This is a genomic window from Pelovirga terrestris (genome assembly GCF_014773365.1).
Lineage (GTDB): Bacteria > Desulfobacterota > Desulfuromonadia > Desulfuromonadales > Geopsychrobacteraceae > Pelovirga > Pelovirga terrestris.
Map to the genome: position 1 here is coordinate 57,672 of NZ_JACWUN010000001.1, position 57,671 is coordinate 115,342.

General features: G+C 53.1%; 42 protein-coding genes, 2 tRNA genes, 1 other RNA gene and 1 pseudogene (2 of these 46 cut by a window edge). 36 read left to right on the forward strand and 10 right to left on the reverse strand.

Annotated features, from left to right (window positions below; genetic code table 11):
• The 5 genes from panP to ssrA all read left to right on the forward strand — a co-directional run.
• Nucleotides 1-754, forward strand: partial view of a pyridoxal-dependent aspartate 1-decarboxylase PanP gene (gene panP / locus ICT70_RS00275; protein WP_191153382.1) — the 3' end only. The gene continues 896 nt to the left of window position 1, outside the view; 754 of the gene's 1,650 nt are visible here — the last part of the coding sequence; its start codon lies beyond the left edge, outside the window; the stop codon is at nucleotides 752-754.
• Nucleotides 754-2,037, forward strand: a complete 1,284-nt coding sequence (locus ICT70_RS00280; RefSeq protein WP_191153383.1) for an amidohydrolase family protein — start codon at nucleotides 754-756, stop codon at nucleotides 2,035-2,037. The genes panP and ICT70_RS00280 overlap by 1 nt, the downstream gene beginning before the upstream one ends.
• A 2-nt stretch (nucleotides 2,038-2,039) precedes the next feature.
• Nucleotides 2,040-2,489: a SoxR reducing system RseC family protein gene (locus tag ICT70_RS00285; RefSeq protein WP_191153384.1), complete on the forward strand. Its 450-nt coding sequence runs from the start codon at nucleotides 2,040-2,042 to the stop codon at nucleotides 2,487-2,489.
• A 16-nt stretch (nucleotides 2,490-2,505) separates the two neighbouring features.
• A complete protein-coding gene (smpB, locus tag ICT70_RS00290; protein ID WP_191153385.1) occupies nucleotides 2,506-2,961 on the forward strand; it encodes an SsrA-binding protein SmpB in 456 nt (151 codons plus the stop codon).
• A 249-nt stretch (nucleotides 2,962-3,210) separates the two neighbouring features.
• Nucleotides 3,211-3,567, forward strand: a transfer-messenger RNA (tmRNA) gene (gene ssrA, locus ICT70_RS00295).
• A 37-nt stretch (nucleotides 3,568-3,604) separates the two neighbouring features.
• Here ssrA and ICT70_RS00300 read toward each other — a convergent pair.
• Nucleotides 3,605-4,351: a hypothetical protein gene (locus ICT70_RS00300; protein WP_191153386.1), complete on the reverse strand. Its 747-nt coding sequence runs from the start codon at nucleotides 4,349-4,351 to the stop codon at nucleotides 3,605-3,607.
• 130 nt (nucleotides 4,352-4,481) lie between these two features.
• Between ICT70_RS00300 and ICT70_RS00305 the strand changes: the two are divergent.
• The 6 genes and pseudogenes from ICT70_RS00305 to prsR all read left to right on the forward strand — a co-directional run.
• A pseudogene (locus ICT70_RS00305) lies at nucleotides 4,482-5,099 on the forward strand (IS701 family transposase); the annotation flags it as partial.
• 137 nt (nucleotides 5,100-5,236) lie between these two features.
• Nucleotides 5,237-6,187 (forward strand): UDP-glucose 4-epimerase family protein, encoded by a 951-nt coding sequence (locus tag ICT70_RS00310; protein ID WP_191153388.1) that lies wholly within the window; start codon nucleotides 5,237-5,239, stop codon nucleotides 6,185-6,187.
• Nucleotides 6,188-6,283: 96 nt separating this feature from the next.
• Nucleotides 6,284-6,847, forward strand: a complete 564-nt coding sequence (locus ICT70_RS00315) for a sugar transferase (protein WP_191153389.1) — start codon at nucleotides 6,284-6,286, stop codon at nucleotides 6,845-6,847.
• Between the two features lie 96 nt (nucleotides 6,848-6,943).
• Nucleotides 6,944-8,830, forward strand: coding sequence for a nucleoside-diphosphate sugar epimerase/dehydratase (locus tag ICT70_RS00320; protein WP_191153390.1), 1,887 nt, complete (start codon nucleotides 6,944-6,946; stop codon nucleotides 8,828-8,830).
• 18 nt (nucleotides 8,831-8,848) lie between these two features.
• Complete coding sequence (gene prsK, locus ICT70_RS00325) at nucleotides 8,849-10,915, forward strand: XrtA/PEP-CTERM system histidine kinase PrsK (RefSeq protein WP_191153391.1); 2,067 nt, start codon at nucleotides 8,849-8,851, stop codon at nucleotides 10,913-10,915.
• 28 nt (nucleotides 10,916-10,943) lie between these two features.
• Nucleotides 10,944-12,371, forward strand: coding sequence for a PEP-CTERM-box response regulator transcription factor (prsR, locus tag ICT70_RS00330; RefSeq protein ID WP_191153392.1), 1,428 nt, complete (start codon nucleotides 10,944-10,946; stop codon nucleotides 12,369-12,371).
• A gap of 9 nt (nucleotides 12,372-12,380) precedes the next feature.
• On the opposite strand, the gene ICT70_RS00335 is transcribed toward prsR, so the two are convergent.
• A complete protein-coding gene (locus ICT70_RS00335; protein ID WP_224746717.1) occupies nucleotides 12,381-13,244 on the reverse strand; it encodes a fibronectin type III domain-containing protein in 864 nt (287 codons plus the stop codon).
• A 158-nt stretch (nucleotides 13,245-13,402) separates the two neighbouring features.
• On the opposite strand from ICT70_RS00335, the gene ICT70_RS00340 reads away from it, so the two are divergent.
• The 3 genes from ICT70_RS00340 to ICT70_RS00350 all read left to right on the forward strand — a co-directional run bounded on the left by ICT70_RS00340 (nucleotide 13,403) and on the right by ICT70_RS00350 (nucleotide 16,171).
• A complete protein-coding gene (locus tag ICT70_RS00340) occupies nucleotides 13,403-14,011 on the forward strand; it encodes a Crp/Fnr family transcriptional regulator (RefSeq protein ID WP_191153394.1) in 609 nt (202 codons plus the stop codon).
• 445 nt (nucleotides 14,012-14,456) lie between these two features.
• Nucleotides 14,457-15,128 carry a winged helix-turn-helix domain-containing protein gene (locus ICT70_RS00345; RefSeq protein ID WP_191153395.1) on the forward strand — a complete coding sequence of 224 codons (672 nt, stop codon included), beginning with the start codon at nucleotides 14,457-14,459 and terminating at the stop codon, nucleotides 15,126-15,128.
• Between the two features lie 95 nt (nucleotides 15,129-15,223).
• The gene (locus ICT70_RS00350; protein WP_191153396.1) at nucleotides 15,224-16,171 is read left to right on the forward strand and encodes an AEC family transporter; all 948 of its coding nucleotides are present in this window, start codon (nucleotides 15,224-15,226) and stop codon (nucleotides 16,169-16,171) included.
• Nucleotides 16,172-16,317: 146 nt separating this feature from the next.
• On the opposite strand, the gene tpiA is transcribed toward ICT70_RS00350, so the two are convergent.
• From tpiA to gap, 3 genes are read right to left on the reverse strand one after another with little or no spacing between them, the layout of a single operon-like run.
• A complete protein-coding gene (gene tpiA / locus ICT70_RS00355) occupies nucleotides 16,318-17,073 on the reverse strand; it encodes a triose-phosphate isomerase (protein ID WP_191153397.1) in 756 nt (251 codons plus the stop codon).
• 25 nt (nucleotides 17,074-17,098) lie between these two features.
• Nucleotides 17,099-18,382: a phosphoglycerate kinase gene (locus ICT70_RS00360; protein WP_191153398.1), complete on the reverse strand. Its 1,284-nt coding sequence runs from the start codon at nucleotides 18,380-18,382 to the stop codon at nucleotides 17,099-17,101.
• A gap of 32 nt (nucleotides 18,383-18,414) precedes the next feature.
• Nucleotides 18,415-19,416, reverse strand: coding sequence for a type I glyceraldehyde-3-phosphate dehydrogenase (gene gap, locus ICT70_RS00365; protein WP_191153399.1), 1,002 nt, complete (start codon nucleotides 19,414-19,416; stop codon nucleotides 18,415-18,417).
• A gap of 270 nt (nucleotides 19,417-19,686) precedes the next feature.
• Here gap and ICT70_RS00370 point away from each other — a divergent pair, with 270 nt between their 5' ends.
• The 5 genes from ICT70_RS00370 (at nucleotide 19,687) to pyrE (ending at nucleotide 26,396) form a co-directional block, all read left to right on the forward strand.
• Nucleotides 19,687-20,478 carry an MBL fold metallo-hydrolase gene (locus ICT70_RS00370; protein WP_191153400.1) on the forward strand — a complete coding sequence of 264 codons (792 nt, stop codon included), beginning with the start codon at nucleotides 19,687-19,689 and terminating at the stop codon, nucleotides 20,476-20,478.
• Nucleotides 20,479-20,547: 69 nt separating this feature from the next.
• The gene (locus tag ICT70_RS00375; protein WP_191153401.1) at nucleotides 20,548-23,526 is read left to right on the forward strand and encodes a phosphoribosylformylglycinamidine synthase subunit PurS; all 2,979 of its coding nucleotides are present in this window, start codon (nucleotides 20,548-20,550) and stop codon (nucleotides 23,524-23,526) included.
• A gap of 1 nt (nucleotide 23,527) precedes the next feature.
• Nucleotides 23,528-24,346, forward strand: a complete 819-nt coding sequence (locus tag ICT70_RS00380; RefSeq protein ID WP_191153402.1) for a phosphoribosylformylglycinamidine synthase subunit PurQ — start codon at nucleotides 23,528-23,530, stop codon at nucleotides 24,344-24,346.
• 32 nt (nucleotides 24,347-24,378) lie between these two features.
• Nucleotides 24,379-25,788, forward strand: coding sequence for an amidophosphoribosyltransferase (gene purF, locus ICT70_RS00385; protein WP_191153403.1), 1,410 nt, complete (start codon nucleotides 24,379-24,381; stop codon nucleotides 25,786-25,788).
• A gap of 53 nt (nucleotides 25,789-25,841) precedes the next feature.
• Nucleotides 25,842-26,396, forward strand: a complete 555-nt coding sequence (gene pyrE / locus ICT70_RS00390) for an orotate phosphoribosyltransferase (protein WP_191153404.1) — start codon at nucleotides 25,842-25,844, stop codon at nucleotides 26,394-26,396.
• Between the two features lie 62 nt (nucleotides 26,397-26,458).
• Here pyrE and ICT70_RS00395 read toward each other — a convergent pair whose 3' ends face one another.
• From ICT70_RS00395 to nadB, 3 genes are read right to left on the reverse strand one after another with little or no spacing between them, the layout of a single operon-like run.
• Nucleotides 26,459-26,656, reverse strand: a complete 198-nt coding sequence (locus tag ICT70_RS00395; protein ID WP_237684472.1) for a hypothetical protein — start codon at nucleotides 26,654-26,656, stop codon at nucleotides 26,459-26,461.
• A 14-nt stretch (nucleotides 26,657-26,670) separates the two neighbouring features.
• Nucleotides 26,671-26,946, reverse strand: a complete 276-nt coding sequence (locus ICT70_RS00400; protein WP_191153406.1) for a chorismate mutase — start codon at nucleotides 26,944-26,946, stop codon at nucleotides 26,671-26,673.
• Between the two features lie 12 nt (nucleotides 26,947-26,958).
• Nucleotides 26,959-28,602 (reverse strand): L-aspartate oxidase, encoded by a 1,644-nt coding sequence (gene nadB / locus ICT70_RS00405; RefSeq protein WP_191153407.1) that lies wholly within the window; start codon nucleotides 28,600-28,602, stop codon nucleotides 26,959-26,961.
• 146 nt (nucleotides 28,603-28,748) lie between these two features.
• Here nadB and ICT70_RS00410 point away from each other — a divergent pair, with 146 nt between their 5' ends.
• From ICT70_RS00410 to gltX, 17 genes are all read left to right on the forward strand, one after another.
• Nucleotides 28,749-29,303: a lytic transglycosylase domain-containing protein gene (locus tag ICT70_RS00410; RefSeq protein ID WP_191153408.1), complete on the forward strand. Its 555-nt coding sequence runs from the start codon at nucleotides 28,749-28,751 to the stop codon at nucleotides 29,301-29,303.
• Nucleotides 29,300-29,890: a CDP-diacylglycerol--glycerol-3-phosphate 3-phosphatidyltransferase gene (gene pgsA / locus ICT70_RS00415; protein WP_191153409.1), complete on the forward strand. Its 591-nt coding sequence runs from the start codon at nucleotides 29,300-29,302 to the stop codon at nucleotides 29,888-29,890. Before ICT70_RS00410 ends, pgsA begins: the two co-directional genes overlap by 4 nt.
• A gap of 116 nt (nucleotides 29,891-30,006) precedes the next feature.
• Nucleotides 30,007-30,081 (forward strand) — tRNA-Gly (locus tag ICT70_RS00420).
• Between the two features lie 241 nt (nucleotides 30,082-30,322).
• Nucleotides 30,323-31,177 (forward strand): 4-hydroxy-3-methylbut-2-enyl diphosphate reductase, encoded by an 855-nt coding sequence (gene ispH / locus ICT70_RS00425; protein ID WP_191153628.1) that lies wholly within the window; start codon nucleotides 30,323-30,325, stop codon nucleotides 31,175-31,177.
• Between the two features lie 9 nt (nucleotides 31,178-31,186).
• The gene (locus tag ICT70_RS00430) at nucleotides 31,187-32,797 is read left to right on the forward strand and encodes a PfaD family polyunsaturated fatty acid/polyketide biosynthesis protein (RefSeq protein WP_337906457.1); all 1,611 of its coding nucleotides are present in this window, start codon (nucleotides 31,187-31,189) and stop codon (nucleotides 32,795-32,797) included.
• The gene (locus ICT70_RS00435; protein ID WP_337906459.1) at nucleotides 32,794-39,351 is read left to right on the forward strand and encodes an SDR family NAD(P)-dependent oxidoreductase; all 6,558 of its coding nucleotides are present in this window, start codon (nucleotides 32,794-32,796) and stop codon (nucleotides 39,349-39,351) included. The genes ICT70_RS00430 and ICT70_RS00435 overlap by 4 nt, the downstream gene beginning before the upstream one ends.
• A 2-nt stretch (nucleotides 39,352-39,353) precedes the next feature.
• Nucleotides 39,354-46,316, forward strand: a complete 6,963-nt coding sequence (locus ICT70_RS00440; RefSeq protein WP_191153410.1) for a beta-ketoacyl synthase N-terminal-like domain-containing protein — start codon at nucleotides 39,354-39,356, stop codon at nucleotides 46,314-46,316.
• Between the two features lie 276 nt (nucleotides 46,317-46,592).
• The gene (locus ICT70_RS00445; protein ID WP_191153411.1) at nucleotides 46,593-47,636 is read left to right on the forward strand and encodes a 3-oxoacyl-ACP synthase III; all 1,044 of its coding nucleotides are present in this window, start codon (nucleotides 46,593-46,595) and stop codon (nucleotides 47,634-47,636) included.
• Entirely contained in the window at nucleotides 47,630-48,547 is a 918-nt protein-coding gene (locus ICT70_RS00450) for an alpha/beta fold hydrolase (protein WP_191153412.1), read from the forward strand. Before ICT70_RS00445 ends, ICT70_RS00450 begins: the two co-directional genes overlap by 7 nt.
• Entirely contained in the window at nucleotides 48,547-50,214 is a 1,668-nt protein-coding gene (locus tag ICT70_RS00455; RefSeq protein ID WP_191153413.1) for a fatty acid CoA ligase family protein, read from the forward strand. The genes ICT70_RS00450 and ICT70_RS00455 overlap by 1 nt, the downstream gene beginning before the upstream one ends.
• The gene (locus tag ICT70_RS00460; RefSeq protein ID WP_191153414.1) at nucleotides 50,211-51,212 is read left to right on the forward strand and encodes an NAD-dependent epimerase/dehydratase family protein; all 1,002 of its coding nucleotides are present in this window, start codon (nucleotides 50,211-50,213) and stop codon (nucleotides 51,210-51,212) included. The genes ICT70_RS00455 and ICT70_RS00460 overlap by 4 nt, the downstream gene beginning before the upstream one ends.
• The gene (locus ICT70_RS15145; RefSeq protein WP_191153415.1) at nucleotides 51,202-51,885 is read left to right on the forward strand and encodes a 4'-phosphopantetheinyl transferase superfamily protein; all 684 of its coding nucleotides are present in this window, start codon (nucleotides 51,202-51,204) and stop codon (nucleotides 51,883-51,885) included. Before ICT70_RS00460 ends, ICT70_RS15145 begins: the two co-directional genes overlap by 11 nt.
• A gap of 112 nt (nucleotides 51,886-51,997) precedes the next feature.
• Entirely contained in the window at nucleotides 51,998-53,377 is a 1,380-nt protein-coding gene (locus ICT70_RS00470; protein WP_191153416.1) for a PQQ-dependent sugar dehydrogenase, read from the forward strand.
• Between the two features lie 102 nt (nucleotides 53,378-53,479).
• Nucleotides 53,480-53,553, forward strand: a tRNA-Cys gene (locus ICT70_RS00475).
• Between the two features lie 55 nt (nucleotides 53,554-53,608).
• Nucleotides 53,609-54,427, forward strand: coding sequence for a sulfite exporter TauE/SafE family protein (locus ICT70_RS00480; RefSeq protein ID WP_191153417.1), 819 nt, complete (start codon nucleotides 53,609-53,611; stop codon nucleotides 54,425-54,427).
• A gap of 26 nt (nucleotides 54,428-54,453) precedes the next feature.
• Complete coding sequence (gene amrB, locus ICT70_RS00485) at nucleotides 54,454-55,254, forward strand: AmmeMemoRadiSam system protein B (RefSeq protein ID WP_191153418.1); 801 nt, start codon at nucleotides 54,454-54,456, stop codon at nucleotides 55,252-55,254.
• Between the two features lie 49 nt (nucleotides 55,255-55,303).
• Complete coding sequence (gene gltX / locus ICT70_RS00490) at nucleotides 55,304-56,707, forward strand: glutamate--tRNA ligase (RefSeq protein ID WP_191153419.1); 1,404 nt, start codon at nucleotides 55,304-55,306, stop codon at nucleotides 56,705-56,707.
• Between the two features lie 86 nt (nucleotides 56,708-56,793).
• Here gltX and ICT70_RS00495 read toward each other — a convergent pair whose 3' ends face one another.
• Together ICT70_RS00495 and ICT70_RS00500 are read right to left on the reverse strand one after the other, a co-directional pair.
• Nucleotides 56,794-57,375 (reverse strand): PqiC family protein, encoded by a 582-nt coding sequence (locus ICT70_RS00495; protein WP_191153420.1) that lies wholly within the window; start codon nucleotides 57,373-57,375, stop codon nucleotides 56,794-56,796.
• Nucleotides 57,376-57,671, reverse strand: partial view of an MlaD family protein gene (locus ICT70_RS00500; RefSeq protein ID WP_191153421.1) — the final stretch only. It continues 787 nt past the right edge of the window; the window shows 296 of its 1,083 coding nt (coding positions 788-1,083); its start codon lies off the right edge, out of view; the stop codon is at nucleotides 57,376-57,378.

Below are 57,671 nucleotides of genomic sequence, written 5' to 3' on the forward strand. Positions count from 1 at the left end.
TTTTCACGTTGATGCGGCCTGGGGTGGGCCAACCCTTTTTTCCGATACCCATCGCCATCTGTTGCGTGGTATCGAGCGGGCCGATTCCGTTACCATTGATGCCCACAAGCAGCTCTATGTGCCGATGGGGGCGGGGATGGTTCTCTTTAAGGATCCACACACCCTGACCGCTATTGAGCATCATGCCAACTATATTCTGCGTGAAGGGTCCAAGGACCTGGGCAGCCACACCCTTGAGGGCTCACGACCGGGCAAGGCGATGCTGGTTCACGCCGGGTTATCGATTATCGGCCGTCGTGGTTACGAGTTGTTGATTGATTTGGGGATTGAAAGGGCCAGACGTTTCGCCGAAATGATTGTTGCTCATCCTGATTTTGAGTTGGTCACGGCACCGGAACTGAATATTCTTACCTACCGCTATCACCCTGCCTGGTTGCAGCAGCAGATGGCGAACCTTGACTCGCAACGTCGGCAACATATTAATGATGTGCTGGACCAGCTGACCCGCGAGGTGCAAAAACGTCAACGGGAAGCCGGCAAAACCTTTGTTTCCAGAACCCGCTTGCGTAGCCCGGTTTATGGAACGCAGCAGATTACCGTTTTTCGTGTCGTGCTGGCTAACCCCCTGGCCACCGATGACATCCTTGAAGCGGTACTGGCGGAACAACGTGACATTGTTTCCTCCCCTGACCTGCAAGAGCTACTCTCTTCAATAACCGACATCTGTCAGTTGACAGCACCGAACTGCTGCTGATGCAACCGCAGCAAGAGCTGATTATCACTGCCAAATTGCTGGTGACGGCTGACCGCTCCCCGTTCGAAGGGGGAGCCTTACTCTGTCGTGGGGATCGGATCGTCGCCGTGGATGATTTGACCTCCCTGAAAAAAAACCATCCTGATGTTGTGGTCAAAGACTATGGCGATGCCGTTATCCTTCCCCTGTTGGTCAATGCTCATACCCATCTGGAGCTTACCGATTTTCCTGACTGGGCTAATAAAAAAGGGCGGCAGGTGGATGAACACAAAAGCTTTGTTGACTGGATCCTTCAGCTGATCCAGGTCAAAAAAAAGATCGATCCCGACAATTATCGCCATGCGGTTATTAACGGCATGGAACAATCGATCAGAGCCGGAACCGGAGTGGTCGGAGATATCCTCGCTCATCACAGTGCTCGCAGCGCCTATCAGAGCGCACCACTGGCCGGCGTTGTTTTTCTTGAAACCCTCGGTCAAGATCCGGCGATGATACGTCGCCTGAAAAAATCTCTGCACCAGGTTCTCGACGAGCCGTTTGCAGCTGAGACTATGCTCGGCATTTCCCCCCATTCTCCCTACACCATCAGTAATGTTTATTTGCGCCATATTTACGATTTATGCAAAAGGCGCGGACTGCGCTGCTGCACCCATGTTGCCGAATCAGAAGAAGAAGTAACTTTTACCCGCGACAGTCGGGGGGCAATCGCCGAACGTTTTTATCAGGCCATCAACTGGCAGGGATTTATTCCTCCACCGAGTGGCTTGCGTCCGGTAACGTACCTTGAAAAACTCGGAGGGTTGTTCCCGGAGAATCTGCTGGTTCACGGTGTTCATCTTGATGACAGAGATATTTCTCTGTTGGCGCGCAACCGGATGTCCCTGGCGTTGTGTCCGCGCAGTAACGAACGTCTGAAAGTTGGGAAAGCACCGGTCGGCCTTCTGCTCAAGGCGGGTGTTAATCTGGCTCTTGGTACCGACAGTCTGGCCAGCAATGATAGCCTGTCAATCTGGGATGAAATGCACTTTGCCGCTCACTGGTTTGCCGGAGAGCTCGACGCGCCGACCATCTTTTCCATGGCGACTCAGCAGGGAGCCGATGCCCTTGGGGTTGGCAAGGATTACGGTAGCTTGAGCGCGGGCAAAAGGAGTAGCTTCCAGATTGTCAGTGCGCCTGCCGGTGCAACTGCAGAAGTATATGAATATTTCACCTCCGGGATTGCCACGGATGATATAATGCAACTCTACCGTGATGGAATTCCACAGCTTTCCGGGGTAAAGTAGCCATGATTGAGGAGCTCGGAACTGTTATTGCGTTGCGTGAAGGTGGGCGTATCGCTCTGGTGCAGTGTCACAAACAAACAGCCTGTGCTTCGTGCCAGGCCGTAAGTGTGTGTTGCTCTGGTCAGGGAAAACTGCGTGAGGTCGAAGCGCGCAACGATGCGCATGCAAGGGAATCTGACCGGGTCAGGTTGGCGACCAGCAGCAGGAACTTTTTGCGTTCCTCTTTTATCCTCTATATCCTCCCGGTATTGGGGTTGCTGGGCGGTGCCGGCTTTGGTCATCAACTTGGTACGGTGGGGTTTTTGACCATAGATCCGGAATTAATGATGGCGCTATCTGCCATTATCACCATGGCGATTGTGTTCGGTTTGATTTATCACTTGACCCGACGTCTTAAGCGGGATGCTTTTATGCCGATCATCGTCGCGGTAGAGATGAAAAAACAGCAGTAAAGGAACGTTTGTCCTCATGGGAATCAAAATTATCGCCACCAACAAAAAAGCCTATCACGATTACTATATCAGTGATGTGTTTGAGGCCGGTCTGGTGTTGACCGGGACGGAAGTCAAGTCGATTCGGGCCGGCAAGGTCAATTTGAAAGAAGCCTTTTGCCGGATCAAGGACGGCGAGGTCTATATCAACAACATGAATGTGGCCGAGTACACCCATGGCAACCGCGAAAATCATGATCCGACCCGGATGCGCAAGTTATTGTTACATCACGCTGAAATTGACAAGCTGATCCGCATGACCGAGCAGAAAGGGTTGGCCCTGATTCCGACTAAAATTTATTTTAAAAACAATTATGTGAAATTGGAGATTGGCCTCGGGCGCGGGAAAAAACTTCATGATAAGCGTGAGACGTTAAAACGCAAGGAAGCTGACCGGGAGATGGCCAAGGCGGTGAAACAGCATACTCGATAGCCAGGAATGGCTAGACCGGTTCTTAATTCCGAATCGCTATCGGGAGCGTTTTTGCTGTTGTAGATAGCCTGACCCTCTCTGACTAGCGAGTTATGTGTTTCGATTTCGATTTTGATCCCGATAGCGATTTGGATTTGGATTTGGATTGTCCTAACGTTTGTTTAGATGGAAAAAACAAGCAGGATGGATTTGCTATTTTTCGCTATTTTTGCGATAATTACTACATCAAAGTTAAACAACCTTATCAATGGGGGTGTCAAGGTTTCGACGGGGGAAGGAAACGAAGTGCCGCATGCCGGAGTGGGCAGGCTCCGTAAAAAAGCCCAACTTAACTAAACGCAGACTCTGACGTTAGTTACGCATTAGCAGCTTAATAGCTGCTACGTCCTGTCACCCATCGCCTGTGTGGCTGTCGGGACGTTAATTGAAGCGGGCTGGTTTTGAAGAAGGACTGTGGCTTCGAAACGAGACTAAAAGCAGACTCGCCTGATCCGTATCCTGTCTGTAGGAGCCTGATCAAGGTTAAATTTAAACTACAGACTAAGCATGTAGACGCCTTACGCGGATAGCTTTCGGACGCGGGTTCGATTCCCGCCACCTCCACCATTTAAGTAGCTGAAATCATTAAGTTTTGTGGTTTCAGTTACTTACCAATCACAAGACTTTTCAACTCTTCTAAAACTGATAGTACGCCCAAAACTGTGACACAAACTCTCAAGCTCAGCTCATAAAGTTTGTGTCTAAGGGGAGGTACTATATGACCAGTGGAAGAAGAACAAGTGAACCCCTGGCCTCGAATCAGGGCAATCGCCTTGATGAGAGTCCGTGTCGCATCGCGCAGCAACACCCAATCCACCGGAAAATGGATATTGCTCTTCACACAGGTCGTATCCGCAAAGATCTCATCGAACGTCAGAGCGGTATCCGCATAAAGCAACTCCTTTGCCCTGACGGGATCAGCGGCCGCCCTATTGCCATCGTGAATCAGTGTTGAAATCTCTTCGCAGGAGAAATATTTTTCATAACGCTCAATGCTGCTCTTGGAGAGAGGGCGCACCCCGTCGACCTCAGAGGTATGAGTAAACCACTGAAACAGGGCACTATCTGCAACGCGATGCGAGAGGGCGCGGTGTGAAAGTCCGGTCAGAGCCAGAAGAATGGTGTAACGCAGCGCTTGGCGTAACCGTTTATAAGCGGAAGGGCGGTGGTTTTCGGGGTAAGCGTCATCTGCAGAGGTCAAATGGGCGACGAGCAGACGATGTTCGATGCCCGTAGCCGTAAGAAAATGATCGACCTCTTCGATCGTCTCGCGAAACTCACGATAATCTTTTGCACCGAAAACAACAGGAAGTTCTGGACGAAGTTCAGTCTGAAATGCGATAGTTTTCATAGGACGCCTTTGGTTTCGTTGTGGTGACAAAATTATAAGGCATCTGTTTCCACTAAAGGAGGCGAAAATGCTTCCTTTAGTGGATTATTTTATCCTGCTATCGCAGACGGACAGGGCGTTTGCGCTAAATGGGACAGGCTCTAAATATGGTGACAAGCTGACGGCTGAACGTGTCGCTGAATTGCCCTTGATCAGCCAAAGACTTTTTATCTATGGGCAACGGCAGACGGTTCACTATCGCAGTTGCCTTGTACGAGCCCGCTTTCTTGATGGACAACAGGTTCGGGCGGTCTGGTCGCAGATTGAAAACAACGATGGATCCTTGCGTCAGCCCCGGCTCATCTTGAGTACTGATCTGGGCTTGTCGGCAACCCGTATCCTGCTGGCGTATAACCGCAGGTGGTCCATTGAGGACCTGTTCAATCAGCTCAAGAACCGTTGGGGCTGGAAAGACGCCTGGCAGCAAAGTCGTCAGGTGCTGCATCGTTGGACCCAGATTCTTTCGACCAGCTATGCACTGCCCCAGTTGCTGGCCCAGAAAAACAGTGATGAAGTTAAGGATCTTGCTTCCACATCGCCTTGGCGGAACAACCAGCCGATCACTGCCGGGCGTGTTCGCCAAGGACTACAAAGGATTTTTCGCCATGTCGATATCCGCAGCCATTGGCACCCGAAGTCGGGAAAATTCATGCCCCAAAGCCGGGGCAAAAAGCCGGATCGACCGCCAGATCTGCGCAACACACCTTAACTTCGACAATTTTCTGTTATCAATGAACGCTCCACCTCACCGGTTCAGGCCGGTTTGGGGAGGGGTGTAATTCTAAACTTCAGATCAGTGTTTATCTGCGTTCAATTAGCCGTACTTGAGTACTGAGGGGAAAGTTTATGTCCAATATTTTAATCACCGGTGCTACTGGCTTTGTTGGTCGTGGACTTTGTTCCCGCTTGCTGGTGGAAGGGCGTAATCTTCGCTGTGCTGTTCGCCAAGCGTCATCGATAGCTAATTCAGTGGCGATCGGTGACATCGGCCCTGATACTCACTGGGATGAAGCACTCAAAGGAATCGACACCGTCGTCCATCTCGCCGCTCGTGTTCACGTCATGAAAGACAATAGCAGTGATCCGTTAGCCGGGTTCCGCTGTGTCAATGTTGATGCTACCCTCAATCTGGCACGGCAAGCAACTGTTACCGGCGTCAAGCGCTTTATTTTCCTCAGCACCGTTAAAGTTAACGGCGAAAAAACGACTTCAGATCATCCCTACACCGAACAGGATGCGCACCAACCGCAAGACCCTTATGGCATTTCCAAGCAGGAGGCAGAAGATGGGTTGCTGCGATTGGCGGAAGAAACCGGTCTGGAGGTGGTGATTATCCGTCCGCCCTTGGTTTATGGTCCCGGCGTTAAAGGAAATTTCCAAAGCATGATGCGCTGGATCGGCAAAGGCATCCCTCTGCCGCTGGGTGCTATCCACAACCAGCGCAGTCTGGTCGCCCTCGACAACTTGGTCGATGTCATCATCAGCTGTATCGATCACCCCGCCGCCGCAGGTCAGACTTTTCTCGTCGCCGACGGCGAAGACCTCTCGACTACAGATTTATTGCGCCGTGTCGGCCAGGCGATGGGCAAACCCGCGCGCCTGATTCCGGTGCCTATGTCGGTGCTCAAGCTCGGAGCGCGACTGCTTGGCAAACAGACCATGGCCCAGCGTTTATGCGGTAATCTGCAGGTGGATATTTCCAAGGCACGGGAGGTGCTGGGGTGGACACCGCCGGTGAGTGTGGATGAAGGGTTGGGAAGGGCAGTGAGAGAGCGAGGTGGCGAGGTAGTAAGGTAGTAAGGTCAAAATCTCTCTCGCAATCTCGCTATCTCACAGCTTTCCCACTCTCGCAATCTCGCTACCTTACAATTTCGCTATTTAGAAAGAGCGCCCATGCAACAAAGACTCATTCGGACCTTAGATATCCTGTTTTCCGCCATCGGCCTCATCCTTGGTGCCCCTGTTTTGCTCCTCATCACTATACTGGGCTATTTCGACACTGGTTCTCCTATCTTTCGTCAGGAGCGGGTAGGGCAAGACAAGAAGCCATTCATTCTGGTGAAGTTTCGTACCATGAAAGTCGATACAGCCTCGGTTGCAAGCCATCTGGCATCAACATCTTCCATCACCAGGCTCGGTGGTTTTTTACGCAAAACCAAGCTGGATGAGCTGCCGCAGCTGTGGAACGTGCTCAAGGGCGAGATGAGCCTGGTGGGTCCGCGCCCCAATCTGTTCAATCAGGAAGAACTGATCGCTGCGCGTGACAAGCTTGGTGTTTATTTAGTACGTCCCGGTGTTACCGGCCTGGCACAGGTTAATGATATCGATATGTCGACGCCGCAGTTGCTCGCAAGAACTGATGCGCTGATGATCAAAGAACTGACCATCGGAAAATATTTTACCTATATCCTGCAGACGGTTGTCGGCAGGGGAGCGGGTGACCGGGCTCGAAAGTGAAGCGCGAAATCTGCTTCAAATAGGCCTTGGCTATTTTTTTAATGTGACATAGTATCCCGGTAGTTTGAGAGTTTTTTTTTGCCCTGGGGGATCTTCTTGGAACAATCATTTTTGCGCTATCGTTTATTCATCATTCTGGCGTTTACCCTAGTGTTATATACGGGCTCTCTGCTGCTCGCCTACCTTGTGCGTTTTGACTTTGCCATTCCTCAGGAATATTTGATTCGATTTCTGCAACTCCTGCCGGCGGTTTTGGCCATCAAGCTTGTTGTCAGCTGGTTTTTAGGAGTATTTACTGGCTGGTGGCGTTATGTATCGATGCCGGATGTGGTGCAGATAGCCAAAGCGACATTGTTGAGTACCTTGCTGATTCTGGCCTATGCGGTTGTTGTGCATCGCCTCCACCTTATTCCACGTACCGTCATTTTTCTTGATGGCGTTTTTGGGTTTGTCTTTGTCGCGGGTGTTCGTCTGATTACCAGGACAATTAGAGAATCTTTTCAGGCCCTTCATCAACAGGTGAAGCCGGAACATATCAGGCGTATTTTTGTTGTTGGGGCCGGTGAGGCCGGCCATGCGATTGCTAGAGAGTTGCGGCTTAACCCCCACCTCGGTATGCAGCTGGTTGGTTTCATTGATGATGATCCGATTAAAAAAAACACCACCATTCAAGGCATACCGGTATTGGGACCATGCAGAAAACTGAATGGCCTGATCGAAAAACACAAGGTCGATGAGATTATCATCGCTATCCCTTCGGCTACGGGGAAACAACTACGAACCATCATCAATTTTTGTAATGAAAGCAAGTGTCTTTTTAAGGTGTTGCCCGGTGTTGGCGAACTGATTGACGGCCGCGTGACGGTACAGCAGATTCGTCAGATTGATCTGAATGATCTGCTCGGGCGCGATCCAATTGATTTTGATACGGAAAATGTTAAAAGTTATCTGCAGGGTAAAAGGGTGTTGGTGACCGGTGCGGGGGGGAGTATCGGTAGTGAAATCTGTCGCCAGGTTATGCGTTTTAATCCGGCCAAGCTGATCCTCTTTGAAAACGGTGAAACGCCCCTGTTTATGATTGAGCAGGAGCTGGCCAAGAGTTATCAAAATATTCCCATTGTTCCGGTGATCGGGGATGTGCGTAACCGCTCACGGGTCAACGTGATTTTTGATCAACAGCAACCCCAGGTGGTGTTTCATGCGGCAGCCTACAAGCATGTACCATTAATGGAGGCGAATCCGGCGGAAGCAGTCAACAATAATGTGCAGGGTACCGTGTTGCTGGCGGATGCCTCTGATTATTACGGGGTTGAAAAGTTTGTCATGGTGTCGACGGACAAGGCGGTACGTCCCACCAATGTGATGGGAACGACCAAGCGCATTGCCGAAATGTATGTTCAATCCCTGAATAATAGATCAAAAACCCGTTTTGTTACGACCCGCTTTGGCAATGTGTTGGGCAGTAACGGCAGCGTTATTCCAACCTTCCAGCTACAGATTGAGGCCGGGGGGCCGGTGACGGTCACCCATCCGGAAGTCACGCGCTTTTTCATGACGATTCCCGAGGCGACCCAGTTGGTGCTGCAGGCCGGTAGCATGGGGCAGGGAGGGGAGGTGTATCTTTTTGATATGGGAGAGCCGGTTAAAATTACGACTCTGGCCGAAGAGATGATCCGCCTCTCGGGGCTGATCCCGTATGAAGATATCGATATCGTTTATGTCGGCCTGCGTCCCGGGGAAAAACTGTACGAAGAATTGCTCCTTGCCGATGAAGGGGTGCTACCAACCCCTCATAAGAAAATCTGTATAGCCCAGTCGGTAACACCGCCTCATGAACAGCTGGTTGAGCAGATTGCCCAACTCGTAAACGATGCCAAGATCCTTGATTTCCAGGGGGTTGGCAGAGGCTTAAAGCAGCTGGTGCCTGAATATACCCCGACACAGAACAAAAAACTGATGTCTACGACCAACCAACATCCCTAGATCTGTTGACAGGAAATCATGCTGACAGAAATCCTCCTCTGGTTAACTATCCTCCTCTGCCCGCTAGCGGTGCTGGTCCTTCTGGCGCGTCGTTGCTTTACCGTTGCGACCCTGTTCTTCATCGCAGCGCTGATCAGCCTTGCCTGGCTGAGCTATATTGATCTTTCCTCCCTGCGCTGGCCGGAACGTCTCTATGGCTTACGCAATATCGGCCTGCCGCTCGAGGTTGTGGTGGTTTTTGCGTGCTACTTTTATACAAAAACGTCCTTTCGTGATAACTCGCGCATTTATCGTGGTGTCGGCTTCTGGCTTGCCATCCTGTTATTTATCGCACTTTTTGTCTATGCGCTGGTGACCCCGAGCCTGCACTTGATCTTTTCTCCCGACTTTGCTGATGAGCTGATCCTGTTTTTGACCACCCCGGGATTTTTTATCTACTTAATCCTGATGCTGGTGCTGGTCTTTGGCCTGGTGCAACTCGAGCGTACCCTGGCTGGTTTGCACGAGCTGCAACGCTGGAAGGTCAAGCTCGAAGTCCTTGCCAGCGGTCTGTTGATGGCGGCCTTTGCCTTGTATTTCAGCCATAGCTTGCTCTTTCGCTCGATCAATGTGAATTATCTTTCCATTCGCTCGGTAGCTGTGGCTGTGGCTGTGGCCCTGTTCTGCTATTCGCGTCTGGCTCGCGGCGATGGTGCACGTTTGGCGCTGTCACGCGGGATCGCCCATCGTTCATTTGTGCTGTTGCTGGTGGGGGGCTATCTGATTTTACTGGGCACCATCGGTGGTGGCTTGCGCTATCTGAATATCGGTGATGCTAAGGTTCTGATCAATATTCTGTTGCTGGTTGGAAGCCTCGCCCTGGCAGCGGTGTTTCTATCGGAGCGGTTGCGGCGCAAGCTGAAGGTTCTGCTGCAAAAAAACTTTTATCAGAGTAAATATGATTATCGCGAACAGTGGGAGCGGTTTTCTCATTATGCGACGGGCGGTGGTAGTTTAACTGAAATTCAGAATGCCATTCTTGATCATTTTTGTTCCGTTCTGGCATGTAAAGGGGCGGCGCTGTATCTTTACGATGATGAACAGAATCATTTTGCTCCGGCCGCTTCTTTTAACTTTCCTCGCGACTGGCGCCCGTTTCTTCCTGATGATCCGGTGATAGGTCAGTTTGCTAAAAAAGACTGGATTCTCAACCTGCGTGATGATTCCCCTGACCTTCAGGGGTCGTTGCTGGAGACGATTTGTGAGCCGGATATTTTCCTGATAGTACCATTGTTTTTTGATGATGAGCTGGCAGGTTTTATTCTGTTAGGTGAGCAGGTTAATCCCGATGAGTTATTAAGTTTTGAAGATTATGATATGTTGCGCATGCTGGCACGTCAGTCGATTGCAACGATTCAGGGACTACGCCTGGCGGATCAACTGGTGGTGGCGCGCGAGCTTGCAGCTATCGGCAAAGTATCGACATTTGTTCTGCACGATCTGAAGAATCAGGTTTCCGGTTTGTCCTTGCTGATGGAAAATGCCGCCGAGCATATTGAAAATCCCGAATTTCAACAGGATATGCTGGAAACCATCGGCAACACCGTAAGTAACATGAAATCCCTGATTACGCGGTTAAAGGGATTAAAGGAGAAACCACAACTGGCTGTTTCGTCGGTACCATTGAGCAACATTATCGCTGAGGCGGCAGGCACGATCGGGGGAACAATCCATATCGACGGTGATCAGGACATTTTAGTTGCGGTTGATGAGGAAGAGATTTACAAGGTTATTGTTAATCTTCTGGTCAATGCCAGAGAAGCAACGTTAGATGGACGTTCTGTTGATATCAGTTACGGTGCCGATCAGCTACAGGCTTGGATCAAGATTAAGGACGCAGGCTGTGGAATGAGTGCGGAATTTATCCGGACCCATCTTTTTAAGCCGTTTGAAACCACAAAAAAACATGGCTTTGGCATCGGTCTGTATCAATGTCAGCAGATCGTTACGGCTCACAATGGAGAAATACTGGTTGCCAGTCGTGAGGGAGAAGGGACGGTGTTTACTGTCAGGTTGCCTCTGGCCTTTGATATGAGGCCGTCTTGACGGTTTAACCAGCGAAGCGGGGATAGTAATGAACGATTTGCTTATCGTAGATGACAGCCCTGAAATCCGCAAGCAGCTCAAGTGGGGATTGGCCAAAGACTACCGGATCCATCTGGCTGAAAGTGTCACGGAGGCCCTGTCTCTGTTTGACCAACACCAGCCGCAGGTGGTGTCACTGGATTTGGGGTTGCCACCTGATGTGGATGGTGCGACCGAAGGACTACGTTGTCTCGAGGAAATTCTGAAGAAAAAACCGGATGCCAAAGTTATTGTGCTGTCGGGCAATGAAGACCACAAGAATGCTCTGGCTGCTGTTGATATGGGAGCCTATGATTTTTATCACAAACCCATTGATCTGAATGAAATCCGGATTATTCTTGAGCGCGCTTTTCACCTGGCAACACTCGAAGAGGAAAATCGCCGCCTGCATTTATCAGCTCAGCAATCGGGAAACGATTACAGCGGTATTATTGGCCAGTGTCCGGCGATGCTTGAGGTATTTGCAACGATTAAAAAAGTGGCCTCAATCAATGTGCCGGTGCTGATTTTAGGTGAAAGCGGTACCGGCAAGGAGGTTGTAGCCCAGGCGATCCATCAGCGTGGCATACGCCAGGGCAAGCCCTTTATCGCTATCAACTGTGGGGCTATTCCAGAGAATCTTCTTGAGTCAGAGCTGTTTGGTCATGAAAAGGGGTCTTTTACCGGTGCCGGTAATCGGGTGCAGGGCAAGGTTGAGTACGCGCAGGATGGTACCCTGTTCCTTGACGAAATTGGTGAAATGCCGCCCTTGTTACAGGTAAAAATATTACGTTTTTTGCAGGAGAAAGTGATTCAACGGGTTGGTGGGCGTGAAGATATTCCCCTTGATACCAGGATTATTGCTGCAACCAATACAGATATCACGCAAGCTATCAGCCAGGGTGACTTCCGTGAAGACCTCTATTACCGGATTGGGGTTATTACCATCAGCCTGCCGCCGCTGCGTGAGCGGGGAGATGATATCGAGTTGCTGGCCAACTATTTTCTGCGCCGCTTCGGTCAGGAATATGGTAAAAAAATTCGTGGGTTCAGCATGGCGGCGCGCAACGGATTGCTTGCCTATGATTGGCCGGGCAATGTGCGTGAGCTGGAAAATAAAATCAAGCGGGCTATTATTATGGCCGATCAGCCGATGATTGCTGCCGCGGATCTGGGCTTTGAAAGTGATGAAAAAGTTGATGCCGCGGTGACTGACTGTGATCAGGAAGAAAAAGCCATACCGCAGGAGTTGCTTCAACCGGTGCGCGGCATGACCCTGAAAGAAGCACGCCTGCAGATCGAAAAGACGTTATTGGTCCAGGCCCTGGAAGACTCTGCCGGCAATATCCAACAGGCCGCCGAACTGCTGGCTGTAACCCGCCCGACTTTTTACGATCTGCTCAAAAAACACAATCTCTTTATGCCGGGGCAGGGGTAGCCCTGGTTTTTACTGGGTAGTGAAGCTATAGGTTTCACTATGATAGACCGTCCCCGGCTCGGTTGTACTTTGGGCATTTACCTTCCAGTAATAAGTTGTTCCTGACTGCAGGTCATCGGTCTGGTAACTTGTGCTATTTCCGGTAGCAACGCTCATCAGCGTAGTTGAGGAAAAATACGCAACATCTCCCGACGAATCAGATCCACCACCGCCACAAGCCACCAGTGAAACGAAAAACAGTCCGGCGACGGCTATTCTGCGTGGATAGGCGGCACGCCATCCCCTCGGGCCGGTCGTCGACAGCAGGGTCAGCATAACTATCAGCGCTATAAGGATCAGTTGGCTGTTGGTCACAGCGGGCCAATGTATGTTGGAGCTGCTGCCGGGGCGGTAAGGGGTAACTCCGGCATTGATCACCATGTCTTTGTCTGTACCATAATAGAGGGTATAGTTCAGGTAGTGCTCGTAAGGTCCGGCATCCCACTGAAAAGCGACATTCCAGGGGACAACGAGACTTTCTTTTTGCGGGCTGAGCAGGGGAGGCATCCAGGTCGTACTGACGATGTTGGAAAAAGTGCTTTCATTATAGCTGGAATCGTAAGCGGTCACGGAAAAATAATAAACAACGCTTTCATCCAGGCCACTGATCGACACCATAAGGGAATTCTCAACGTCAATGGGTGAGGTGCCCTGGTCCGCTTCGGTTCCGCTCAGTGGAAGCTTGGGTGCTCCCTGCTGGTAATAGACCTTGTAGCCGATAACATCGGGGCTGGGGCTGGGCTCCCAGTAGAGGGTGACTTCGCGCGCAAAAGCCGGCAGGATAACGTTGACAAGTAGTAGTATTGTCATTATAAGTACTTGGATATATTTCATCTTTTCATTTCCTCACTTTTAATTTCGGGCACCATAGCAAAAGTGTTAAAAAAAGAAAACCCTTGATTTGCGCGGATTACAATATCATGAGTTTGAACTTATCTAACGTTTTGAAACAATGTCATTTGTTCGCTGGAACCTCTGAAGCGGATCGGCAAATGCTCCTGTCCATCAGCAAGACGCGAGAGTACAACCGTGGTGAACTGCTATTTGAAGAGGGACAGGTCGCTGATGGTTTTTATGTGGTGGTCCGTGGCAAGGTAAAGGTTTTCAAGCTTTCGCCCGACGGTCGGGAAAGAATTCTTCACGTTATTCATCCGGGTAGTAGTTTTGCTGACGCTGCCATCTTTGGTGATGGGGCCTTTCCAGCGTTTGCCACGTGTATTGATCTGTCTTCCCTGCTATTTTTCCCGAAGGATCAATTTTTAGGGCTGCTCCACCGGCATCCGCAATTAGCAATCAACATGATTGCCGGGTTGTCCCGTTTTTTACGTAATTTTGCTACCCAGATTGAAGATCTGACCTTTCGGGAGGTTCCTGCGCGTCTGGCGCGTTTTTTAATCAGTGAATGCGACAAAGACAGCGGGCAAGTCAATCTGGCCGTCTCCAAGGCGCAACTGGCATCTAATCTGGGAACCACCAGTGAAACCCTGTCGCGTACGTTACGCAAACTTGCTGATGACGGGTTGATCACTGTCCAGGGGCGCACGATCAGCTTGATTGACACGAATCGGTTACACGATCTGGTAGATGCTGAGCGATGTTAAACAGGTGTAACTATTCAGCTCTATCCTTGTACCGGGCCTTTGAATCCTATGTCAAGGGACGCTTTTCGTCATCCCTGACCGCTTTTTGTCGCCGTCCATGGCGACAAATACCCTTGCCACAGGATCCCCGACCCGGTACTGAACAGATACAAACAGGTTAACAAAATGTCGGTGGTGCTGAAGCGTTTTTGCCCTATTAAATCCTCTCCCAACATCCTTTTCTGATGATGAGCATGTAACATGCAGTAATAATTCATTTTCATGTTGAGACTTGCGCTCGACCCTGCTATTGTTCCAGTGTTGCTTTCTGTTAATTAGTTTCAAGCCTGAGGCACTGGTTGGACACGGTAAGAGTTGCCAGGTCGAAAACCGCTTGAATCAAGGTTTGCTTCATCATTAAGACGTTGCTTGATGTCTGTTGCTATCGGGTAAAGGAGAAGGACCTATGCATATTCTTGTCGTAGAAGACGAACAAAAGGTTGCTGGTTTTATTCAGCGGGGATTGGAAGAAGAAGGCTACAAGGTTGATCTGGCTTTTGACGGTGATGCCGGAATTGAAAAGGGGCTTGCCGGCATCTATGATCTGATTCTGATGGATATCATGCTGCCAAAAAAAGATGGTATTGCCGTTATTCGCGAACTGCGTGAAAAGGATATCAAGACACCGGTGTTATGTCTGACCGCGCGCGATTCGGTTGAGGATAAAGTCGTGGGTCTGGACATCGGCGCGGATGACTATCTGGCCAAACCTTTTGCATTTGCCGAGCTGGTGGCACGTTGCCGTGCCTTGATCCGCCGCGGCACCTCAGATCGTGGTGCGGAAATCCACTTTGCTGATCTGCGTCTTGATCCGGTAACCCATAAGGTCTGGCGTTCCGGTAAGGAGATTGAGCTCACCTCTAAAGAATACGCTCTAATGGAATACTTTATGCGGAATCCCAATAAGGTGCTCACCCGCACCATGATCGCTGAAAATGTCTGGGATTACTCATTCGATTCATTCACCAATATTATCGATGTTTATGTGAACTATCTGCGTAACAAGATTGATCGCGATTATGATAAAAAGCTGATCCATACGGTGCGTGGTTCCGGGTATGTATTGAAAGAGTCGTAATCCTTTACAAAACTCATTTCGTCTGGTTAAAGGGCCTGGTTATTTATATGATCAGGCCTTTTTTTCTTCATTTTTTCCCGTGTCAGGATACCTGAATGGTTGCTGATTTTTATTTCGCCCTGACCATCACTGCGCCTATTTTTACCATTTTGGGTTTGGGCATTGTCTTCAAGCGGATCGGGCTGATCACCGAGGACTTTGCCCGGGTTGGTGCTGAGTTGGTGTTCAAGGTGACGCTGCCCTGCCTGTTGTTTGTCAAGCTGGTTGAAACCGACTTTCGCCACGATCTTCCGATTATCCTGATTATTTATGCGCTGCTGGCAACGATTGGGGTATTTGTTATCCTGGATCGTTTGATGACTGGATTCATCACGACTCCCGGTGACCGAGGGGTGTTTGTTCAGGGAGCCTTTCGCGGTAACATGGGAATCATCGGTCTGGCATTTTGCCTGAGTGCCTTTGGTGATGGGGTGGTGGCGGTTGCTTCCATCTATCTGGCGGCGTTGACCACTCTGTTCAATATCCTGTCAGTGATCACCCTGACCCGTCACCAGAACCGCACTATCGACGTTTCCCACCGGTGGCGGGTGTTCCTTGAAATTGGTAAAAATCCCCTGATTATTGCCATTGTCATTGGGGTCCTGGTGTCGTTAAGCCGGATTCCGGTTCCCGCGCTGCTATTGACGACCGGGGACTACTTCGCCCGCATGACCTTGCCATTAGCCCTGCTGTGTGCCGGCGCCTCAATTCGTCTGCTTGAATTTAAAGGGGATCGGGCTCTGTACTGGGCATCGGCGGGGAAATTGTTATTTGTGCCGCTGGTGATCACCGCGGGTGGAGCCCTGATCGGCCTGCGGGGGCAGGAGTTGGGTGTGCTCTACCTGATGAGTGCAGCGCCGACCGCCGCCGCAAGCTACCCGATGGCGCTATCCCTCGGCGGCAATCATCACCTCGCCGCTGCTATTATCGCCATGACATCGTTGGGGTCGGTGTTTTTCATTACGGTGGGGGTATTTGTGCTGCGTTCGCTGGGGTTGATATAGGTAGTGGGGAGTGGGGAGTGGGGAGTGGGGAGTGGGGAGTGGGGAGTGGGGAGTGGGGAGTAGGGAGTGGGGAGTGGGGAGTGGGGAGTAGGGAGTGGGGAGTAGGGAATAGGATTTACCCCACTACCCACTACCCACTACCTATTTTAAGATTCAAACTTCACAATGCGGATAAAATCCTCGGCTTTAAGGCTGGCGCCGCCAACCAGGGCGCCGTCGATATCGGTCTGTGCCATTAAGCCATCAACATTGTTGGGTTTTACGCTGCCACCATAGAGAATGCGGGTGGCTTCGGCTACTTCCTGACTGTACAGTCCCTGCAATAATCCGCGGATAAAAGCGTGGGCTTCCTGTGCCTGCTCATCGCCGGCGGTGACCCCGGTACCGATTGCCCATACCGGTTCGTAGGCGATGACAACCCTGGTCATCTGTGTAGTTGATATCCCGGCTAGACCCTCTTTGATCTGGCTCGTCAGGACCTCAAGCATCTGATGGGTTTCTCGCTCGTGCAGGGTTTCGCCAATACAGAGGATAGCGCCAAGACCTGCGTTGATGGTTGCGCTGACTTTCTGATTGATGAACTGATTGGTTTCGTTCAGGAGTTGGCGGCGTTCCGAATGGCCACTGATGATGTAGTGACAACCGGCATCCCCCAGCAGGGCAGGGGAAACCTCGCCGGTAAAAGCACCGGTTTCAGCCGGATAACAGTTTTGCGCTGCTAGCTGGATAGGTGAGTTGGTGATTTTTTTTGAAACACTGGCCAGGGCAGTAAAGACCGGAGCAATGACAATATCACGATCGTTGATGGTAGACAATTGTTGAACCAGTTCTGCCGCCAGTTGACTGGACTCTTCAAGGGTTTTGTGGAGTTTCCAGTTGCCGGCGATCATTGGTTTACGCATGGTGTGTCTCCTTGCTTCCTATCATTCAATGAAGAGCTTGTAAAAACATAGGATGGCTAAGCAAAAATTTCGTCCTGCACCGTAACGCCGGAGGGCGGACTTTTTGCGACGCCATCATTTTTTTATCTGAAAGGGCGACGACTCCCGGCAACGCTTTGCCTTCGAGAAATTCCAGAGAAGCACCGCCACCGGTGGAAATGTGGGTCATCTTGTCCTGCAGTTTGGCTTTGTTGACCGCTGCAACGGAATCGCCGCCACCGATAATTGACAAGCAATCACTTGCTGCCAGTGCTTCAGCAACAGCAACGGTGCCCTTGGCAAAGGCAGGGAATTCAAAAACTCCCATCGGTCCATTCCAGAGCACGGTTCTGGCTGAAACGATCTGCTGTTGATAGGTGGCAATGGTTTGAGGTCCGATATCCAGCCCCATGCCGGTGGCCGGAAACTGATCGTTGCTGACAACAGTGAAGGGGCTGTCGGCAGCAAAGGTTTCAGCGGCCAGATGATCGGTCGGCAGGAATATGGTGACCTTTTTCTGTTTGGCTTTAGCCAGTAGGTCGAGGGCCATATCCAGACGATCCTCTTCCACTAGAGAAGCACCGATGGCATTGCCTTGCGCCTTAAGGAAGGTGTAGGCCATGCCTCCACCGATCAGGATAGTATCGACCTTTTCCAGCAGTTTTTCGATGACGGTAATCTTGTCGCTGACCTTGGCCCCACCAAGAATCGCCACAAAGGGGCGCTCCGGGTTATCGAGGGCGCTACCAAGGTATTGCAATTCATTCTGCATCAATAAGCCGGCAACTGCCGGTTTAAGAATCCGGGCGACCCCTTCGGTTGAAGCATGGGCACGATGGGCGCTACCGAAAGCGTCGTTGACATAAACGTCGGCCAGGGCCGCCAGTTGCGCAGCAAAGGCGGGGTCATTGTCGGTTTCACCGGCATGAAAGCGAACATTTTCAAGCAGCATCACTTGACCGGCTTCGAGCTTTTCAGCCAATGCTGTCGTTTCAGGGCCAATGCAGTCGGGAGCCATCAGCACCGGTTGTCCAAGCAGCGATGCTAAATAGCTGGCGACCGGGGCCAGACTTGCCGCCGGATCAGCTTTGCCTTTGGGACGCCCGAGGTGGGACGCCAGGATCACCCTGGCACCATGTTGGAGCAGGTAGTTGATCGTCGGCAAGGCGGCGCGGATGCGGGTATCATCGGTGATTGATCCCTGCTTGTCGATGGGTACGTTAAAGTCTACACGACAGAAAACCCGCTTGCTGGTGACATCAATATCTTCGATGGTTTGTTTGTTGAACATGGTCATTCCCCAAATTTCTCACTAGGAGGATTTTACTGCTTTTTAGCGACATAGTTAACCAGGTCAACCACACGGTGGGAATAACCCCATTCGTTGTCATACCAGGTCAGTACCTTAACCATTTTGCCGCCGATGACATTGGTGTTAAGGGCATCGAGGGTTGATGAGGCGGGAGAGCCGTTAAAGTCACGTGAAACCAGGGGGAGTTCACAGTAATCGAGAATCCCTTTAAGTTCATTCTCGGATGCTTTCTTCATCGCCCGGTTGACCTCTTCAATGGAGGTTTCTTTTTCGGTTTCGACGACCAGATCGACCAGCGAAACGTTGGGGGTCGGGACGCGGATCGCCATACCATCCAGCTTGCCTTTAAGTGCCGGCAGCACCAGGGACGTCACACGGGCAGCACCGGTGGTGGTGGGAATCATTGACATAGCGGCAGCACGGGCGCGGCGCAGATCTTTGTGGGGGAGATCCAGGATGCATTGGTCGTTGGTGTAAGCATGAACGGTCGTCATCATGCCACGGACAATGCCGAAGTTTTCCAACAGCACCTTGGCGACCGGGGCCAGGCAGTTGGTGGTGCAGGAGGCATTGGAAATGACCTGGTGGGAACGCTGGTAGTCTTTTTCGTTGATCCCCATACAGATGGTAACATCAGCATCCTTGCCGGGTGCGGTGACGATAACCTTCTTCGCGCCGGCAGTCAGGTGCATAGCGGCCTTGTCGCGATCACTGAAGATGCCGGTAGCTTCGATCACAATGTCAACCCCCAGTTGTTCCCAGGGGAGCTGCAAGGGGTCGCGCTGGGAGAGGATCTGAATTTTTTTGCCGTTCACGATCAGATTCGCGCCATCGGTGCTGACGTCGCCGGCAAAGGTGCCATGAACAGAATCATATTTAAACAGATGCGCCAGGGTGGCGGCATCGGTCAGGTCATTGATGGCGACAACATCCATGCTGTTGGTTTGTGCAGCAATCCGCAGGACATTACGGCCGATACGGCCAAATCCGTTAATCGCAATTTTTACAGACATTCATTTCCTCCTTGGGGGTAGATATACAAATGATATTAGGGGTGAGCCTTGGTGAACGAAAAAAAAGAATTCTTTTAACGTACATTTCAACGAGTGAAATACGTTGGTAATTTTCTTCGAAACAGCCTTCAACTTACATTAAAAAGTCCGTTTTGACTATCTATTTCCTCCTCTTTGGAGAAAAATGTCGGGACAGTTTATGGTTGCGGCAAGCGGCTGTTTTCGGTATAAGGACAACGCTTGCGTGGGGATGAAAGGACACAAAAAACGGTGCGCGTCTGTTTGCTGGCTAGTGGAAGCCGTGGGAATAGCACTCTTGTTGAGGTGGATAATACCCGTCTGCTGATCGACGCCGGGTTGTCCGGTAAAGAGACGCAGCGGCGTCTGGCGCATTTAGGTTTGTGCTGCGACGATCTCGACGCCATCCTGGTCACCCATGAGCACCACGATCACGTCGGTGGCATCGGACCATTGGCCAGGCGCCATCAGTTGCCCGTGTACGTTGACAGCAAGACCTGTTCAGCCATGTCGCAGCTGGGAACAATTCCACAGTGCTGTGAGTTTGATGCCGGTGACAGCTTTGAGCTGCGCAACCTGTTGATTTCATCTTTCTCTACGACTCACGACGCCATTAATCCTGTCGGCTTTACCATCGATTCACGTGAGGGCAAGATTGGCTATGCGACTGATCTGGGCATTGCTACCCGCCTGATTGCTGATCGCCTGCGCCAGTGCCGGGTGCTGGTGCTGGAAGCCAATCACGATGAACAGATGTTAATCGACGGTGTTTATCCATGGACACTGAAACAGCGTATTCGCAGTCGTCATGGTCATCTTTCCAATGAACAGGCCTGCCTGCTGCTGGAAGATATCGGCTGGCCGGGTCTCGAAGCCCTTTTTCTGGCGCATTTGAGTGAAGACAATAATTGTAGCAATCTGGTTTCATCACTCTTTGCGCAATTTGTTCGGGATAACGTCTATCAGACCCAGGTGATTGTTGGTTGCCAGTCTCGCATCAGCGCGTGTTTTAATGATACGGGCGCGACTGTCGCTGTTCCTTAGATTGATCAACCCGGTATTTAAATTGAAAGCAGGATCTCCCTCGCAGCTTAAGGTCACGGAGTCATTAACATGATCTGGAAAATAATTGTCGGTCCCAAGGCCGGTGTCACCGATGCCCGCGGCAATCGGGTCCAAAAAGATATTTCCGAACATCTGGGGATTGAGCTGGAATCTGTGCGCACCCATGATGTCTACACCGTCGATGCGACGCTAACTGAGGCTGATATCGAACGAGCCGCTCAGGGCCCGTTCAGCGATCCGGTGATCCAGGATGTCGCCGTCAATCAGCCGTTGACCAATGACTATGACATGCTCATCGAGGTCGGATTTCGTCCCGGGGTCACCGATAATACCGGACGTACAGCCAAGGAAGCGATCCAGTATCTGGTTGATCGACCATTTTCCTCGGAAGAGGGTGTTTATACTTCTACCCAATATCTGTTCAAGGGGTTGCACGACAAGATAATCGCCGAACAGATCGCAGCTGATCTGCTCGCTAACGGCCTGATTCAGCGCTGGACCATTCTGGCTAAAGGGGAGAGTGAGCCGCCTGTCGATGCCGCCGCTATCCCCCGGGTTGTTGGTCGGGTATCCGCCGAGGTGCGCCGGATTGACCTGAATGTCAGTGATGATGCATTGCTGCAGATCAGCCGTGACGGCATGCTCGCCCTGACCCTGGAGGAGATGCACACCATTCGTGATCATTTTGCTGATCCGCAGGTGATTGCGCAGCGCCGGCAATGTGGACTGGCGGCCCAGGTCACCGATGTGGAACTGGAGGCCCTGGCCCAGACCTGGAGTGAGCACTGCAAACATAAGATTTTTTCCGCCCGGGTTTTTTATGAGGATGATCAGGGCAAGCAGGAGCAGATCGATTCCCTGTTTAAAACCTTTATCGTCGGGGCGACGCGCGAGGTACGCAAAAACCTCGGAGAGAAGGACTTCTGCCTGTCGGTTTTTAAAGACAATGCCGGGGTCATCGAATTTAATGACGACTGGAGCCTGGTGTTCAAGGTCGAAACCCACAACTCCCCCAGCGCGCTTGATCCTTACGGCGGCGCCCTGACCGGTATTGTCGGCGTCAATCGTGACGGCATGGGAACCGGCATGGGAGCTCGTTTGATCTTCAATACCGATGTCTTCTGTTTTGCTTCCCCCTTTTATGATCAACCGTTGCCTCCGCGTTTGCTGCATCCGCGGCGCATTTTTGAAGGGGTGGTCGAAGGGGTCGAACACGGCGGCAACAAGAGCGGCATCCCTACCATTAATGGCTCGATCCAGTTTGATGAGCGCTTTGCCGGCAAGCCGCTGGTCTATTGTGGCACCGCCGCGCTCATGCCGCGCCTGCTTCATGGCCAACCCTGCCATGAGAAAAAAGTCCATGTCGGCGATCATATCGTCATGACCGGTGGCCGGATCGGCAAGGACGGGATTCACGGTGCCACCTTCTCATCGGAGGAGCTACACGCAGGCTCGCCGGTCACCGCGGTGCAGATCGGCGACCCCATCACCCAGCGCAAGATGTTTGATTTTCTGCTGCTGGCGCGTGATCGCGGTCTTTACCATTCAATAACGGATAACGGAGCGGGTGGCTTATCTTCATCCGTCGGTGAAATGGCTGAAGATACCGGTGGTTTTGAGCTGCACCTGGATCGCGCACCGCTTAAATATCAGGGGCTGCGGCCATGGGAGATCCTCATCTCCGAAGCGCAGGAGCGTATGACCCTGGCGGTGCCGGCGGACAATCTTGACGCGTTCATTGCGCTCGCCACAGAGATGGATGTCGAGGCAACCGACCTTGGGGTATTTACCGACAGTGGTTATTTTCACTGCCTCTACCAGGGGCGCACGGTCTGTTGTCTGGCGATGGATTTTATCCATGCCGGGCTGCCGCAGATGCAGCTTCCCGCCAAGTGGACTCCACCGCCGCTGAGCGAGCCGGTTATTGCCGCAGCGCCGGATTACAGCCTAATGCTGGAACAACTGCTCGGGCGATTGAATATCTGTTCCAAGGAATCGGTCGTGCGTCGTTATGATCATGAGGTGCAAGCCGGGACGGTCGTCAAACCGTTGACCGGTGTGGCTAACGATGGTCCGTCGGATGCCGCCGTTTTTCGTCCGCTGCTCGATAGTTTCGAAGGGGTGGTGGTCGCTCACGGCATCTGCCCCTCCTACAGCGATATCGACACCTACCACATGATGGCCTGCGCCATCGACGAAGGATTACGCAACTATGTGGCGACCGGCGGAAATATCGAACATGTGGCCGGGTTGGACAACTTCTGCTGGTGCGATCCGGTCTTGAGTGAAAAAACCCCCGATGGTCCTTACAAGGCGGCCCAGCTGGTGCGGGCCAATCAGGCTCTCTACGACTATTGTGTTGCCTTCGGTGTGCCGTTGATCTCCGGCAAGGATTCGATGAAGAACGATTACCAAATCGGCGACCGCAAGATCTCGATTCCCCCGACGGTGCTGTTTTCCGTCATCGGAAAGATCGCTGATGTGCGTCAGGCCGTCACCATGGATGTAAAAAAGCCGGGCGATCTGGTCTACCTGCTGGGGCGCACCGAGGATGAACTGGGCGGCTCGGAATATTACGCCCAATTGGGGCATCTGGGTGCTAACGTCCCCAAAGTCGATGCAACAGTGGCACTGCAACGGTATCGCACGCTGAATAGGGCCCAGCAACAGGGGCTGGTCGCGTCCTGTCATGACCTTTCTGATGGCGGGCTGGCTGTCGCATTAGCGGAATCGGCCTTTGCCGGTGGCTTCGGTATCGATATCGACCTGACTCGGGTCGATGCGCCGTCGGGTTTGCGGGGCGATCAACTGCTGTTTTCCGAATCTCAGAGCCGCTTGCTGGTGACGGTTCATCCACACCATCAAAAAACATTTGAGGGGTTGTTCCAGGGGCAGAGCTGTGCGTTGATCGGCAGGGTGGTTGAACCACCTGAACTGAACGTATATGCCGGTGGCGACGATGTTCTGATTCAGGCACCGCTGGATCGTTTGAAGAATGCCTGGCAGGCAACCCTGAAGGAGATGTGATATGACGGCAAGGGTCAAGGCAATTGTACTATCCGGCAATGGCACCAACTGTGAACGGGAGGTAGCCCACGCCTGTCAACTGGCCGGCGCGGATGCCGATATCGTTCACATTTCGGCCTTGTTGGCCGGTCGCGTACGACTCGATGATTATCACTTTCTCAACCTCGCCGGTGGATTTCTTGATGGTGATGACTTAGGCAGTGCCAAGGCCGGTGCCAATCGTTTAATCCATGCCCGGGTGGCCGGGCGTCAGGATTCGCTGGCTGATGATCTGCGCCGTTTTATTGCCGCCGGCAAGCTGGTGATGGGCGTCTGTAACGGCTTTCAGTTGCTGGTCAAGATGGGGCTGTTGCCATCCTTTGATGGCGATTTCCGCCAGAATTGTACCCTGACCTTCAATGATCGCGGACGTTTTGAGAATCGCTGGAGCCGGCTGCAGGTCAACGGCAGTTCTCCTTGCGTCTATACCAAAGGAATGGCCGACATCTACCTGCCGGTGCGCCACGGGGAAGGGAAATTTGTGACCGACTCGCCGGCAACACTGGCGCGCCTGGAACAGGAAGATCTGATTGTTGTCCGTTACGCCGATGTGCAGGGTCGGCCCACACAGGATTACCCCGACAACCCGAACGGCAGTGTGGCTGCGATCGCCGGTATTTGTGACCCGTCAGGGCGGATTTTCGGTCTGATGCCGCACCCGGAAGCCTATGTGCATCGTACCCACCATCCGCGCTGGACCCGGGAAGACTTGCCGGAAGAGGGGATGGGTCTCCAGTTGTATCGCAATGCAGTCGACTTTATTGCTGCCGAGCTGCTCTGAATCGAATCCTTTTAAGGGAGTATTAACGTCCTATGTTTGACAAGTTTCACGATGAATGCGGCGTTTTCGGTATTTTCGGCCATCCGGAAGCCGCCAATCTGACCTATCTCGGACTTTACGCCCTGCAACATCGGGGACAGGAAGGGTGCGGTATTGTCGCTTCCGACGGTCTGCACTTAAAGGCGCATCTGGGCATGGGACTGGTTGCCGATGTCTTTCGCCGCGATGATATCTTTGAGCGTCTGCCGGGCAGCTCTGCCATCGGCCATGTACGCTATTCAACCGCCGGCGGTAACGACATGAAAAATGTTCAACCGATTGTGGTGGATTACTCACGTGGCAGCATCGCCGTAGCCCATAACGGCAACCTGGTTAATGCCCAGGAAGTGCGCAACGCCCTCGAGAAAAGCGGTTCAATTTTTTCGACTACGTCGGATACGGAAACCATCATCCACCTGCTGGCCCGTTCCCAGTCCGATTCCCTGGTGGAGCGGTTATGTGAAGCGCTGATGCAGGTCAAGGGTGCTTACAGTTTAGCCATTCTGACCGAAACCAGAATGATTGCCGTGCGCGATCCGAATGGCTTTCGCCCGTTAAGCCTGGGTACATTGGATGGCGCCTTCGTTGTTTCCTCCGAATCCTGTGCTTTTGACCTGATTGAAGCGGAATATATCCGTGAGGTTGAACCGGGCGAGGTGATTGTTATTGATAAAAACGGTATGCAATCGTATTTTCCTTTCCCCAAGGAGACTCGTAACACCCCTTGTATCTTCGAGTATATCTACTTTTCCCGCCCGGATAGCCGGATTTTCAACCGCATGGTCTATCCGGTGCGCAAGGAGTTCGGTCGCCAGCTGGCGCGCCAGTATCCGGTCGATGCCGACCTGGTGATGGCGGTGCCGGATTCGGGTATGGCAGCCGCTTTGGGGTATGCCGAGGAGGCAGGAATACCTTTTGAGCTGGGATTGATTCGCAATCACTATGTCGGGCGGACCTTTATCGAACCCCAGCAATCGATCCGCCATTTCGGGGTCAAGTTGAAGCTCAATCCCATCCGTGAAGTGATTGAAGGTAAGCGCGTTATTGTTGTGGACGATTCGATCGTCAGGGGGACCACGTCCCGGAAAATCGTCAAGATGATACGTAACGCCGGTGCCAAAGAGGTTCATGTCCGTATTTCCAGTCCGCCCACCAGCTACCCCTGTTTTTATGGTATTGATACCCCGTCGCGCAAAGAGCTGATCTCCGCCTCCCATACCATTGAAGAAATTGCCCGCTATATCACCGCCGATTCCCTCTGTTATTTGAATCTTGATGGCCTGCATGCGGCGCTGGCGCAGTTTGGCGATCACAAAATTGATTTCTGCGAAGCTTGTTTCAGCGGCAATTATCCGGTTAAGTTTCCGCGTCTGAGAGAATCAAATCAGTTGGGCCTATTCTGATATTAAACAGTAGGTTGAAATATGGTAGTTCATCTAGTTTCGAGGAGAAGGCAATGAGTGTTAAAGAGGAATTAAAGGCAATAATTCGTGAATTGTCCTATGAGGAACGTGAAGTCACCCTGGTCTCGGGGCGCAAAAGTAATTTTTATTTTGATGGTAAACAAACCACCCTGCATGCCCGTGGCGGCCTGTTGGTTGGCAAGGCTTTCTGGGAAGAGGTCAAGGCTTTTGCTGGCCAGATCGATGGCGTCGGCGGTTTGACCATGGGCGCTGACCCCATCGCCACAGCAACATCCATTGCCGCTGGTCTGGAAGGTACACCGGTACATGCCTTTATTATCCGTAAAGAGCCCAAAGGACATGGTACCGGTCAATGGCTGGAAGGGCGCAAAAACCTTCCCCCCGGTTCCCGCGTTGTGATTGTTGAAGATGTCACTACCACCGGTGGTTCCTCATTAAAAGCAGTGGAACGTGCCCAGGAAGAGGGTTTGGTGGTTGCCGGCATCGTCACCCTGGTCGATCGCGAGGAAGGAGCCCGCGAGATGATTGAAGGGGCAGGGCAGGTGTTGCGGGCCGTGTTTACTAAAACTGAGGTTGTAGGGAAATAGGTAGTGGGGAGTGGGGAGTGGGGAGTGGATTTTCCTACTCCCTACTCCCTACTACCCACTACCTATCCCTCATCCGGTATTTTATAGATGTCGAGTACGCCGGTGAGGTTTTTTAAACGCTCACGATCGATGCGGCGGGTGTCGCCAACGACGCCGAGGATGATGCGGTCGACGCCCGTTGATTGATGAAAATCACAATCCTGTTCCACCAGAAATTCCTTCACCTGCTCAACTTCCTCTTCTGTTGCATGTTTCTTCATGATAACCAGCATCTTTATTTGTTCCCTCTGGCATGAGTTCTTTCCAGGCTACGGCTTTCATCAATAACCCGTTCAAATAGTCTGACGATAGCAGCGTTATCGAGGGGGCCGGGGTTATTTTTGTGCATCCGTTCAAAAATCAGTTTTTCTCGCTTGGGGTCATAGATAGCAAGGTTCAGTTCTTTTTTTAGCTCACCAATCTGTACCGCCAGAGCAGCGCGTTCGTTAAATATTCGTAGTAACTGGTCGTCCAGTTGATTGATCCGTTTTCTTAGCTTGTCGATATCCAAGATCCATTTCCTTTATTTGTTTGCAGTAACGATCTGGCGTCTTGATTCTTTAATGGGCTGATTTAACCCTCTGATGACGGTGTCGTGGAGAAAGCGTTCATCATCTTTTTCCGGGTAATCGATGGTATAATGCAAGCCGCGACTTTCTTTGCGCATCAGCGCGCTTTGAACGATCAGCCGGGCCACGGTGGTGATGTTGCGCAACTCAATAAGGTCAGACGTCAGCAGAAAGTTCCAGTAGTATTCGTTGATTTCACGCTGGATCAATTTAATGCGATTCATGGCGCGTTGCAGGCGCTTGTCGGAACGGACAATGCCGACGTAGTTCCACATGCAGCGGCGGATTTCATCCCAGTTGTGGGCAACAATCACTTCTTCGTCGCTGTCGGTGGCATCACCCGAATCCCAGGCTGGAATGACTGCCGGCGGAGTTGGCGTTTGTTCAAGGCGCGACAGGCATATGGCGGCCGCCCGATCGGCAAAAACGACCCCTTCAAGCAGACTGTTGCTGGCCAGGCGGTTGGCGCCGTGCAGGCCGGTACAGGCCACTTCACCGATGGCAAACAAGTTGGTGATATTGGTCTCACCGTGGGCGTCTGACTGCAGGCCGCCACACAGGTAGTGAGCAGCGGGAACCACCGGAATCGGTTCGACCTTCATGTCGATACCGTAGCCCAGGCAGGTTTCATGGATCATTGGAAAATGGTCGATAATATATTCGGTGCTTTTGTGGGTAATGTCGAGGAAGACACAATCATCACCATGTTTTTTCATTTCGTTGTCGATGGCGCGGGCAACAATGTCGCGTGGCGCCAGGTCTTTAAGCGGATGGTAGTCTGCCATAAAGGCATAGCCGTCAGCGCGCCGCAGAATCGCCCCCTCACCACGCACCGCTTCTGAAATGAGAAAGGATTTTGCATGAGGGTGATACAGGGTCGTCGGATGAAACTGCATGAATTCCATATTGGCAACGTGGGCTCCGGCGCGCCAGCCGATGGCGACGCCGTCACCGGTGGCGATATCCGGGTTGCAGGTGTAGAGGTAGACCTTGCCGGCACCGCCGGTGGCAAGAGCGGTAAAGCGCGCTTCGAAGGTGATGACCGTGTTTGAATTCTTGTCCAGCACGTAGGCACCGAGGCAATGATTTTTAGTGGAGCAGGCCAGACCGATTTTGGCCGAGGTGATCAGGTCAACAGCTATGTGATGTTGGTAGAGGATGATATTGGGATGTCGCATGACCGCCTCGACCAGGGCCCGTTCGATTTCCCTTCCGGTGGAATCCTTGGCGTGGAGGATGCGGCGGAAGCTGTGGCCGCCTTCACGGGTCAGGTCGTATTGCTGGTTGTCGTTGCGGCTGAAGTTGACGCCCCAGTCGATCAGGGCCTGAATTGACTTTGGGCCGGAACTGATCACCAGATCGACGATATCGGGATGGGACAGATAGGAACCGGCGACGATAGTATCGCGGGCATGGTCGGCAAAGCTGTCTTCCGTCGAAAAAACCGAAGCGATCCCTCCCTGCGCCAACTGGGTAGCGGTTACATCGATATCGCGCTTGGTGACCAGCGCAACCGTGCCCCGGTCCGCGACCTTAAGGGCGTAGGTGAGTCCGGCTATGCCGGTGCCGATAACCAGAAAGTCGCTGACAATTTTCATATGGGTAAGCTCCTTGGACTATCTATCCGGAGGGAATGCCGGCGTCATTATCCGGTTGCTAATTATCCTTGTCAACCTCAACTCTGGCGCAGCGGCTATGAAAAATGCAGCTTGACATGGAAACAGGGTAAAGTTATAAAAATTTCATGATACTAAGGGCGTCCATCCTACTCCTGCTGTTCATCTTTTCTTCGCTTTGTGCTGATGCGGCGATCTACCGCTATGTCGATGAACAAGGCAAGGTTCATTACACCAATGTGCCGGATAGTGGCAAGTACCGTCTCTATCGTTCGGAGGGCGAAACCTTCCGCCTCGAAACCCTGGTTGGTCATTACGCCCAACGTTTTCAGCTTGAACCTTTCCTGTTGATGGCCGTCATCAAGGTCGAAAGTAATTTTGATCCGCGGGTAGTGTCACGCAAAGGGGCCCAGGGACTGATGCAGTTGATGCCGGAGACTGCCCGTGAGGTCGGGGTCCGTAATCCCTTTGATCCTGCTGAGTCGATTTTTGGTGGTGCCATGTATCTGCGTAAAATGCTTGATACCTTTGATCATCTCGATCTTGCCCTGGCCGCCTATAATGCCGGTCCCGGGGCCGTCCGCAGATTTGGCGGAATTCCCCCCTATGAAGAAACCGTCAATTATGTTAAACGAGTCAGATACTATATGAACCATTATCAACTGAACGGCAACCAACGGTGACTAAATCCTATCAGCAACTGTTGAACCTTCCCAATATCCTCACCCTGTCGCGGATCGTTGCCGTGCCGGTGGTGGTGGTTCTGTTGATGTTTGAATCGAAGCAGACGTGTTTCTGGGCTGCTATGGTTTTTCTTGCAGCGTCCTTGACCGACTGGCTTGATGGCTATCTGGCGCGCAAATGGGAAGTTGTGACGGTGCTGGGGAAGTTTCTCGATCCCCTGGCGGACAAATTGATCGTTATGGCGGCCCTGATCATGCTGATTCCTCTGGATCGTGTCCCGGCCTGGGCGGTGTTTATTATTCTTGCTCGCGACATTATTGTTTCCGGTATTCGCTCCATTGCTTCGTCTGAAGGTATCGTTATCGATGCCAGCCCGTTGGGTAAATACAAGACTATTTTCCAGATGATTGCTCTGGTTATTTTACTGCTTCATTATCAATATTACTGGTTTTTTGGGGTTCAATTTGACTTTCTTTATGCCTCGATGCACCATGTCGGCATCATTATCTTTTATATTTCACTGGTTTTGACAATCTGGTCAGGGGTTGATTATTTCGCAAAATTCTTCAAGATCTTTGCTCGCTAGATAACTTATTGAAATATAAAGATTAATGGCAAAAATAAAAAAACCGGTTTTTTTATTGACAGTCATCAAAGCGTTTTGCTATACATACATCCGCTCTGGCGACAGACACCACGAACGCGGGAATAACTCAGTGGTAGAGTGCAACCTTGCCAAGGTTGAAGTCGCGGGTTCAAATCCCGTTTCCCGCTCCACTATACAACAAAAGGGCTGAGTCGAAAGATTCAGCCCTTTTGTTGTCTGTGCCGCTCCAGTCACTTCCCTGCCATTTTCTATCTTGCCGTGCTAAAAAATGCTCAATAGACCTTGCCATGTAGAAACTTTTGGTGGGATAATCCAGAGTTTATTGAAGTAACGACTTTTTAACTTGTTGCGACGAAAAGCTTGAACACTAACCAGTGATTTCGTGGGCAAAGACGAGGGTTTTTGAAATATATGAATGTCGTACGGGCGCGAAGTGCCGGGTTCTGTATGGGGGTCAGTCTGGCACTGCGCAAGCTCGATGAAATGATCGAAAAAGAAGGCACTTTCAGCGACAATATCTATATCCTTGGGTCCATTATTCACAATCCGCAGGTGGTTGAGGAATATTCTGCCAAAGGGGTTATTACGGCTGAATCGCCTGACGATATCCCTCCCGGATCTACCGTCGTTATTCGTGCTCACGGCATTCCCAAGCGGGTTCAGCAGTCCCTGATAAATCGCGGTATTCGTGTTGTTGATGCGACCTGTCCGAAAGTTAAAGATGCCTGTCTGCTGATTGAACAGCACACGGCAGATGATCGTATCCTCCTGTTGTACGGAGAGCAAACCCATCCCGAGGTGAAATGTCTGCTGAGCTATGCTGCGTCGGGTTCCTTTGTTTTTGACAATTTGGACCAATGTCGCGCGCAGCCTCTTGATACCAGTAAAAAATACTGCCTTGCCGCCCAGACGACCCAGGATAAGGGGATTTTTGACGCGATCAGCGCTGACCTGGCGGGTCGCCAGGATCTCGACCTGACGGTGCTGCATACGATCTGTGACGCGACGAAAAAGCGCCAGGGGGAAGCAATTCGTATTGCTGAACAGGTCGACTTTATGATTGTTGCCGGCGGCTTTGAAAGCAGCAACACCCGGAGGCTGGCCCAGGTGATCGAATCGCATGGGACAAAAGCATTGCACGTCGAGACAGCGACGCAGTTACCACTGGATGAGTTGCGCTGCTATCAAAGTATCGGTTTGACTGCCGGCGCTTCGACCCCGAAACAGATTGTTGATGATATTCAGTCTTTACTGGAATCCCTGTAGGAGTTCTTTGTGAGTTTCACTTCTTTGAGCAGTGGCAGTCCAGTCGCCAGGCATTTATCGAAGCATAAATCAACCGGTATATCTGATTTGCTGCGCACTATTTCCATGCCATTGTGGCTGATTAAATCAGACGGTCTGGTGCATCTGGTCGCGGATCAGGTCCCCAGGACAAAAGCAGAAGATAGTTTCGGCATGGTGCCTGCTTGTTTGCTGGATTCTTTAGGTAGCCGCTCTTTCTGTCATGATCACGGTGTGCAATACGCTTATGTCGGTGGCTCCATGGCCAAGGGGATCAGCTCGGTTGCTATGGTCAAGGCGTTGGGCGAGGCCGGCATGCTGGGGTTCTTTGGTTCTGCGGGTCTCTCCTTTGATCAGGTGGAGGCGGCGATCGATGAGCTCCAGCAGCATCGACCCGATATCCCTTTTGGCGTCAATCTGATTCACAGCCCGACCGAGCCGGAACTGGAAAAAGCCTTGGTCGAGCTGTATCTGCGTCGAGGTATTCACCTGATTGAGGCCTCGGCCTTTTTAGGACTAACCTTGCCGCTGGTGCGCTATCGCACCCATGGTATTCACCGCGACGAACACGGCTGTGTCGTTGCCCCCAACCGCATCATTGCCAAGGTTTCGCGCGAAGAGGTGGCAGCGCGTTTTTTTGAGCCACCAGCGGAAAAGTTGCTCCAGCAATTAGTGGCTGCCGGTGATTTGACCAAAGAGCAGGCACATCTCGCTGGACACATTCCCATGGCTCAGGATGTTACGGCTGAAGCTGACTCCGGTGGACATACCGATAACCGTCCGGCCCTGTCGTTGTTTCCGACTCTGCTTGCCCAAAAAGACCAGATGCAGCAGCATTATGATTATCCTCAGCCATTACGCATCGGTCTGGGTGGCGGTATTGCAACCCCGGCGTCTGCGGCAGCTGCTTTTGCCATGGGTGCCGACTATCTGGTCACCGGGACGGTGAATCAGGCTTGTGTCGAGTCCGGAACCTGCGATGCCGTGCGGCAGATGCTGGCTGAAACCCGGCAGGCGGATATCACTATGGCACCTTCGGGTGATATGTTTGAGATGGGGGTCAAGGTTCAGGTGGTCAAGCGTGGCACCATGTTTGCCATCCGTGCCCACAAACTTTATGAGCTCTACCGTGCTTATGAGAGTATCGACGCCTTGCCGACTGCCGAACGGGAGAAGATTGAAAAGACCTTTTTTAAAGTGCCTCTTGACACGGTCTGGCAACAGACCCAAAGTTACTTTCAGGTCCGTGATCCACGCCAGGTTGAAAAAGCTCTGAACGATCCAAAATACAAGATGGCACTGGTTTTTCGCTGGTATTTGGGACAAACGCCGGTGTGGGCCAACCAGGGGATTGCCGATCGGAAAATTGATTATCAGATCTGGTGTGGCCCAGCCATGGGAGCTTTTAACGAGTGGGTCAAGGGCAGCTTTTTAGAGCCACCCGCCGCCCGCAAGGTTGTGCCGGTCGCTTACAATATCCTTTTTGGCGCTGCGGTGTTGCAGCGTGTACGCTTACTTAAGCAGCAGTGGGGCACGTATCGTGTCGATCCGAAGATCGCCACGCCATTGCCGCTTGAGCAGATCAAGGAGTTTCTCTGTTGAAAACCGATCAGCAAACGACAGATTCGACGATGACACCGCTGGCGATTGTCGGCATTGGTAGTATGTTCCCTGACGCCGAGAATTCACAGCAGTTCTGGACCAATATCAAAACCGGCGTCGACAGTATCCGCGAGGTTCCTGCAAGTCACTGGCGCGCTGACGACTATTTTGATGCCGATCCCAAAACCAGGGATAAGGTCTACGCTAAACTGGGTGGTTTTTTATCGCCGGTCCGTTTTAACCCGATGGATTACGGGATACTGCCTAACGCTCTGGAGGCGATCGATACGTCGCAGCTGTTGGGCTTGCTGGCGGTGGAACAAGCGCTTCAGGATGCCGGTTACGGCGCCGGTAAAGAATATCATCGCGAACGAGTCAGTGTTATCCTCGGAGTGACCGGTACCCTTGAACTGGTTGTGCCCCTCGGCGCCCGTTTGGGGTACCCGCGCTGGAAGCAGGCGCTGGCTGAAGCTGGGGTGGATGAGGAGACAGCCGCTGATGTCATGGACCGGATCTCCGATTCCTATGTGCCCTGGCAGGAAAATTCCTTTCCCGGGTTGCTCGGTAATGTGGTGGCCGGACGGATCAGTAAACATTTCAATTTTGGCGGCACCAATTGCGTGGTTGATGCCGCTTGCGGCAGTTCGTTAAGCGCCCTGAATCTTGCTGCTCTGGAACTCGCCGCCGGACGCTCCGACATGGTGATCACCGGCGGGGTTGATACCTTCAATGACATTTTCATGTACACCTGCTTCAGTAAAACACCGGCTCTGTCACCTTCGGGCCATGCCAAACCTTATTCTGACAACGCCGACGGCACCACTCTGGGTGAGGGATTGGGGGTGGTGGTTATCAAACGCCTGGCGGATGCCGAGCGCGATGGCGACCGTATCTATGCGGTGATCAAGGGGATCGGTGCTTCCAGTGACGGTCGCGGCTCTGCCATCTATGAGCCGAGCGCCCAGGGTCAGACCAGGGCCCTGCTGCGCGCCTATCAACAAGCCCAGGTAAGCCCTGCTACGATCGAGCTGGTTGAAGGGCATGGTACCGGCACCAAGGTAGGTGACGCCATTGAAGTCAATGCCCTGCGCCAGGTTTACGGAACAGCGCAACAGCCCTGGTGCGCCCTGGGTTCCATCAAATCTCAGATCGGCCATACCAAGGCGGCTGCCGGAGCTGCCGGACTGATTAAGGCGGCTCTGGCCCTCTATCACAAGGTGCTGCCGCCAACTATCAAGGTGCAACAACCCGCCTCCGTGTTGCTTGAAAAGGATTCTCCCTTTTACGTCAATACCGAGTGTCGTCCCTGGTTTCCGGCCGGCAATCACCCCCGTCGGGCTGCGGTCAGCGCTCTGGGTTTTGGTGGCAGTAATTTCCACTGTCTGGTGGAAGAATACACAGAAGAAAAAAACGAGGTTGACTGGACCGGAGATGTTCAGATTTTGCCGTTTTCTGCTGATGACAAGGCTACGTTGAAACATCAGCTGCAGGCGTTTCCTCATGATGCGCAGTGGCAGCAACTGCGTCTACTGGTTGCTCAAAGGCGCCTTGATTTTGATCGCCAGGCCCGGTGTCGACTGGTGATGGTGATTGAACGTGGCACCTTAAGTGAACCATTGGATATCGGTCGGCGAATTGATGCTGCTGTTGCCGTGCTCGATCAACCAAAAGAAGGGTGGCATGAAACCCCGGATGGAATCTATTTGTCGACCGACGAGCCAGCCGACAATATCGCTTTTCTCTATCCTGGACAGGGGGCACAGTACCCGGGCATGCTCAAAACCCTGGCCTTACAGTTTCCCGAATTTCAGCGGGTGGTCAACGAAGCTGATCAGGTTTTTGCGGAAAAGGCCCAGGTTCCGCGCCGGACCTTGACCGATCTGATCTATCCCCGTCCGGTTTATTCATCCGAACAACAGGAAGCAGCAGTCACCGCTTTGCGCGCCACCGAAGTCGCTCAGCCGGTCCTCGGTGCGATGGAGTGTGCCGGTACTGCCGTGCTGCAACGTTTTGGTTTATCACCTCAAGCGGCTGCCGGGCACAGTTATGGTGAGCTGGTCGCTCTATGCCATGCCGGGGTTTTTAGTGCCGCCGATCTTCACCGTCTGTCACGCCTGCGTGGTGAATTGATGGCAGCCAAAGGCTCTGAGCGTGGCACTATGCTGGCAGTGTCGGCACCACTTGATGCTATCAGTAAATTTATCCAGAGTGAACATCTCGACCTGGTACTGGCCAACCGTAATACCCCGGAGCAAGGCGTGTTATCGGGCTCCCATGCTGAAATCGAGCGCGCTCGGGCGGCACTAGCCGGACAAGGTGTTTCCTGTGCCCCCTTGAGTGTAGCGGCGGCCTTCCACAGTCCTCTGGTGGCAACTGCGGCCCAGCCTTTTGCCCAGGCGCTGGAAACAACGACCCTGACCGCGCCGGCTTTCCCGGTCTATGCCAACACCAGTGGCGATCGCTACCCCCAGGACGTCGGCGAGCTCAGGTCGCTGCTGGCGCGACAACTTGCCAGTCCCGTTGATTTTGTCACAGAGATCGAAGCCATGTATCGCGATGGCCTGCGAATCTTTGTTGAAGTGGGCCCGGGGGCGCGTTTAAGTGGCATGGTCAGAACGATCCTCAAGGGCAAGGATATTCAAACCCTGGCCCTCGATTCTTCTAACGGCAAACGCTGTGCCCTGGTTGATCTGGCCCGCCTGTTGGCAAAATTAGCCGCCCTTGGGGTGACTGTTGCCTTGACCTCATGGGATGAAAATGTCCTTGAGCAGGCAGCGCAACAACCGGTCAGGAAGAAAGGGTTAACCGTTACCCTGACCGGTGCCAACCATTTCAACAAACCGCAACCGCGTCCACCGCGGCAGCAGAAAATGGCCGGAAAAAGTGTCATTCCATCATCTCAGCCACAAGAACAGCAAGAGGAAATACCCATGCCCGATCAACAAGTCCGGCCTCCAGTAACCACGACGTCCCAAGCTAGGCCGGCGCCTGTCCCGGATAGCGGATTGTCGGCAGCGTTGCGCCTGAGCCAGCAGAATATTGAGGCCTTGCAGTCGATCTCGCAGCAGACGGCCAAACTCCATCAGCAGTTTCTCGAGGGACAGCAGGCCGCAACCCGATCCTTCATGCAGTTGGTTGAGCAGCAGCGACAACTGCTCGGCGGAAGGGCCATTACTCCCGCTGTGCCGGTGGCCATTGCTGAGGCTGTTCCCTCAATAGCTACGCCGCCGGTTGCTGAACAACCAGCACCGTCTGAATTGACCCCTCCTCCTGTCACCGCCGACCCTGTAGCAGATCCTTCGCCGATTTCCGGTACACCCGCAAGCCATATTACCAGCGCGTTGCTCGCTGTCATCGCCGAGAAGACCGGTTATCCGGTGGAGATGCTGGAGCTGGGGATGTCGCTGGATGCCGATCTGGGGATCGACTCAATCAAGCGGGTCGAGATCCTCTCGGCCCTGCAGGAACGTCTGCCGGAACTGCCGGCGGTCAAGCCGGAAGACCTGGGCGTATTACAGACCCTGGGGCAGATTGTTGACCACCTGCAGCAAGGTGCTGCAGGGACGGTCACCGGCCCGGGAAGCAGCGGAGCGGCAGCAGATGCGGGCGCTGATACGGGTAAGGTGACGTCGGCGTTGCTCGCTGTCATCGCCGAGAAGACCGGTTATCCGGTGGAGATGCTGGAACTGGGGATGTCGCTGGATGCCGATTTGGGGATCGACTCAATCAAGCGGGTCGAGATCCTCTCGGCCCTGCAAGAACGTCTGCCGGAACTGCCGGCGGTCAAGCCGGAAGACCTGGGCGTATTACAGACCTTGGGGCAGATTGTTGAGCACTTGCAGCAAGGAACAGCAGGGATGGCAAAGACCGCTGGTATGACAGTGTCAACAGGGGTGGCTGGTCCGCAAGTGACCACCGCGCTGCTTGCTGTCATCGCCGAGAAGACCGGTTATCCGGTGGAGATGCTGGAACTGGGGATGTCGCTGGATGCCGATCTGGGGATCGACTCAATCAAGCGGGTCGAAATCCTCTCGGCCCTGCAGGAGCGTCTGCCCGCATTGCCGGTGGTTAAACCGGAGCATTTGGGCACCTTGCAGACCATCGATCAGATTGTCGATTTTCTCAGCAGTGTCTCCGGCTCGGAAAAAGCGGCTTTAACCCTTCCAGACCGGGAGTCCGAGCCGTTGCCGATCATCAAGCGGCAGGAGGTTTGCCTGGCCAGTTTGCCTAAGAAAAGACCAGTTAAAAGCTTTTCTTTTGGCGCCGGAGCCCAGGTCTGGATCACTGATGATGGCTCAGCCCTGATTGATGCCCTGGCGACAGCCTTAACCCGCCATAACCTGATTGCACGAAAGGTCAAGCTGACTGACATTACCACCCTGGATGCTCCGGCAAACCTGTGTGGCCTGCTGATCGTTGCACCCCTTAAAGGCTGTAATGATCACTTTATCGCCGAGAGTTTTCAGTTGTTGCAGTTGGCCGCTCCCCAGTTGCGCAAGCAGGGAACTGGTCAGGGAGCTTTTTTTGCTACCATTTCGCGCCTTAACGGCAGCTTTGGTCTGCCCGCACGTTCCGGCTTTGGCGACCCCCTCTCTGGGGGATTGGCCGGTTTGAGTAAAACGGCGGCTCTGGAGTGGCCTGAAGTTCACTGCAAGGCTCTGGACCTGGGCTTGGGGATGGAGGTTGTTCCGGCAGCGACGACTCTGGTCGAAGAAATCTTTACGACAACCCCCCTTGAGATTGGGGTGTCGTCAACCGGTTTGACTACTTTGGAGCTGGTGTCTGAGGACGTTACTGTTGATACCCGGGAGTTGGCGCTGGAAGAAGGGGACCTGGTTGTGGTGAGCGGCGGTGCTCGCGGTGTTACCGCGGCTGTTTCCGTCGCTCTGGCACGTAAATATCGTCCCACCCTGGCATTGCTGGGACGCAGCCCGCTCCCTGCGGATGAGCCGGATTGGCTGAAGGGCCTGGATACGGAGGCAGAAATAAAAAAGGCGGTGTTGGCTCATACTGATAACCCTCCGGCGCCGAAAGAATTGCAGCAACAGTATGACCAGATTCTGGCTGGACGTGAGATTCGTTCTACCCTTGACGATATTCTCAAGGCGGGCGCCACACCTTTGTATCTACCAGTCGATTTACGCGATGAGCAGGCGGTAACTGCTACCATAAACAACCTGCAAGAGCAGTATGGCGCGGTTAAAGGTGTGATCCATGGTGCCGGGGTGCTGGCAGATAAGTTGATTGTGGATAAGAGCCGTGAACAGTTTGCTGCGGTCTATGATACCAAGGTCAGAGGATGTCGCCATCTGCTGGCGGCCATTAACGTCGACCAGCTCGCATTTCTGGTCATGTTTTCTTCATCAACCGCTCGCTTCGGTCGTATTGGCCAGGCCGATTATGCTATTGCCAATGAAGTATTGAACAAAATAGCCCAGCAATTTGCCCAGAGTCATCCCGAAACCAGGGTGTTATCCATGAATTGGGGCCCTTGGGATGGCGGTATGGTGAACGCTGCGTTGAAAAAAATGTTTGCGCGCGAAGGGATCGAGGTGATCGATCTGCAGGCTGGTGCGGCTTATCTGCTCAAGGAATTGACTGCGACAGACAAGACCGTTGAACTGGTCATTGCCGGAGGTCATGCCCAGGATGCGGTTACTGAAGAGCCTGAGCCGGCGCAGAACCTGTACCTTTCAAGCGCTTTTGATCTCGATCTGAACATCGATCAATTTCCCTTGCTCAAATCCCATGTTATTGACGGTAAAGCGGTTGTGCCCGCGGCATTGATGGTTGAATGGCTGGCTCATGCCGCGGTGCATAATCATCCGGGGCTTAAATTCCAAGGGTTTAATGATTTCAGGGTGCTTAAGGGAATTATTCTTGAAGCGGGGCAGACCTACAATCTGCAAGCGATGACCGGCAAGGCGATCAAGAGCGATGGTTTGCATGTGGTGCCGGTTGAGCTTTCAGGTCATGATGAACGGGGGCGCGCCGTCGCCCACGCCCGGGCCCGGGTGGTTCTTGCAGCCGGCTACAACCCTGCGCGTCAGGCCCGTTCAAGACTGGATCTGGAGACCTACGCGCAAGCGTCAGCCGGCATTTACGCTGACCAGAAGCTGTTTCATGGTGAAGCCTTCCAGGGATTGCGTGAGATTCTGGGTTGTTCGACACAAGGGATCAATGCCTTGGTGAGCCCGGCCCCGCAGCCGCAGCAATGGATTGAACAGCCTTTGCGCAACAGCTGGTTTGCCGACCCATTGGCCCTGGACAGTAGTTTTCAGATAATGATTTTGTGGAGTTTTGATCAGTATCAGGCTGGATCCCTGCCGGTTTTTGCCGGTCGTTACCGTCAGTATCGGGAGCGTTTTCCCGCTGACGGGGTGGAGGTTCGTGCCCGGATTATCAGCAACAGTCCACATCGTGCGACAGCGGATATTGATTTTGTCGATCCGAACGATGGGCAACTGGTTGCGCGACTGGAAAATTATGAATGCGTTATCGATGCATCCCTTAATGCCACTTTTCAGCGCAATAAACTCACAGGAGTTGCCTGATAATGGCTTATGCCCAATCGGTTGCTGTTGTTGCCATGGGGGGGGAGTTTCCCGATGCAGCAACCCTTGATGATTACTGGGAACTGATTCTCAAAAAAAGAAACTGTGCGCGTCGCCCGCCCGCCGGACGCTGGCTGCTGCCGGTGGAAGAAATTTACCACCCTGAGGTTGGCGCAGCGGACCGGGTGTATTCGGACAAGGCCTGTTTTCTTGCTGATCCAGCAGTTTCATCGGATCTGCCTGGACTCAATATAGATGCCGGTTTTCTCCGTCAGCTTGATCCCATGTTCCGTCTGTTGCTCCGGGTCGGGCAGCAAACCTTGACCAGTGCCGGCACACCGTCGTTTGATCCGTCACGGGCCGGAGTCATCATCGGCAATCTGGCGCTACCAAGTGAAACCTCCTCCGCTCTGGCCCGCCAACTGCTGGGTAAAGCCTTTGCTGAAAAGCTTACGGACCAGCCTTTGTCGGTTCATGAGGATCCAATCGTACCACAAAACCACCACGTTGCCGGATTGCCGGCTGCTGTTCTGGCCCGCGGCCTAGGCTTTGGCGGCACCTGTTTTACTCTTGACGCAGCCTGTGCTTCCTCCCTCTACGCGATCAAACTGGCGGTCGATGAACTGCTGTCCGGGCGCGCCGATCTGATGCTCGCCGGGGGCGTGTCGCGCCCGGACTCCCTTTATACCCAGATGGGTTTTTCCCAGCTGCGAGCCCTGTCGGCCAGCGGTCGTTGTGCGCCTTTTGACCGCTCCGGTAACGGGCTGGTGGTCGGGGAGGGGTGTGGCCTGCTATTACTCAAGCGTACCCGCGACGCGCAGCGTGATGGCGACCGGATCCTGGCGGTAATTCGTGGCATTGGACTTTCCAATGATCTGCAGGGTAATCTGCTGGCACCTTCGTCTGAAGGACAACTGCGGGCGATGCGTGCAGCTTATCGGCAGGCCGGTTGGCAGCCCAGTGATGTTGATCTGATCGAGTGCCATGCTACCGGTACACCGGTAGGAGATGCGGTTGAGTTTTCCAGTTTACAGCAGCTATGGGGCAACAGTGGTTGGCGTAGTGGCCAATGTGTTATCGGTTCGGTTAAGGCCAACATCGGTCATCTGTTGACGGCCGCCGGTGCCGCAGCGTCCATCAAGACGATCCTTGCCTTGTCGCACCGGACATTGCCTCCACAGACCCATTTTGAGCAACCGGCCGCCGGGGTTGATTTGGACCGGAGTCCGTTTCGGCTGCTTGGCCAGGCATGCCCCTGGCACCAGCGCCGTGACGAGGTGCCGCGTCGTGCAGCGGTCAGTGCCTTTGGTTTTGGCGGCATCAATGCTCATATGTTGCTTGAGGAATGGCAACCGGAGCGTGCAACCCGCAAGAAGGTGACCCTCCATCCATCCTTCTCGGCCCGTCAGACCCCGATTGCCGTGGTTGGACTGGCCGCTCACTACGGCCCCTGGTCTGAACTTCAGGGGTTGCGGCAGCGGTTTTTCGGTGTTGATGACAAGACCAAATCCGTTACTCCCAGCCATTGGTGGGGTGGCGGCGAGAGTCGTTGGCTTCAGCAGATTTTCCCGCAGGGGTTGCCGCAAGGGTTTTGCCTCGGGCAGATCGGTGCAGCTGCCGGTGAATTTCGCATTCCACCGAACGAGATAGCAGAAATGCTGCCGCGCCAGCTGCTGATGCTGAAGGTTGCCGCCGCAGCCCTGCACAATGCCGATGCTGACCATGACGATCATCTGTTTACCGGGGTTTTTATCGGTTGTGGTCTGGACCACAATGCGACCAACTTCAGTTTTCGCTGGGGACTGGCACAGCAGGCCCGGATCTGGGCCCAAGAGCTGGGCTTCAAATTAACTGAGGACGAACTGTCTGCCTGGATAGCCGGTTTGCGTGAAGCCGCCGGACCGGCACTGACGGCCAACCGTACCATGGGAGCGCTGGGAAGTGTTGTCGCCAGCCGGATTGCCCGGGAATTTGGTGTCGGCGGTCCGAGTTTTACCATTTCCAGTGAAGAAAATTCCAGCCTACGTGCCCTTGAGGTGGCTATCCATGCGTTACAGGAAGGCTCCATCAAACGCGCCCTGGTCGGTGCTGTAGATCTCGCCGCTGATCTGCGGGATGTGGTCTGTCGTCAGCAGCTGACCCCTTTTAGCGGCGCCGGCTACTCACGTCCTCTTGACCGGGAAAGTCAGGGTATCCAGCTTGGTGAAGGGGCGGGTGCACTGGTTCTTAAACGTCTGGAAGATGCCCGTCAGGATGGCGATCAAATCCATGCTGTTGTCAGCGGGATTGGTACCGCCATCGGCGGTGCTGCTGATCAGTTACTGCCGCTGGCCGATGTTTTGCGTAAAGCGGTGACCCAAGCGTGCAACAGTGCCGCTGTGAAACCTGCAGATATCGGTTACCTGGAAGTTGATGGCAGTGGTGATCCTGAGGCCGATCTCCTCGAGGCAGTGACGCTGTCCGAGGTGCTCGGCGGTGGTAACCGCAATAGTTCCTGCTGGCTTGGTAGTGTCAAGGCTGATATCGGTCATGCAGGTGGTGCTGCGGGGATGGCTGCGGTGATCAAGGCCGTTCTGTGTTTAAAACAACGACTGCTGCCGCCTGTTCGCAGCTTAACTGCGCTGCGCTCTGAATGGATAACCTCTCCACCCGTGTACCAGGTGGCTGATGCGCCCCAGTACTGGTTAACCAACCGCGTTGCAGGTGTGCGGCGTGCCATGGTTACCGCGTTGGGCAACGATGGCAGTTGTTCTGCCCTGATTGTCGAGGAGCATCAGGGCAACCTGCCCGCACCAGGTGTGGATCGCCCTTTAGGTGATTTGGCTGCCGGGTTGTTTGCTCTTAACGCCGATAGTTTGGCTGGTTTGGGCGCAAAGCTAACCGAGCTGAAACAGCTTGCGGCACAGTATCACGATGAATGCTGTGATCAACTGGCCCGACGCTGGTATCGCAACCACCCACCTCCCACTGATGTTTCACTGTGTCTGACGCTGGTCATAGAAACGCCTGCCGAATTGAATGCCCAGCTTGACCAGGTGGCTCGCCACCTCGAACGTCTTGCCGTTGATAAATCCCTGAGGTTCGCTGATTTGTTATCTCCGGCACAACGTGAACGGGTATTTTTCAGCGCTGACCCCCTGGCGACGCAAGGGAAGATCGCCTTTATCTTTCCCGGATCCGGCAATCATTTTGCCGGGATGGGGCGCGATCTGGCAGCGCGGTGGCCGGAAGTCTATGGTGCCCAGGAAGCCGCCAATTCCTGTCTGGCCGATCAGTATCAGCCCCATCTTTTCTGGAAGAGTGCTCTAAGTGATGCGCTATTGGAAGATCATAACGCCCTGGTTATTTCCCATGTATCCCTGTGTACTGCCCTCCACGATCTGCTCAGCCGATTCGCCATCAGGCCCCAGATGGTCAGTGGTTACAGCCTTGGTGAATCTTCCGGGTTATTTTCAACCGGTGCCTGGCGCGAGCGTGATGCCATGCTGCAGCGCCTTAAGGATTCACCGCTGTTTACCAGCGAGTTAGCGGGTGAATGTCACGCCGCCCGCCGGACCTGGGGATTGCCCCCCGGTCAGCAGGTTGACTGGTGTCTGGGAATTGTTAATGTTTCGGCTGATCAGGTCAAAAAGATTCTGGCCGGCAAAAAACAGGTATATTTGTTGATTGTCAACACCTACAAAGAGTGTGTGATTGGCGGCCGGCGACGTCAGGTTGACCTGGCGGTTAAGGAACTGGGCTGTCATTTTATCCCCTTACAGGGGGTCACAACGGTTCATTGTGAAGTAACCAGAGCGGTGGCGGACGCCTATCGTAACCTTCACCTGTTTGACGTCAGGGCACCGCGAGGTATCGATTTCTACAGCTGTGCTTTTGGCGGAAAATATCCCCTGACCACCACCAATGCCGCCGACGCGATTCTGGCCCAGGCTCTCGACACCATTGACTACCCACGAGTGATCGAACGTTTGTATGCTGACGGCGCCAGAATCTTCCTTGAAGTTGGGCCTGGCTCGTCCTGTACGCGGATGATTTCCAGTATCCTCGGTGAGCGTCCTCATCTGGCCCGTTCTTTCTGTGTCGCGGGACAAGATGCGTCGGTGCAGTTTCTGCGCTTGTTGGGGCACTGCCTGGCTGAAGGGGTCAAGCTGGATCTGTCACCACTCTATCCAGCCGACAAGGGCGAATTGCCCGTCAGTACTGGTCGAAGCCCACAGATTGTTACGACTACCGGGGGCGCTGCTTTTGCTCCAACGCTACCCGTTACAAATAATCCGGCTCCCCGGGTTGATCTGCCGCCGGCGGCAACGGCTAACGAAGCTCCTGGTTTACCCCCGGCACCACAGCAACTTCCTGTGGCCCTGCAAGCTGTAACCCATGAGGACTCTGTGCCGGCCCAGTTAACCATCGGATTTCGTGATGTTCATACCGCTGGAGCAGCGGCCCATGCGGCCTTCCTGGAACTCTCTGCGGACCTTGAACGCTCCCTGGCTGAGCAGATTGGGTATCAGCAGGCTCTGTTACAACAAGCGGATGGCACCTTGTTTGACCTGGATCAGTCATTCTTCCATCAAGATCCCTATAGGGATCAATCTTCACCGCCGCTTGCTCAGGGGGCAGCACTGGAACCGGAGGGTAAGGGGGGTACCCCGGTTTTTGACCGCCAGCAGTGTATGGAATTTGCGGTCGGATCGGTGGCCGGAATGCTTGGTCAGGAGTTTGCCGAGGTTGATACCTTCCCAACCCGGGTACGACTGCCCGATGAGCCGCTGATGTTGGTTGACCGGATTGTTGCCCTTGAAGGTGAGCCGCGCTCTATGTCCTGCGGACGGGTGATCACCGAACATGATGTGACGGCGGATCGCTGGTATCTTGATGGTGGTCGCATCCCCACCTGTGTCGCGGTCGAAGCCGGTCAGGCTGATTTGTTTCTGTCGGGTTATCTCGGGATCGATTTTATCACCAGAGGGCTGGCGGTTTATCGATTGCTCGATGCGGTGGTCACCTTTCATCGAGGGTTGCCGACGGTCGGTGAAACGATCCAGTATGATATTCATATCGATAGATTTTTTCGACAGGATCAGACCTACCTGTTCCGTTTTCATTTTGAGGCGACGGTCAATGGTGAACCATTACTGAGTATGCGTGATGGTTGTGCCGGATTTTTTAGTGCGGCAGAGTTGGCGGCCGGCAAGGGGATCGTCCATACCCGCCTTGATCTTCTGCCGCAACCGGGTCGCATGCCCGCTGATTGGCGGCAGTTGGTGCCAATGGCCGTTGAATCCTATAACGATACCCAGGTTGCGGCCCTTTATGCCGGTGATCTGGCCGGCTGTTTTGGCCCTTGTTTTGCAGATTTGCCCCTGAACAGGCCCTATACCCTGCCGGGCGGCAAATTGAAACTGGTTGATCGGGTGATTGTGCTTGACCCTGAAGGTGGACGCTACGGCCTCGGCCAGATTCGGGCGGAAATGGACATTCAGCCCGATGCCTGGTTTTTGACCTGTCACTTTGTTGATGATCGGGTCATGCCGGGGACCTTGATGTACGAATGCTGTATGCACACCTTGCGGATCTACCTGCTGCGCATGGGGTGGATCGGTGAGAACGGTGCCACCTGGTGTGAACCTGTACCCGGAGTACAAAGTGGTTTGAAGTGTCGCGGTCAAGTCATTGAAACGACGAAAAAAGTCACCTATCAGGTGAGCATCAAGGAACTGGGTTACCGCCCGGAGCCCTATGCTATTGTCGATGCCCTGATGTTTGCCGATGACCATCCGATCGTCGAAATTCCTGATATGTCAGTACGCTTGAGTGGTCTTGATCGTTCCAGGGTTGAGGCCTTATGGCAGCGTCAGTCATCATCGGTAAATCATCAAGATCGCCAGGTTCTCTACGACCGTGAACGGATCACCGCCTTTGCCGTCGGCAACCCATCTGACGCATTTGGTGAACCCTACCGGATGTTTGATCAGGAACGCAAAATTGCGCGTTTGCCCGGACCACCGTTCCAGTTTCTCGACCGGATTGTTGATGTTAAAGGTCAGCCGTGGAAGCTGGTTGAAGGAGCAGCTGTCGTAGCAGAATATGATGTGCCGCCGGATGCCTGGTACTTTACTGCCGGACGGCAACCGGAAATGCCCTTTAGTGTACTGCTTGAAATCGGCCTGCAACCCTGTGGCTGGCTTGCGGCCTATCTGGGCTCGGCCTTGACCAGCGATACCGATCTGTCATTCCGCAATCTGGATGGTCAGGCGACCCAGCACAAAGCGGTGACGCCGACTAGTGGCACTCTTACGATCAAGGTGGAGATTACCCGGATTGCCAGTAGTGGCGGGATGATCATCCAGGGATACACTTTTAATGTGCATGACAGTGATGGTCCGATTTACACCGGCACCACTGTGTTCGGGTTCTTTTCAGCGGCCGCACTGGCTCAGCAGGTCGGCGTAAGGGGGGTAACAAGCTGGCAACCACCGCCAGAGCAGATCGGCCGAGCCGGAACCTTTGAGTATCCGGTCGCACCACCATTCCCCGATACGATGCTGCGCATGGTTGACACAATTGACCTGTATCTTCCCGACGGTGGCCCGCACCAACGAGGATTTATCCGTGGCAGCAAAATAGTCGATCCCGATGAATGGTTTTTTAAGGCGCATTTTTATCAGGATCCGGTCTGTCCCGGCTCACTTGGGCTTGAGTCTTTTCTGCAGTTGCTCAAGGTCGTCGCCGCTGAGCGCTGGGGCCTATCTGCCGACAGCCGCTTTGAAACCATGGCGCTTGGGGTGGACCATCGCTGGAATTACCGTGGCCAGATTATTCCGACCAATCAGCGCGTCGAGATCGAAGCGCTGATTACCGCGGTTGATGATCAGAACAGAACCCTTAAGGCGGATGGTCTGTTGTCGGTGGATGGTAAAATCATCTATCAGATGAAAGATTTTGCCCTACGTCTTCACGGTTGATGGCTGCTGAACGGCTGGTGCTTCACCTGCCGGGTAAATTATGTTACAAGATGCCCTGGTATTTGATAGGTTTGAAGTTTCGCTAATGCACCGGATCTTTGGATTCTATGTCAAGGGACGCTTTTCGTCATCCCTGACCGCTTGTTGTCGCCGTCCCTGGCGACAGACACCCTTGTCACAGGAACCCCGATCCAGCACAAGGCCATAGCTGAACAACATTCATTAGACCCACTACTTGAAGCGGGGCAGTTTAAAAACAATGAAGTTCATTTATCAATGAAATATACCCGTGTCCACATTGAATCGGTCGGTTATGAACTGGCCCCCATTGTCGTCACCTCGACTGAGCTGGAACATCGGATAGCACCGGTCTATAAAGCCCTGCACATTGCCCCGGGACAGTTGGAATCGTTGACCGGAATTCGTGAGCGGCGCTGGTGGAAGCTAGGCACACCTATCTCTCATGGTGCCATTGCAGCGGCCAAAAAATCCCTGCAGGAACGTAATATTGCTGCTGAAGATATTGGTGCGGTGGTTTATGCCGGGGTCTGTCGTGAACATTTTGAACCCGCTACCGCCTGTCTGGTTGCTTCGGCACTAGGCATTCGAGGCGATGCGGCAATCTACGATATTTCAAATGCTTGTCTCGGTGTTTTGAATGGAGTACTTGATATAGCCAACCGGATTGAGCTGGGGCAGATCCGTGCCGGATTGGTGGTTGCCTGCGAAAGTTCGCGCGAAATCAATGAGATCATGATTCAGAAGATGCTCGACCATCCGACCATGCCCCTGTTTACCCAATCCCTGGCGACCCTGACCGGTGGTTCCGGTGCTGCTGCGGTATTATTGACCGATGGTTCTTTTTCCCCCTCACGCAGACCAAAGCTGCTGGGAGGCGTGAACGTTGCTGAGCCCCAGTACCATGAACTGTGTCGCTGGGGTCTGACCCAGGAGTCTGCCGCCTGTCAGCAGCCGTTCATGCAGACTGATGCCGTCGCTGTCATGAAGCACGGGGTTGAACTGGGTAAACGGACCTGGGAGCTTTTCAGCAGTAAGCTCGGCATCACGGCAGATAAAATCGACAAGGTTATTTGCCATCAGGTCGGAGAAGCGCATCAGCGGCTGATTCTCCAGAACCTTGGTATTGATCCGGCGAAGGATTTTCAAACCTTCGAGTTTCTCGGTAATATGGGCACCGTGTCCCTGCCGATCACTGCGGCTATCGCCAAAGAGCGCGATCTGCTGCGCCCTGGTGACCTGGTCGGCTTTCTTGGTATCGGCAGTGGTCTGAACTGTCTGATGATGGCTATTCAATGGTAATCGATTCTCCGCTGTTTAAATCCGAATATCCCTTTAAAAGCAATTTTCTCGACCTGAATGGTCTGGCTTATCATTATCTTGATGAAGGCAAAGGATCACCGGTGGTTATGCTCCATGGTAACCCGACCTGGTCGTTCTACTATCGTAATCTCGCGCGCCAACTTAGCAAGCGTCATCGCGTGATTGTGCCGGATCATATCGGCTGTGGTCTATCGATGAAACCGGCCGATTCCCTTTATCGCTATCAGCTCAAGCAACGGGTCGATGATCTTGAGCGGCTGATTGATCATCTTGATTTGCCGGAAAAAATCACTCTGGTTGTTCATGATTGGGGGGGGATGGTCGGCTTGGCCTGGGCGATTCGCCACCCGCAGCGCCTGGCGCGACTGGTGCTGATGAATACCGCTGCGTTTCATTTGCCCGCCGGTAAAAAACTGCCATTAGCCTTGAAAATCTGTCGCGATACCCAGCTCGGTGTTTTTCTGGTGCAGGGTTTCAACCTCTTTGCCCGCGCTGCTGCCAAGGTCGGATGCCAGCGCACCCCGATGCCGGCGGAACTCCGTCAACTCTATTGCAGCCCTTATGACAACTGGCAACACCGGATCGCTACCTTACGTTTTGTTCAGGATATTCCCCTTCAACCTGAGGACCCCAGTTATGCTCTGGTGAGCGATGTTGAGATGGGCCTGGCCCAGTTTGACAAGATACCGGTCTGTATTCTTTGGGGGGAGAAAGACTTTGTCTTTGATCAACATTTTCTACGGGAATGGGAAAAACATCTTCCTCAGGCCGAGGTGCATCGTTTCCCCGACTGTGGCCATTATGTCCTGGAAGATGCAACCGAAGAGATCATTCCCATCATCCGTGACTTTTTGCGGAAATACCCGCTGGAAAAGCGCCCTGCCAACTAATGAGTTCCGAATCCTTCGGTAATATTGCCGCTTATCTCCCGGCCATGGCCAAACGTCAACCGGATACGGTTGCGGTATATTGTCCGGTCGGGCGTTTCTCGCCCCAGCAACGCTATTCTCGCTATACTTACGCTGAACTTGATTGTCAGAGTAATCGCATGGCAGCGGTTCTAGCTCATCTTGGCATCGGTCGTGGCGTCCGGACGGTGTTGATGGTGACCCCCAGTCTGGAATTTTTTGCTTTAACCTTCGCCCTGTTCAAGGTTGGAGCGGTGCCGGTGCTGGTTGATCCCGGCATGGGGACAAAAAACCTGAAAACCTGTCTCGCAGAAGCGCAACCAACAGCGTTTATTGGTATCCCCAAAGCCCATTTGGCACGCCGCTTGTTGGGTTGGGCGCGTTCTACCCTGACGGTTAAACTGACGACCGGGCCGCGATTATGGTTTGATGAACATTCCCTGCCCAATCTCCTCGCCGGGACTGACAAGCAGGTGACATGCACGCCGATTGATCCTGCGTCTGATGAGACTGCTGCTATTCTTTTTACCAGCGGTAGTACCGGTGTTCCCAAAGGGGTGGTCTATACCCACCAGAATTTTATCGCTCAGGTACAAGCCCTTAAAGATATCTACCAGATCCAACCCGGAGAAATTGATCTGCCGACTTTTCCTCTTTTTGCCCTTTTTGCACCGGCTCTGGGTATGACCGCGGTGATTCCGCAGATGGATTTTGCCCGCCCGGGAGAAGTCGATCCACAAAAGATTATCAGCGCCATCAAGCGTTTTGAAGTGACGACCATGTTTGGGTCACCGGCTTTGATCCGCCGGGTGGCTGTTTTTGGTAACCAGCATGGCGTTACGTTGCCGACCCTCAAGCGAGCGATCTCCGCCGGGGCCCCGGTGGCCGCGACAACCCTTGTGCAGTTCAGTCGTCTGCTGACTGAAGACGCACGTATTTTTACCCCCTATGGTGCGACTGAAGCTTTGCCGGTCTGCTCGATTGACAGTGCCACCATTCTTGGTGAAACCCGTCAGTTAACGGATCAGGGGCACGGGGTATGCGTTGGTCGACCGGTACCGGGGGTTGAGGTTGGTGTCATCCCCATCTGTGATGAGGCAATAGATCCGTTTGATAACGAATCATTGCTTGCTGTGGGCCGGATTGGTGAAATTATCGTTACCGGTCAGCAGGTGACCCGTTCCTACTTCAACCGGGCAGAATCAACCCGGCTGGCGAAGATTGCCGATCCTGCCAACCAACGGTTTTTTCACCGCATGGGCGACCTTGGTTACCGTGACGTCATGGGACGAATCTGGTTCTGCGGGCGCAAATCTCACCGCGTCATTACTGAACAAGAGACCTTGTTCACCATCCCCTGCGAAGGGGTTTTCAATACCCATCCCCAGGTGTTTCGCACCGCACTGGTTGGTGTAGAAAGTGGCGGCAAGAGAGTGCCACTCATCTGCGTTGAACTCGAAGCTGGGATCCCTCGCGCCCAGCATCAGCAGATTATTCTCGATCTGCGTGACATCGCTGCCAAATTTCCGCATACCACTCAGATTGAACGGTTCCTGATCCATCCGGCCTTTCCTGTCGATATTCGCCACAATGCCAAAATTTTCCGTGAAAAGCTGGCGGTATGGGCCCAGCAGCAGCTGACAGCATGATATTGGTCACCGGTGGGCGCGGTTTTCTTGGTGGTGCTATTGTCCGCCTGCTGTCGCAACAGGGTGAACAGGTACGCTCTTTGGCACGGCATCATTCAGCTGAACTGGATGCCATTGGGGTCGAACAGTTTATCGGCGATTTGACTAACCAGGCTCTGGTGGATCGGGCGGTTCGTGGTTGTGACCTGGTCTTTCATGTCGCGGCCAAGGCCGGGGTCTGGGGCCGCTACGGCGATTTTTACCGCAGCAATGTTATCGGCACGCAAAACGTCATCACCGCCTGTCGCAAAATTGGTGTAACGCGTCTCGTTTATACCAGCTCGCCAAGTGTTGTCTTTGATGGTACCGACATGGGAGGGGTGAACGAGTCGATTCCCTACCCGCATCATTTTCATGCCAGTTATCCGCAAACCAAGGCCCAGGCCGAACAGCTGGTTCTGGCGGCCAATGGCGATCAGCTTGCGACGGTAGCACTGCGCCCCCATCTGATCTGGGGGCCGGGGGACAATCATCTGGTTCCAAGGATCCTGGAACGTGGACGGAGCGGTCAGCTGCGGCGCATCGGCAAAGGGGACAACCTGATCGATGCGGTCTATATTGATAATGCCGCAACCGCACATCTGCAAGCCGCGCAGCAACTGGCGATCGGTTCCCGGGTTGCCGGCAAGGCATATTTTATTGCCAACAACGAACCGATTCCGCTGTGGGACCTGGTCAATCAGATCCTCGCAGCCGACAATCTGCCGCCGGTCACCAGAACCATCTCACCGCGGCTTGCCTATCTGGCCGGAGCGATACTGGAAATAATCTACAAAAATCTGCGCCTGGCGGGGGAGCCCCGCATGACCCGGTTTGTCGCTCGTGAGCTTGCAACTGCTCACTGGTTTGACCTTTCCGCCGCCCAACGTGATTTCGGCTATCTACCGCAGGTCAGTATTGAAGAGGGGATGGCGCGACTGCGGCATTGGTTGCAGCAGGAGCCGTTAGGTGGGCGTTGAGATAGCGCCCTGGCAGGCACCGCCAGCGTCCTTACTGATTGGGACTGGAGACCTTCATCTGTGGCGTTTTCGTACCGACATCTCTGCCCGCACTGCTGATACTCTGCGCCAATCACTCTCTGCAGATGAATGTGCCCGCGCTGATCGGTTTATAAACCCTCGGCATCAATTACGATTCATTGCCGCCCGGTACCGGTTGCGACGGACTCTTGCCGGATACCTGAAGTATTTGCCTGCTTCAATTGTTTTTACTAACAGTCAGCAGGGGAAACCTTCTCTGGGCAAGGAGCATCGGTCAGACATTAATTTCAATCTGTCCCACTCGGGGGACTGGGCCGTACTCGCTGTGACCTCCGGGCCTGACGTCGGTGTTGATGTCGAAGAAATAGTGGTTAAAGACAATGTGCAACCATTGACTGACTATGCTTTTAATGAGGTTGAAAAGACGTTGTTCTCCGCCTTTCCTCCAGCTCGCAAACAACGCGGATTCTACCGCCTGTGGACAGCTAAAGAGGCCAGGTTGAAAATGCTGGGTATCGGGTTGGGCGAGATGAAAAAGGAAATCATGCCGGGGTTTGGGTGTTTTTTTGTTCCGGCAAAAGGCTATGTCGCTGCCGTTGCGGTTACTTGTCAGGTGGCTCGGATTATTCGTTATCATGATGCGATGAATTAAGTGATTGCCGCAGGGTTGATCGATTGCGTTTGTTTCTGGTGCAGATATCCCTTTATAAACCCCGCCTTTGTGCTAACCTTAAAAGCATCACTTGATTCCATAGGCCATATTTATGATCAAACAGCTACAACGGCTGATGGTGTTTCTGCTGCTGTTATCCGGCTGGCTCAGCGCCTTTCTGGTGACGGGACTGTTCGGCCGTACCTCACTCTATCTGTTGTTGCCGGTTTTTCTGCTTGGCAGCGGGATGGGGTTAATGCTCAAACTGACCCACATCAGGGCGACCGTGCTCACCCTGGCGGTGACGGCAATCGCTGCTCTGGCACTGCTTAATCAATTTTTCCCCCAACACACACCGCGTCTGTCCGCTCTTAAGGGAACCCCTCCTGATTTCTTTCCGGCCAGCATTGAGGTCCCGGTTGTTGATGAATTGTCAGCGTTCATGACAGAACGTTCCCTTGCAAGCTCATCAACCGTCACCATCCAGCTGATTGCCCGTCTGCCGGCCCCGGCTCGCCGGATGCTGATTGTTGATGACCGGATGTACGTGACCTTGTCGGATCTTGGGGCCATCTATCTGATTGATCAGATCAGCACAGGGCAACCGAGTGAACACCCCATCCTTTACCATTCCGGTTTGGATCGTCCTTTCGGTTTGGCCTTTAGTAACGGGCGACTGTTTGTTGCTGAACCCTATCAGGTGCTCGAACTGATCGATACCTCTCTTGACCTGCTGGTTGATACTGAAAAAATCCTGTTGGATGGTTTGCCGGATGACGGTGGTCACTGGATGCGTGCGCTGACCAGCGACAGTGATGGTTTTCTGTATCTGTCCATTGGTTCACGCTGCAATGCCTGTGAAGAGGAGGATCAACGGCGGGCGACCATTGTCAGGATTGATCCCGATACCGGTGAAACTCGTGAATTTGCCTATGGTTTGCGCAATAGCCTGGGCTTGGCAGTGGCCCCGGATACCGGTCAATTATGGGCAACCGACATCAGCCGTGAACTGCAGGGACGGGTTCCACCACCGGATGAACTCAATCGTATCAGTGCCGGGGAACACTACGGATGGCCTTATTGCTATGGTCAACAGACGCCCGATCCGCTACTGGGTTTGGAGCATTTATGTCGTGATAGTGTGCCGGCTACTGTCGACCTGCCTCCTCTGTGCCGACCCATGGGCCTGGTCTTTGGTTCCAGCTTAGCCGCGCCCGAGGAGTACCGGAACAGTATCTACCTCCTGTGTGGTGGCAGCAGCTATCGCGCTAGCCATCCTGGTCCGAAAATTATTCGTCTACCCTATGACCAGGGTACCATCAGCGGGCCGGTGATGGATTTTGTACGTGGCTGGGATCCTGAATGGGGGGCACCGATTGCTCTGGCCGTTTCAGAACAGGGTGATTTGTTTTTCAGCGATGAACAATCTCAAGCCATCTATCGTGTTCGCTGGCCTGTGGCGACAAAGCAGGGATTAGAGCAAGGACGTTAAGTTGACTTATTGTCTGCCGCTTGTTGTAAACGGAAGGATTTTATCCTTGACACTCTACGGTCTATTTGGTACTTCAATCTCCACGCCCGATCGGCGCATATCGGCCCCGTCGCCAAGTGGTAAGGCAGAGGTCTGCAACACCTTTATCAGCAGTTCGAATCTGCTCGGGGCCTCCAGTAACCCAAAAGTGCCAGCCTGTAACGGCTGGCACTTTTTTTTCGGTTTTTCCCCATGGATATTCTGAGTCCACAGGTTGTCAGTCTGACGATCACCTTCGGCATAATTGCCGGTTTTCTGGCCGGACTGCTGGGGATTGGCGGCGGTGTTATTCTGGTGCCGCTATTTTTGTGGCTTTTTCCTGTAGCCGGATTTTCTCCTGAGCTGGTTGTCCATACCGCTTTTGGTACCAGTCTCGCGATTATCCTGCCCACTGCGGTCAGCAGTACCCTCGGCCATCGCAAACGTGGCAACATCCATGGTGAAATGGTACTGTACTTGTCCATCGGCGGGATCATTGGCGGATTACTTGGAGCTACCATTGCGTCCATGGTTTCCGGCAGTATTCTCAAGGTCTTCTTTGGGCTGTTGCAGATTGTTATCAGTGCTCGATTACTGTTTTTCAAGCAACCCTATCTGCCACCTGAGTGCATTGATTGTGCCCGCCCCTGGCAATTTGTCGCAGTCGGTTTTATCGGCGGATCTTTTTCTGCTTTTTTTGGTATCGGGGGCGGGATCGTCACCGTGCCGCTGCTCCTGTTACTGCTGCATCTACCGATGCGGTTGGCGGTTGGCAATTCGAGTGCTTTGATTGTCGTTTCATCCCTCGCTGCGGTCTCCGGTTATGTTTGGCATGGTATGCAGCAGTTAGCCGTTGCCCCTTATTCCATCGGCTATGTTAACTGGTTGGTCGTCCTTCTGGTGGCCCCCGTAACCATGGTCTGCGCGCGTTTGGGTGTGCGCCTTGCCGGTAGAACCAGTCAAACCAAGCTGATTCGGATTTTTGCCGTGGTACTGATGATGATCGGGGTTAAGATCGTGTTTAATCTATAGCAGGTTGTTCGTTCACTGGAGGTGTTATGATTCGTCAACCCGTTGTTGCCGGTCTGTTTTATCCGGCCAGTGCTGTTGAACTAAAACGTCAGCTGGCAACCTTTGTTAGCGAGGAGGACCAGCAGCAGGCTGCGGCGGTGGTGTTGCCCCATGCCGGCTATGGGTACTCCGGTGATGTTGCCGGCGACGTGATATCCCGTATCCGGGTGCCGCACCAGGTGATTCTCCTTGGTCCGAACCATCACGGCAGTGGGAAACAAATGGCCGTCAGTGCCGTTGATGCCTGGGCCACCCCTTTGGGGGATGTTGCCGTTGCAGCAGCATTGCGCTCCCATCTGCTGGACGAAGTTCCTCAACTGGAACTGGATGACAGTGCACATCAGCAGGAACATTCCCTTGAGGTGCTGCTTCCCTTTTTGCAATATGTACAGTCGCAGTTGCAGGTTGTTCCCATCGCGATAACGCATTCCAGCCCGGCACAGTTAATTGAGCTGGGTGCAGGTATTGCCCGCGCTATTAACAACTGGAATGAACCGGTCCTCCTGATTGCCAGCAGTGATATGAATCATTTTTTGCCGGCTGCCGAAAATGTCCGGCTTGATAGTCTGGCCATCGATGCCATGACCGCCTTTGATCCACAGCGGCTTTATCGTATTGTGGCTGATCAGCAGATCAGCATGTGTGGTATGTTTGCTGTGGTTGCGGTGATGGAAGCTGCCAAACTGTTGGGAGCTCACAGCTGTGAGCTGATCCGCTACAGCCATTCCGGAGAAAAGAGTGGTGATAATAGTCGAGTTGTCGGCTATGCCGGTATGATAATGAATTAAGCATTGAAGAGTTTGACAAGTAAGAGCTGATTCTAACCAAGGAGTTTTCATGTCAACATTGCGCGTACGCTTTGCTCCCAGTCCAACCGGATATCTGCACATCGGTGGCGCCAGAACGGCGCTGTTTAACTATCTGCTGGCAAAAAAAGAGCAGGGCACCTTTGTCTTGAGAATCGAAGATACCGATCTGGCGCGTTCAACCGAAGAATCGGTTCAGGCTATTCTGGCTGCCATGGAATGGCTCGGTTTGAGCTGTGATGAAGGCCCCTATTATCAGACCGAACGTTTTGGGCTTTACCAGCAAAAAGTCATGCAGTTGCTGAATGAAGGCAAGGCCTACCGTTGCTATTGTACTCCGGAGGAACTTGACGCCAAGCGTGAACTGGCGATGGAACAGGGACGTAAGCCCAAGTATGACGGAACCTGTCGCAAACGTAGTGATCACCCTGATGCGCCCCATGTTGTTCGTTTCAAGTTGCCCAATCCGGATGGTGAGACTGTCGTCGCTGACCGGATCAAGGGCACAGTGACCTTCCGTCATGAAGAACTGGATGACCTGATTATTCAGCGCAGCGATGGTAGTCCTACCTATAATTTTGTTGTTGTCGTGGATGATGCAGAAATGGCCATCAGCCTGGTGATGCGCGGTGATGATCATCTCAACAATACCCCGCGGCAGATTTTGCTCTATCAGGCTCTGGGCTACCAGGTTCCTGAGTTTGCCCATGTACCGATGATTCTTGGTTCTGATAAGAAGCGTCTGTCAAAACGTCACGGCGCGACCTCGGTTATGGCCTACAAAGATCTGGGCTATTTACCGGAAGCGCTGGTTAATTACCTGGTGCGGCTGGGCTGGTCGTTGGGGGATGAAGAGATCTTCAGCATGACCGATCTGATTGACAAATTCAGCCTGGAAGGGGTAGGTCGCTCCGCCGGTGTATTCAATCCGGAAAAACTGCTGTGGCTTAACAGTCATTATATTAAAACGGGTGATCCTGAACGCCTGGCTCAGTTGCTGCTGCCGTTTCTTGGTGCAGAAGGGGTCAGTATTGCAGGTGGTCCCGATCTGGTAGCGGTCGTAAAAAGTTTGCAGGAACGCGCTGCCACTCTGGTTGAAATGGCTGCCGGAGCGGCCTTTTACTATCGTGATGAAGTCATTTTTGATGAGGTGGCCAAAGCCAAATTTATTACGATCGAGCAACACAGCATGCTGACCTGTGTCAGGGATGTCCTGGCGCAGCAAAATGCATTTGATCACGATGCCATTGAAAAGGCCTTTGCCAAAGTGATGGAAGCCACCGGACTGAAATTCGGCAAGATTGGCCAGCCCCTACGAGTGGTATTGACCGGCGGCACGGCCAGTCCCGGGATTTATGATATTGTTCAGATCCTTGGTAAGGAGCGCTCGATCAGCCGACTGGAACGGGTGTTGACGATGATCAGCAACGGTTGAGCCTCTCGATTCTGGTCAGGCCCCTTATTTTCACTGGAGTAGATTCACCCTATTTTTTTTGACGAGCCAAGCCGTGACCTTCAGGGTTACGGCTTGGCTAGTTCCTGCGCCAATATGTTGCTCAATTCTTCCAGGCCACGATTCAAGGATCCAACAAATTCCTCATAGCTGTCATTGATGGGTCGCTGATCAATGAATTTGCCGCGGCGTTGTTCCCCGTGTTTATCGACGGTTTTCCAGCGAATATCGATATCGGTCTGTTGCCCCAATACCCCTGAAAGTTTTTTTACCGATAGTTGCAGAGAATGATCTGTATGGCGTTTGCTCTGCCAGGGGTTGATGTAGATGGTTGCCTGGGGCAGTAGTAGTCCAAGATTACTGGTTATCAGGGATAGTAGCTGTTCTTCCAGCGCCGTCGCCCATCGTTTTGTATCAGTAAAATAAATGACATTTTGTTGTTGTTGAACAATTTGAGGACGTTTTAAGTAGTCAGGAAATTCCGTTAGTTCAACCGTAATAGTTACATGTTTATCTGGATATGATTGGTTGGTGGTGGTCATGGATTCGAGGACATAATACTGACTGGGAACAACGGATTCTCCCAATTGGATACAAGCTGACATTGATACTACGATCAGGGTCAGGATCAGGTAACGATATATCTTCATTTATTCCTCCACCGTTCGACCCCGCAAAAGTATTTGCGGATTGCGTTCAATTTCATCCACCAGAGTGCGCAGACTGCGCAAGGTACGATTGAGTTCCAGCATGGTGATGCTGAACTGCTGCAGCAGGGGAGAGTCTTCGGCGGTTAGGGAATCGAGCTGTCCCATGGACGCAGTGACCTTGTCCGAAGCTTCAGTAAAAGCCTCCATGCCACGATCAAAGGCTTCTGCCAGCGGATCAACCCGTTGCTCCATCGCCGCAAGGGATTGCCTCGCGGATACGAGGGTTAGCCGAATGT

Excerpts from the sequence above, each read along its gene's own strand:
- ICT70_RS00280 (WP_191153383.1), top strand. The coding sequence starts at position 754 with ATGCAACCGCAGCAAGAGCTGATTATCACTGCCAAATTGCTGGTGACG.
- ICT70_RS00285 (WP_191153384.1), top strand. The coding sequence starts at position 2,040 with ATGATTGAGGAGCTCGGAACTGTTATTGCGTTGCGTGAAGGTGGGCGT.
- smpB (WP_191153385.1), top strand. The coding sequence starts at position 2,506 with ATGGGAATCAAAATTATCGCCACCAACAAAAAAGCCTATCACGATTAC.
- ICT70_RS00300 (WP_191153386.1), bottom strand. The coding sequence starts at position 4,351 with ATGAAAACTATCGCATTTCAGACTGAACTTCGTCCAGAACTTCCTGTT.
- ICT70_RS00310 (WP_191153388.1), top strand. The coding sequence starts at position 5,237 with ATGTCCAATATTTTAATCACCGGTGCTACTGGCTTTGTTGGTCGTGGA.
- ICT70_RS00315 (WP_191153389.1), top strand. The coding sequence starts at position 6,284 with ATGCAACAAAGACTCATTCGGACCTTAGATATCCTGTTTTCCGCCATC.
- prsK (WP_191153391.1), top strand. The coding sequence starts at position 8,849 with ATGCTGACAGAAATCCTCCTCTGGTTAACTATCCTCCTCTGCCCGCTA.
- prsR (WP_191153392.1), top strand. The coding sequence starts at position 10,944 with ATGAACGATTTGCTTATCGTAGATGACAGCCCTGAAATCCGCAAGCAG.
- ICT70_RS00335 (WP_224746717.1), bottom strand. The coding sequence starts at position 13,244 with ATGAAATATATCCAAGTACTTATAATGACAATACTACTACTTGTCAAC.
- ICT70_RS00340 (WP_191153394.1), top strand. The coding sequence starts at position 13,403 with ATGCTCCTGTCCATCAGCAAGACGCGAGAGTACAACCGTGGTGAACTG.
- ICT70_RS00345 (WP_191153395.1), top strand. The coding sequence starts at position 14,457 with ATGCATATTCTTGTCGTAGAAGACGAACAAAAGGTTGCTGGTTTTATT.
- ICT70_RS00350 (WP_191153396.1), top strand. The coding sequence starts at position 15,224 with ATGGTTGCTGATTTTTATTTCGCCCTGACCATCACTGCGCCTATTTTT.
- tpiA (WP_191153397.1), bottom strand. The coding sequence starts at position 17,073 with ATGCGTAAACCAATGATCGCCGGCAACTGGAAACTCCACAAAACCCTT.
- ICT70_RS00360 (WP_191153398.1), bottom strand. The coding sequence starts at position 18,382 with ATGTTCAACAAACAAACCATCGAAGATATTGATGTCACCAGCAAGCGG.
- gap (WP_191153399.1), bottom strand. The coding sequence starts at position 19,416 with ATGTCTGTAAAAATTGCGATTAACGGATTTGGCCGTATCGGCCGTAAT.
- ICT70_RS00375 (WP_191153401.1), top strand. The coding sequence starts at position 20,548 with ATGATCTGGAAAATAATTGTCGGTCCCAAGGCCGGTGTCACCGATGCC.
- ICT70_RS00380 (WP_191153402.1), top strand. The coding sequence starts at position 23,528 with ATGACGGCAAGGGTCAAGGCAATTGTACTATCCGGCAATGGCACCAAC.
- purF (WP_191153403.1), top strand. The coding sequence starts at position 24,379 with ATGTTTGACAAGTTTCACGATGAATGCGGCGTTTTCGGTATTTTCGGC.
- pyrE (WP_191153404.1), top strand. The coding sequence starts at position 25,842 with ATGAGTGTTAAAGAGGAATTAAAGGCAATAATTCGTGAATTGTCCTAT.
- ICT70_RS00395 (WP_237684472.1), bottom strand. The coding sequence starts at position 26,656 with ATGAAGAAACATGCAACAGAAGAGGAAGTTGAGCAGGTGAAGGAATTT.
- nadB (WP_191153407.1), bottom strand. The coding sequence starts at position 28,602 with ATGAAAATTGTCAGCGACTTTCTGGTTATCGGCACCGGCATAGCCGGA.
- ICT70_RS00410 (WP_191153408.1), top strand. The coding sequence starts at position 28,749 with ATGATACTAAGGGCGTCCATCCTACTCCTGCTGTTCATCTTTTCTTCG.
- ispH (WP_191153628.1), top strand. The coding sequence starts at position 30,323 with ATGAATGTCGTACGGGCGCGAAGTGCCGGGTTCTGTATGGGGGTCAGT.
- ICT70_RS00440 (WP_191153410.1), top strand. The coding sequence starts at position 39,354 with ATGGCTTATGCCCAATCGGTTGCTGTTGTTGCCATGGGGGGGGAGTTT.
- ICT70_RS00445 (WP_191153411.1), top strand. The coding sequence starts at position 46,593 with ATGAAATATACCCGTGTCCACATTGAATCGGTCGGTTATGAACTGGCC.
- ICT70_RS00450 (WP_191153412.1), top strand. The coding sequence starts at position 47,630 with ATGGTAATCGATTCTCCGCTGTTTAAATCCGAATATCCCTTTAAAAGC.
- ICT70_RS00455 (WP_191153413.1), top strand. The coding sequence starts at position 48,547 with ATGAGTTCCGAATCCTTCGGTAATATTGCCGCTTATCTCCCGGCCATG.
- ICT70_RS00460 (WP_191153414.1), top strand. The coding sequence starts at position 50,211 with ATGATATTGGTCACCGGTGGGCGCGGTTTTCTTGGTGGTGCTATTGTC.
- ICT70_RS00470 (WP_191153416.1), top strand. The coding sequence starts at position 51,998 with ATGATCAAACAGCTACAACGGCTGATGGTGTTTCTGCTGCTGTTATCC.
- ICT70_RS00480 (WP_191153417.1), top strand. The coding sequence starts at position 53,609 with ATGGATATTCTGAGTCCACAGGTTGTCAGTCTGACGATCACCTTCGGC.
- amrB (WP_191153418.1), top strand. The coding sequence starts at position 54,454 with ATGATTCGTCAACCCGTTGTTGCCGGTCTGTTTTATCCGGCCAGTGCT.
- gltX (WP_191153419.1), top strand. The coding sequence starts at position 55,304 with ATGTCAACATTGCGCGTACGCTTTGCTCCCAGTCCAACCGGATATCTG.
- ICT70_RS00495 (WP_191153420.1), bottom strand. The coding sequence starts at position 57,375 with ATGAAGATATATCGTTACCTGATCCTGACCCTGATCGTAGTATCAATG.